This window comes from Colwellia sp. C2M11, from assembly GCF_018860915.1.
Taxonomy (GTDB): Bacteria; Pseudomonadota; Gammaproteobacteria; order Enterobacterales; family Alteromonadaceae; genus Colwellia.
In genome coordinates this window covers 14,389-72,059 of sequence record NZ_JAHKQD010000049.1, presented here as the reverse complement: position 1 = coordinate 72,059, position 57,671 = coordinate 14,389, and the positions used below count along the sequence as shown (strand labels likewise).

The 57,671-nt window shown below is 35.0% G+C and carries 63 protein-coding genes and 1 tRNA gene (1 of these 64 running past the window's edge); 50 read left to right on the top strand and 14 right to left on the bottom strand.

What is annotated here, in order from left to right; translation table 11 throughout:
• Window positions 1-492 carry the 3' portion of a BON domain-containing protein gene (locus KO509_RS15095; protein WP_215974104.1) on the top strand. The gene continues 78 nt to the left of window position 1, outside the view, so the window shows 492 of its 570 coding nt (coding positions 79-570); its start codon lies off the left edge, out of view; it ends in the stop codon at window positions 490-492.
• A 73-nt stretch (window positions 493-565) separates the two neighbouring features.
• A complete protein-coding gene (locus KO509_RS15090; RefSeq protein ID WP_215974103.1) occupies window positions 566-766 on the top strand; it encodes a hypothetical protein in 201 nt (66 codons plus the stop codon).
• 43 nt (window positions 767-809) lie between these two features.
• Here the strand turns inward: KO509_RS15090 and KO509_RS15085 are convergent, their stop codons facing one another.
• Window positions 810-1,733, bottom strand: coding sequence for a DMT family transporter (locus tag KO509_RS15085; protein WP_215974102.1), 924 nt, complete (start codon window positions 1,731-1,733; stop codon window positions 810-812).
• Between the two features lie 565 nt (window positions 1,734-2,298).
• On the opposite strand from KO509_RS15085, the gene KO509_RS15080 reads away from it, so the two are divergent.
• Window positions 2,299-2,841 (top strand): NAD(P)H nitroreductase, encoded by a 543-nt coding sequence (locus tag KO509_RS15080; protein WP_215974101.1) that lies wholly within the window; start codon window positions 2,299-2,301, stop codon window positions 2,839-2,841.
• Window positions 2,842-2,935: 94 nt separating this feature from the next.
• On the opposite strand, the gene asnS is transcribed toward KO509_RS15080, so the two are convergent.
• Complete coding sequence (gene asnS / locus KO509_RS15075) at window positions 2,936-4,336, bottom strand: asparagine--tRNA ligase (RefSeq protein WP_215974100.1); 1,401 nt, start codon at window positions 4,334-4,336, stop codon at window positions 2,936-2,938.
• Window positions 4,337-4,481: 145 nt separating this feature from the next.
• On the opposite strand from asnS, the gene KO509_RS15070 reads away from it, so the two are divergent.
• The 3 genes from KO509_RS15070 to bioC all read left to right on the top strand — a co-directional run bounded on the left by KO509_RS15070 (window position 4,482) and on the right by bioC (window position 7,609).
• Window positions 4,482-4,880: a hypothetical protein gene (locus KO509_RS15070; RefSeq protein WP_215974099.1), complete on the top strand. Its 399-nt coding sequence runs from the start codon at window positions 4,482-4,484 to the stop codon at window positions 4,878-4,880.
• Between the two features lie 210 nt (window positions 4,881-5,090).
• Entirely contained in the window at window positions 5,091-6,164 is a 1,074-nt protein-coding gene (gene bioB / locus KO509_RS15065; protein ID WP_215974098.1) for a biotin synthase BioB, read from the top strand.
• 647 nt (window positions 6,165-6,811) lie between these two features.
• Complete coding sequence (bioC, locus tag KO509_RS15060) at window positions 6,812-7,609, top strand: malonyl-ACP O-methyltransferase BioC (RefSeq protein ID WP_215974097.1); 798 nt, start codon at window positions 6,812-6,814, stop codon at window positions 7,607-7,609.
• Between the two features lie 108 nt (window positions 7,610-7,717).
• Here the strand turns inward: bioC and KO509_RS15055 are convergent, their stop codons facing one another.
• Window positions 7,718-8,143 (bottom strand): type II toxin-antitoxin system HicB family antitoxin, encoded by a 426-nt coding sequence (locus KO509_RS15055; RefSeq protein WP_215974096.1) that lies wholly within the window; start codon window positions 8,141-8,143, stop codon window positions 7,718-7,720.
• Between the two features lie 458 nt (window positions 8,144-8,601).
• On the opposite strand from KO509_RS15055, the gene KO509_RS15050 reads away from it, so the two are divergent.
• The gene (locus KO509_RS15050) at window positions 8,602-9,723 is read left to right on the top strand and encodes a cell division protein FtsZ (protein ID WP_215974095.1); all 1,122 of its coding nucleotides are present in this window, start codon (window positions 8,602-8,604) and stop codon (window positions 9,721-9,723) included.
• Window positions 9,724-9,782: 59 nt separating this feature from the next.
• Here the strand turns inward: KO509_RS15050 and KO509_RS15045 are convergent, their stop codons facing one another.
• Both KO509_RS15045 and KO509_RS15040 read right to left on the bottom strand, forming a co-directional pair.
• The gene (locus KO509_RS15045; RefSeq protein ID WP_215974094.1) at window positions 9,783-11,360 is read right to left on the bottom strand and encodes an FGGY-family carbohydrate kinase; all 1,578 of its coding nucleotides are present in this window, start codon (window positions 11,358-11,360) and stop codon (window positions 9,783-9,785) included.
• A 22-nt stretch (window positions 11,361-11,382) separates the two neighbouring features.
• A complete protein-coding gene (locus KO509_RS15040; RefSeq protein WP_215974093.1) occupies window positions 11,383-12,063 on the bottom strand; it encodes a carboxylesterase in 681 nt (226 codons plus the stop codon).
• Between the two features lie 350 nt (window positions 12,064-12,413).
• On the opposite strand from KO509_RS15040, the gene KO509_RS15035 reads away from it, so the two are divergent.
• Window positions 12,414-12,686 (top strand): DUF4242 domain-containing protein, encoded by a 273-nt coding sequence (locus KO509_RS15035; RefSeq protein WP_215974092.1) that lies wholly within the window; start codon window positions 12,414-12,416, stop codon window positions 12,684-12,686.
• 165 nt (window positions 12,687-12,851) lie between these two features.
• Here KO509_RS15035 and KO509_RS15030 read toward each other — a convergent pair whose 3' ends face one another.
• Window positions 12,852-13,016, bottom strand: a complete 165-nt coding sequence (locus KO509_RS15030) for an Lrp/AsnC ligand binding domain-containing protein (RefSeq protein WP_215974091.1) — start codon at window positions 13,014-13,016, stop codon at window positions 12,852-12,854.
• Window positions 13,017-13,402: 386 nt separating this feature from the next.
• On the opposite strand from KO509_RS15030, the gene KO509_RS15025 reads away from it, so the two are divergent.
• The 16 genes from KO509_RS15025 (at window position 13,403) to KO509_RS14950 (ending at window position 23,233) form a co-directional block, all read left to right on the top strand.
• Entirely contained in the window at window positions 13,403-13,810 is a 408-nt protein-coding gene (locus KO509_RS15025) for a GFA family protein (RefSeq protein WP_215974090.1), read from the top strand.
• 194 nt (window positions 13,811-14,004) lie between these two features.
• Complete coding sequence (locus KO509_RS15020) at window positions 14,005-14,418, top strand: CBS domain-containing protein (RefSeq protein WP_215974089.1); 414 nt, start codon at window positions 14,005-14,007, stop codon at window positions 14,416-14,418.
• 36 nt (window positions 14,419-14,454) lie between these two features.
• Entirely contained in the window at window positions 14,455-14,727 is a 273-nt protein-coding gene (gene nrtS / locus KO509_RS15015; protein ID WP_215974088.1) for a nitrate/nitrite transporter NrtS, read from the top strand.
• Between the two features lie 30 nt (window positions 14,728-14,757).
• Window positions 14,758-15,162, top strand: coding sequence for a DUF1801 domain-containing protein (locus tag KO509_RS15010; protein ID WP_215974087.1), 405 nt, complete (start codon window positions 14,758-14,760; stop codon window positions 15,160-15,162).
• Between the two features lie 89 nt (window positions 15,163-15,251).
• Complete coding sequence (locus KO509_RS15005; protein ID WP_215974086.1) at window positions 15,252-15,716, top strand: GNAT family N-acetyltransferase; 465 nt, start codon at window positions 15,252-15,254, stop codon at window positions 15,714-15,716.
• Window positions 15,717-15,929: 213 nt separating this feature from the next.
• Window positions 15,930-16,823, top strand: coding sequence for an alpha/beta hydrolase-fold protein (locus KO509_RS15000; protein WP_215974085.1), 894 nt, complete (start codon window positions 15,930-15,932; stop codon window positions 16,821-16,823).
• Between the two features lie 124 nt (window positions 16,824-16,947).
• A complete protein-coding gene (locus KO509_RS14995) occupies window positions 16,948-17,940 on the top strand; it encodes an alpha/beta hydrolase (RefSeq protein ID WP_215974084.1) in 993 nt (330 codons plus the stop codon).
• Window positions 17,941-18,113: 173 nt separating this feature from the next.
• Window positions 18,114-18,713 carry a glutathione S-transferase family protein gene (locus KO509_RS14990; RefSeq protein ID WP_215974083.1) on the top strand — a complete coding sequence of 200 codons (600 nt, stop codon included), beginning with the start codon at window positions 18,114-18,116 and terminating at the stop codon, window positions 18,711-18,713.
• Entirely contained in the window at window positions 18,713-19,183 is a 471-nt protein-coding gene (locus KO509_RS14985; RefSeq protein WP_215974082.1) for an HAD hydrolase-like protein, read from the top strand. Before KO509_RS14990 ends, KO509_RS14985 begins: the two co-directional genes overlap by 1 nt.
• A 33-nt stretch (window positions 19,184-19,216) precedes the next feature.
• Window positions 19,217-19,597 carry a VOC family protein gene (locus tag KO509_RS14980; protein ID WP_215974081.1) on the top strand — a complete coding sequence of 127 codons (381 nt, stop codon included), beginning with the start codon at window positions 19,217-19,219 and terminating at the stop codon, window positions 19,595-19,597.
• Between the two features lie 16 nt (window positions 19,598-19,613).
• Window positions 19,614-20,087, top strand: coding sequence for a GNAT family N-acetyltransferase (locus KO509_RS14975; RefSeq protein ID WP_215974080.1), 474 nt, complete (start codon window positions 19,614-19,616; stop codon window positions 20,085-20,087).
• Between the two features lie 103 nt (window positions 20,088-20,190).
• Complete coding sequence (locus tag KO509_RS14970; protein ID WP_215974079.1) at window positions 20,191-20,796, top strand: DUF998 domain-containing protein; 606 nt, start codon at window positions 20,191-20,193, stop codon at window positions 20,794-20,796.
• Window positions 20,797-20,876: 80 nt separating this feature from the next.
• Window positions 20,877-21,257: an STAS/SEC14 domain-containing protein gene (locus KO509_RS14965; RefSeq protein WP_215974078.1), complete on the top strand. Its 381-nt coding sequence runs from the start codon at window positions 20,877-20,879 to the stop codon at window positions 21,255-21,257.
• Window positions 21,258-21,289: 32 nt separating this feature from the next.
• Window positions 21,290-21,886: a hypothetical protein gene (locus KO509_RS14960; protein ID WP_252727620.1), complete on the top strand. Its 597-nt coding sequence runs from the start codon at window positions 21,290-21,292 to the stop codon at window positions 21,884-21,886.
• A gap of 70 nt (window positions 21,887-21,956) precedes the next feature.
• Window positions 21,957-22,736, top strand: a complete 780-nt coding sequence (locus tag KO509_RS14955) for a TSUP family transporter (protein WP_215974076.1) — start codon at window positions 21,957-21,959, stop codon at window positions 22,734-22,736.
• Window positions 22,737-22,816: 80 nt separating this feature from the next.
• Window positions 22,817-23,233, top strand: coding sequence for a GFA family protein (locus KO509_RS14950; RefSeq protein ID WP_215974075.1), 417 nt, complete (start codon window positions 22,817-22,819; stop codon window positions 23,231-23,233).
• A gap of 87 nt (window positions 23,234-23,320) precedes the next feature.
• Here the strand turns inward: KO509_RS14950 and KO509_RS14945 are convergent, their stop codons facing one another.
• Both KO509_RS14945 and KO509_RS14940 read right to left on the bottom strand, forming a co-directional pair.
• Window positions 23,321-24,400, bottom strand: a complete 1,080-nt coding sequence (locus tag KO509_RS14945; protein WP_215974074.1) for a nucleoside hydrolase — start codon at window positions 24,398-24,400, stop codon at window positions 23,321-23,323.
• A gap of 72 nt (window positions 24,401-24,472) precedes the next feature.
• Window positions 24,473-25,384: an alpha/beta fold hydrolase gene (locus KO509_RS14940; RefSeq protein WP_215974073.1), complete on the bottom strand. Its 912-nt coding sequence runs from the start codon at window positions 25,382-25,384 to the stop codon at window positions 24,473-24,475.
• 464 nt (window positions 25,385-25,848) lie between these two features.
• Here KO509_RS14940 and KO509_RS14935 point away from each other — a divergent pair, with 464 nt between their 5' ends.
• From KO509_RS14935 to KO509_RS14925, 3 genes are all read left to right on the top strand, one after another.
• Window positions 25,849-26,508 carry an NAD(P)H-dependent oxidoreductase gene (locus tag KO509_RS14935; RefSeq protein ID WP_215974072.1) on the top strand — a complete coding sequence of 220 codons (660 nt, stop codon included), beginning with the start codon at window positions 25,849-25,851 and terminating at the stop codon, window positions 26,506-26,508.
• 319 nt (window positions 26,509-26,827) lie between these two features.
• Window positions 26,828-27,241, top strand: a complete 414-nt coding sequence (gene rnk, locus KO509_RS14930) for a nucleoside diphosphate kinase regulator (protein ID WP_215974071.1) — start codon at window positions 26,828-26,830, stop codon at window positions 27,239-27,241.
• A gap of 112 nt (window positions 27,242-27,353) precedes the next feature.
• On the top strand, window positions 27,354-27,956 hold the full coding sequence (locus KO509_RS14925) for a pentapeptide repeat-containing protein (protein ID WP_252727618.1): 603 nt from the start codon (window positions 27,354-27,356) through the stop codon (window positions 27,954-27,956).
• Between the two features lie 98 nt (window positions 27,957-28,054).
• Here KO509_RS14925 and KO509_RS14920 read toward each other — a convergent pair whose 3' ends face one another.
• Window positions 28,055-28,201, bottom strand: coding sequence for a hypothetical protein (locus KO509_RS14920; RefSeq protein WP_215974070.1), 147 nt, complete (start codon window positions 28,199-28,201; stop codon window positions 28,055-28,057).
• Window positions 28,202-28,611: 410 nt separating this feature from the next.
• Here KO509_RS14920 and KO509_RS14915 point away from each other — a divergent pair, with 410 nt between their 5' ends.
• The 6 genes from KO509_RS14915 (at window position 28,612) to KO509_RS14890 (ending at window position 31,821) form a co-directional block, all read left to right on the top strand.
• Entirely contained in the window at window positions 28,612-28,842 is a 231-nt protein-coding gene (locus KO509_RS14915) for a DUF904 domain-containing protein (RefSeq protein ID WP_215974069.1), read from the top strand.
• Window positions 28,842-29,123, top strand: a complete 282-nt coding sequence (locus KO509_RS14910) for a cell division protein ZapA (protein WP_215974068.1) — start codon at window positions 28,842-28,844, stop codon at window positions 29,121-29,123. The genes KO509_RS14915 and KO509_RS14910 overlap by 1 nt, the downstream gene beginning before the upstream one ends.
• 160 nt (window positions 29,124-29,283) lie before the next feature.
• Window positions 29,284-30,003 (top strand): septum site-determining protein MinC, encoded by a 720-nt coding sequence (gene minC, locus KO509_RS14905; RefSeq protein ID WP_215974067.1) that lies wholly within the window; start codon window positions 29,284-29,286, stop codon window positions 30,001-30,003.
• 26 nt (window positions 30,004-30,029) lie between these two features.
• The gene (gene minD / locus KO509_RS14900; protein ID WP_215974066.1) at window positions 30,030-30,839 is read left to right on the top strand and encodes a septum site-determining protein MinD; all 810 of its coding nucleotides are present in this window, start codon (window positions 30,030-30,032) and stop codon (window positions 30,837-30,839) included.
• A 1-nt stretch (window position 30,840) separates the two neighbouring features.
• Window positions 30,841-31,122 (top strand): cell division topological specificity factor MinE, encoded by a 282-nt coding sequence (gene minE / locus KO509_RS14895; protein WP_215974065.1) that lies wholly within the window; start codon window positions 30,841-30,843, stop codon window positions 31,120-31,122.
• Between the two features lie 297 nt (window positions 31,123-31,419).
• Window positions 31,420-31,821, top strand: coding sequence for a VOC family protein (locus KO509_RS14890; protein WP_215974064.1), 402 nt, complete (start codon window positions 31,420-31,422; stop codon window positions 31,819-31,821).
• Between the two features lie 151 nt (window positions 31,822-31,972).
• Here KO509_RS14890 and KO509_RS14885 read toward each other — a convergent pair.
• The 3 genes from KO509_RS14885 to KO509_RS14875 form a co-directional block, all read right to left on the bottom strand.
• A tRNA-Pro gene (locus KO509_RS14885) sits at window positions 31,973-32,049 on the bottom strand.
• A 496-nt stretch (window positions 32,050-32,545) separates the two neighbouring features.
• Window positions 32,546-34,282: a DUF3413 domain-containing protein gene (locus tag KO509_RS14880; protein ID WP_215974063.1), complete on the bottom strand. Its 1,737-nt coding sequence runs from the start codon at window positions 34,280-34,282 to the stop codon at window positions 32,546-32,548.
• A gap of 63 nt (window positions 34,283-34,345) precedes the next feature.
• A complete protein-coding gene (locus tag KO509_RS14875; protein WP_159820311.1) occupies window positions 34,346-34,564 on the bottom strand; it encodes a DUF1414 domain-containing protein in 219 nt (72 codons plus the stop codon).
• Between the two features lie 94 nt (window positions 34,565-34,658).
• Here KO509_RS14875 and yejK point away from each other — a divergent pair, with 94 nt between their 5' ends.
• The 13 genes from yejK to KO509_RS14810 all read left to right on the top strand — a co-directional run bounded on the left by yejK (window position 34,659) and on the right by KO509_RS14810 (window position 52,782).
• The gene (gene yejK, locus KO509_RS14870; RefSeq protein ID WP_215974062.1) at window positions 34,659-35,774 is read left to right on the top strand and encodes a nucleoid-associated protein YejK; all 1,116 of its coding nucleotides are present in this window, start codon (window positions 34,659-34,661) and stop codon (window positions 35,772-35,774) included.
• Window positions 35,775-35,902: 128 nt separating this feature from the next.
• Window positions 35,903-36,961, top strand: a complete 1,059-nt coding sequence (gene pyrC / locus KO509_RS14865; RefSeq protein WP_215974061.1) for a dihydroorotase — start codon at window positions 35,903-35,905, stop codon at window positions 36,959-36,961.
• A 99-nt stretch (window positions 36,962-37,060) separates the two neighbouring features.
• A complete protein-coding gene (locus tag KO509_RS14860; RefSeq protein ID WP_215974060.1) occupies window positions 37,061-37,951 on the top strand; it encodes a 6-carboxytetrahydropterin synthase in 891 nt (296 codons plus the stop codon).
• A gap of 7 nt (window positions 37,952-37,958) precedes the next feature.
• Window positions 37,959-38,861 carry a M23 family metallopeptidase gene (locus KO509_RS14855; protein WP_252727616.1) on the top strand — a complete coding sequence of 301 codons (903 nt, stop codon included), beginning with the start codon at window positions 37,959-37,961 and terminating at the stop codon, window positions 38,859-38,861.
• A complete protein-coding gene (locus KO509_RS14850; RefSeq protein ID WP_215974059.1) occupies window positions 38,861-39,718 on the top strand; it encodes a hypothetical protein in 858 nt (285 codons plus the stop codon). The genes KO509_RS14855 and KO509_RS14850 overlap by 1 nt, the downstream gene beginning before the upstream one ends.
• A gap of 127 nt (window positions 39,719-39,845) precedes the next feature.
• Window positions 39,846-42,965 carry a hypothetical protein gene (locus KO509_RS14845; protein WP_215974058.1) on the top strand — a complete coding sequence of 1,040 codons (3,120 nt, stop codon included), beginning with the start codon at window positions 39,846-39,848 and terminating at the stop codon, window positions 42,963-42,965.
• Window positions 42,966-44,507 carry a hypothetical protein gene (locus tag KO509_RS14840; protein WP_215974057.1) on the top strand — a complete coding sequence of 514 codons (1,542 nt, stop codon included), beginning with the start codon at window positions 42,966-42,968 and terminating at the stop codon, window positions 44,505-44,507.
• Window positions 44,507-45,298, top strand: a complete 792-nt coding sequence (locus tag KO509_RS14835; RefSeq protein WP_215974056.1) for a hypothetical protein — start codon at window positions 44,507-44,509, stop codon at window positions 45,296-45,298. The genes KO509_RS14840 and KO509_RS14835 overlap by 1 nt, the downstream gene beginning before the upstream one ends.
• Before the next feature lie 126 nt (window positions 45,299-45,424).
• Window positions 45,425-45,991, top strand: a complete 567-nt coding sequence (locus KO509_RS14830; protein ID WP_215974055.1) for an excalibur calcium-binding domain-containing protein — start codon at window positions 45,425-45,427, stop codon at window positions 45,989-45,991.
• Between the two features lie 801 nt (window positions 45,992-46,792).
• A complete protein-coding gene (locus tag KO509_RS14825) occupies window positions 46,793-47,476 on the top strand; it encodes a sigma-70 family RNA polymerase sigma factor (RefSeq protein WP_215974054.1) in 684 nt (227 codons plus the stop codon).
• Window positions 47,473-48,501 carry a FecR domain-containing protein gene (locus tag KO509_RS14820; protein WP_215974053.1) on the top strand — a complete coding sequence of 343 codons (1,029 nt, stop codon included), beginning with the start codon at window positions 47,473-47,475 and terminating at the stop codon, window positions 48,499-48,501. The genes KO509_RS14825 and KO509_RS14820 overlap by 4 nt, the downstream gene beginning before the upstream one ends.
• A 146-nt stretch (window positions 48,502-48,647) precedes the next feature.
• On the top strand, window positions 48,648-51,140 hold the full coding sequence (locus tag KO509_RS14815; RefSeq protein WP_215974052.1) for a TonB-dependent receptor: 2,493 nt from the start codon (window positions 48,648-48,650) through the stop codon (window positions 51,138-51,140).
• A gap of 112 nt (window positions 51,141-51,252) precedes the next feature.
• Complete coding sequence (locus tag KO509_RS14810) at window positions 51,253-52,782, top strand: metallophosphoesterase family protein (protein WP_215974051.1); 1,530 nt, start codon at window positions 51,253-51,255, stop codon at window positions 52,780-52,782.
• A 17-nt stretch (window positions 52,783-52,799) separates the two neighbouring features.
• On the opposite strand, the gene KO509_RS14805 is transcribed toward KO509_RS14810, so the two are convergent.
• Window positions 52,800-53,678, bottom strand: a complete 879-nt coding sequence (locus KO509_RS14805; RefSeq protein ID WP_215974050.1) for a LysR family transcriptional regulator — start codon at window positions 53,676-53,678, stop codon at window positions 52,800-52,802.
• 91 nt (window positions 53,679-53,769) lie between these two features.
• Here KO509_RS14805 and KO509_RS14800 point away from each other — a divergent pair, with 91 nt between their 5' ends.
• The 4 genes from KO509_RS14800 (at window position 53,770) to KO509_RS14785 (ending at window position 57,045) form a co-directional block, all read left to right on the top strand.
• Window positions 53,770-54,198 (top strand): PACE efflux transporter, encoded by a 429-nt coding sequence (locus KO509_RS14800; RefSeq protein WP_215974049.1) that lies wholly within the window; start codon window positions 53,770-53,772, stop codon window positions 54,196-54,198.
• A gap of 380 nt (window positions 54,199-54,578) precedes the next feature.
• Window positions 54,579-55,442 carry an AraC family transcriptional regulator gene (locus KO509_RS14795; RefSeq protein ID WP_215974048.1) on the top strand — a complete coding sequence of 288 codons (864 nt, stop codon included), beginning with the start codon at window positions 54,579-54,581 and terminating at the stop codon, window positions 55,440-55,442.
• Window positions 55,443-55,499: 57 nt separating this feature from the next.
• The gene (locus KO509_RS14790; RefSeq protein ID WP_215974047.1) at window positions 55,500-56,900 is read left to right on the top strand and encodes an MATE family efflux transporter; all 1,401 of its coding nucleotides are present in this window, start codon (window positions 55,500-55,502) and stop codon (window positions 56,898-56,900) included.
• Window positions 56,890-57,045 carry a hypothetical protein gene (locus KO509_RS14785; protein WP_215974046.1) on the top strand — a complete coding sequence of 52 codons (156 nt, stop codon included), beginning with the start codon at window positions 56,890-56,892 and terminating at the stop codon, window positions 57,043-57,045. Before KO509_RS14790 ends, KO509_RS14785 begins: the two co-directional genes overlap by 11 nt.
• 122 nt (window positions 57,046-57,167) lie before the next feature.
• Here KO509_RS14785 and KO509_RS14780 read toward each other — a convergent pair whose 3' ends face one another.
• On the bottom strand, window positions 57,168-57,584 hold the full coding sequence (locus KO509_RS14780) for a PACE efflux transporter (RefSeq protein WP_215974045.1): 417 nt from the start codon (window positions 57,582-57,584) through the stop codon (window positions 57,168-57,170).
• Between the last annotated feature and the right edge of the window lie 87 nt (window positions 57,585-57,671).

The window sequence follows — 57,671 nt, the reverse complement described above, 5'->3', positions numbered from 1 at the left end:
TGGAAAGATAATGCTAAAGATGCATGGATAGATGGAAAAGCTGAATCTACACTGCTATTTAACGGCAATTTAAATTCTTTCGATATTAATACCGACGTTAAAAACGGTACCGTTATTCTAACAGGTAAAGTGAAAAACTCTGTCGACAAAGCTTTAGCAGAAGAGCTGGTAGCTTCTCTTGAAGGTGTCACCAAAGTTAATAATATGTTATCGGTTATTGATGATAATAATACACAAGGAAAAGATGTTGAGATAATGCAAAATCTCAAGGACTCTAAAGTGGAAACAGTGGTTAAAACAAGGTTGTTGTTTGAATCACAGATCAGTGGATTAGACATCGAAGTAGAAGTTGATAAGGGCGTTGTTACGCTGGAAGGTAATGTAGCATCGGAATCAGAGCGTGATCTAGCTGTTGCCATCGCAATGAATACAAATGATGTTACCAATGTTGTTAATAAACTTGTTTTAAAAGAGTTAGTAGCAAGTAACTAAACATTTTTAAACAGTTTAACCGCGCCTAAGTTGGCGCGGCTTTATCAAGTAACAAGGACAGGACATTGCCATTATGAACTTTTCAAATATTAAGTTACCTAAACTTTTTCGCTCTAACAAACCTATTGAAGCTAATATACCGGTAATAAATCAATTTAACTGGTTTGAGCGCGATGATACCAATATAGATGAATGTTCAGATCATTCTAGAATAACCTATTTGTCAGGAATTGATATTAACGCTCCTTTGCCAACTGAGCAAAATAGTAGTTAAGGAAAATAACAAAATAAATCAGCTGCTTATTGATGATTGTTGTTTACTCTTTATCCATTACATTATTTCTAAGTATAATTTTTTTTTGTTGATATTTAACAACAAAAATCTCCCCCCAGTGATACATAGCCAATCCAGATATTACTAATAGTGCACCAACAATTAATTGGCTATGAATCACTTCATTATTTAGTACTGCGCCTAAACTTAAGGCGATAACAGGTGTAATTAATGTAATTAAGGCAACGGTACTTGCTGTTAATCTTTGCAATACAAAAAAATAAGCGACAAAGCCAATTAATGAACCGAATATACCTAGATATAATGTTGCCCATATTGATCTTGGCTCCCATTGGTCGGTATCAAGACTACCATCCAAAAAAAGCCAATTGATAATAAATAAAGGCATAGATAAAGCCAGTGCGCCAACGGTTGTTGCCATAGGGTGAATAGCTAATGACACACTTTTAACTAATACACTGCTTAAACTAAATAAAAATACGGCGATTAAAACAAATATAAAACCATAAATACTGTCAGAACTTAATGATAAATTATTGGCGCAGACTAAACCTAACCCAGCAAAAGAAAGTGCCATAGATAACTTTCTTAACACTGATATTTTAGGCTCTGCAAGTATCCTTCGTGCTAGGATAGCTGAGAAAGCTGGGGCTAAACCAAAAACTAATGATAAAACTCCTGAAGATAAATACCCCGCCGCAAGATAAGAGAATGACATACCACCAAATATTCCTAACGCAGAAAAAGCATATAAACGTACCGCTTTTGGGTGCCAAGGAAATGCTATTTTCCTGGTAACTATAATAAGGCCACCTAACACTACTGCGATCAGCATGCGTAAAAGAACAGCCATAGTAGGATTGATTGATTCACTACTCCAAACGATAGCTAAGGGGGTAGTAGACCAGATTAACAAAACTACCATATAGGCAATAGACACTTGCATTTGACGCTCCTTTTTATTATTTCTTGTTGATTACAGTGTCTTTTACGGAATGTTTTATTTATCACAATAAAAGTTGGAATATAAAAAAGCCGCAAAAGAGGATTTCTGCGGCTTGAATATTATGGTTAACTAAACTATCTATTATTAACTTGAACGCTCCGCATAATTTGGCCACAGTCGAATAACCTGACTTTGCCAACATCGCGTTAACAAAATTAAGTTTTGATTGAGCACCAAGGCTTGCTTTGTATGAAAAACGTTCATTATGGTAATTACTTATTTAATTTTTAAAATATATTTATTAGGTATTAAACCGTCATCATTTATTAAACATGTCATTTAGAACCTTACTATTACAAAGCGCTTTAAATAAGATTCCGTATTAAGTAACCTATGAAATGTCAAATGGCTTAAACTTAATAGGTAAATTATAGTGCTGTTGCTTACGTGTTAAGTCAAGCAATAATACAAAGAGTAAATGATTTATTTTATTGAATAAAGTCGTGCGTAAAAGAAATGGTCGTTATACACTTAACTATCGTTTACCAACTTATATATTTTATTTATGAAAGGCATTGAATTACTGTTACAGCGTCAGTCTAACCCTTTAGTTACTTCACCTGCACCAGATAAGCAAGCATTAGAACAAATTTTAGCCGCAGGTATGCGTGTTCCTGATCATGCTTGTTTGAAACCTTGGCACTTTACGGTAATAACCGATGACGGATTACAGCGTTTAAGCGATTTATTTGTTGCTAGCAGTGATCAACAAACGGCTAACCTTGAAAAAATTGCAAAAATGCCATTTCGAGCGCCAATGGTAATTGTCATTAGCTCAGAGTTTACTCAACATGAAAAAGTACCGACTCAGGAGCAACTAATAACTGCTGGCTGCTGTGCTCATGCAATGCAAATGGCAGCTTATACTTTAGGATTTGGGGCAATATGGCGTACAGGTGAACTAGCCTCTAATGAACAAGTAAAACAGGGCTTAGGTGTTAATAAAGAAGATGAAATTATAGGTTTTTTATATATTGGAACACCTTGTAAAGAACAAGGACTGAAAGCCAGTAAGAGTTTTGAAGAAAAAGTAACTTATTGGAAATAAATGTAGGTTGTACTTTAATACGACATGACTCTTGTTTAACAAGATATCGACATAAATAGTCGGAATAAATTCCAACCTACATTATTAATAGCTACTAGAACGAAGCGTTATTCGGTGTTCTTGGGAACGGAATAACGTCACGTACGTTTTGCATACCAGTAGCATAAGCAACTAAACGTTCAAAACCTAAGCCGAAACCTGAATGTGGTACAGTGCCGTAACGACGAAGATCACGATACCAACTATAATCAGCAGTATCTAAGCCCATTTCTTCTAAACGACTATCTAAGACATCAAGACGTTCTTCACGTTGGCTACCACCAATAATTTCACCAATGCCAGGTGCTAAAATGTCCATCGCGGCAACAGTTTTTCCGTCATCATTTAATCGCATATAGAAAGACTTAATATCTTTCGGGTAGTTTTGTAAAACAACAGGGCCATTAAAGTGTTCTTCAGCTAAGAAACGTTCATGCTCTGAGTTTAAATCTACACCCCAAGAAACAGGATTTTCAAATGTTTTACCACAGTTTTCTAAAATAGTAATAGCGTCGGTATAATCTAAACGAACAAAATCTGTTTCGATAACAGAGGTTAATCTTTCAATAACTGTTTTATCTACACGTTGTTGGAAGAAGGCCATATCATCAGCACGTTCATCTAACACAGCTTTTAATACGTATTTAAGCATTTCTTCTGCTAAATCGGCAGCATCTGATAAATTAGCAAACGCGATTTCAGGTTCTACCATCCAAAACTCGGCTAAGTGACGAGAAGTGTTAGAGTTTTCTGCTCTAAATGTTGGGCCAAATGTATACACTTTTGATAACGCGTTACAATAAGTTTCAACGTTTAATTGGCCAGAAACGGTTAAAAAGGTTTCTTTACCAAAAAAGTCTTTATTGTAATCTACTGTACCAGCGTCATTGCGTGGTAAGTTTTCCATATCTAAAGTACTAACACGGAACATCTCGCCGGCGCCTTCACAATCACTACCGGTAATAAGTGGTGTACTGATCCAAAAGTAACCTTTACTGTGTAAAAATCTATGGATAGCTTGGGCTAAACAGTTACGAACACGTGTTACAGCACCACCAATATTTGTACGTGGGCGTAGATGCGCTTGTTCACGTAAAAATTCAATACTATGGCGTTTAGCAGCCATTGGATAAGTATCAGGATCTTCAACAAATCCTAGTACTTCCACTGCTGTTGCTTGAACTTCAAAAGATTGACCTTTACCCGGTGATTCAACTAATATACCCGTAACTTTAACAGCACAGCCCGTAGTTAGCTTAAGAACATCATCTTGATAATTATTAAGATCACTCGGTACGATAGCTTGAATTGCATCAAAGCATGATCCGTCATGAACTGCTAAAAAAGAAATACCTGCTTTTGAATCACGGCGAGTTCTAATCCAACCATGTACGGTGATAGTTTCATTAACAGGATATTTGCCTGCTAATACATCAGTAATTGCTATAACTGACATGTAATGACCTCTTATATTGTATCAAATGTACTGAATTTTTTAAGGTGGTTATGTTACCGTGACTATTATGTTTAACAAGTAAAACTTACTAAATTAATAAACTATATTTCAAAAAAATAATAATATTGGCTAAAAAAGTAGAAACATGATGAAAATAGAGCAAAGACGACCAATAAAAGAACGTAGAAAGTCGGCTGACTTTTGGTACTCATTAGCAAGAACATTAACGGCTTGTAGTTGGCTTGCTTTTTTTTTCTCAGTGATTATTTCTTTTTTCGTTGCCCCCGAAACAGATTATGGCGTTTTACGTTACCATGATATTGAAGTGCGACAGTTTTGGTTAACACCGTTAACAGGATATTTATATCTTGTTATCTGGTTTAGTGCTGCGGGAATTTATACATCTACGTTAATAGATAAATACCGAAGTAGAAGGCGTAGTGATAATACAAATTATAGTGCTTATTTCCTGTTAATTATTAACTTATTATGGCTATTAATAATTCTACAACACATTTTAACGACCAAGAATAGTGTTTTTTGAATCATGTTATAACTGATTTTATATCAGTATTTGCTCTTTCGGGAGAGCCATAAACATTGAAATAAATTAACCTTCCAAAAATGTTAACTCAGTTATGAATAACATGCTTTTTATTTGTACGCATGTCAACATAAATGGCTGGCGTGTATTGACAAGCAAGAGGCGCCGACTAGACTATTCGCTAATTTAATTAGATGTAATCGAGTAATCATGTCAAAAGTAATTCTTCCTGCTAATTCAGAAAATAATGACAACCTTCGCCATCATTGGACTGTAACAGAGGTTCAAGCACTATTTGATCTTCCTTTTAATGATTTAATGTTTAAAGCACAAACGGTTCATCGACAACATTTTAATGCAAATGAAGTTCAAGTTAGTACGTTATTATCAATTAAAACTGGTGCTTGTCCTGAAGATTGTAAATATTGTTCACAGAGTGCACGTAATAAAACAAATTTAGAAAAAGAGCGTTTACTTGAGTTAGAAAAAGTACTTGAAGCCGCAGCAAAAGCTAAGGAAATGGGGTCAACGCGTTTTTGTATGGGGGCTGCTTGGCGAAATCCTAAAGCTCGAGATATGCCAATAGTGTTAGAGATGATTAAAGGAGTTAAGGCTTTAGGATTAGAATCTTGTATGACCCTAGGTATGTTAGATAAAGTGCAAGCAAAACAACTACAAGATGCTGGACTTGACTATTACAATCACAACCTTGATACATCACCAGAGCATTATGATCAAATTATCACCACACGTACTTATCAAGATAGGCTAGACACATTAGAACATGTACGTAGTGCAGGTATGAAAGTTTGCAGTGGCGGTATTGTTGGTTTAGGAGAAAGTGCGACTGATAGATGCTCACTATTAGTACAATTAGCAAATTTACCCCAGCAGCCAGAAAGTGTGCCAATTAACATGTTGGTCAAAGTAGAAGGGACGCCACTAGCAGATGTTGATGATTTAGAAAGTTTTGATTTTATTCGCTGTATTGCAGTTGCACGTATCATGATGCCAAAATCACATGTACGTCTGTCTGCAGGACGAGCCGAAATGAATGAGCAAATGCAATCTTTATGTTTCCTAGCGGGGGCTAACTCAATATTTTATGGTTGTAAGTTACTAACTACTCAAAATCCGGAAACAGATCAAGATTCACTATTATTTAGCAAACTCGGTATCAATACTGAAATAATTACTGATGAAAGCGTATCACAAGAGCTCGCCCTTAAAACATCTTTGGTTAATGACCAATATAAAGATTTATTCTACGAAGCAAACTGTTGATTAAAATCTTTGTCGCCCTATGAAAATTAACAAGTAAAGTAGGTACAACAATAACAGCTTCATTCATTAAGTGAACAATTTTATATGTAAAAAACGGGCAACTTCATCGTTATTATAACCAGTAGAAATGATCACATAGCAAGTTAGGTTGGAATAAGAGGTTTCAAATAAAAACCAGTCGTTAAATTTGAGTTATACTCAAGTTTAACGACTGGTTTTTTTATATTTATAAAACTTCAGAAAATAAAGCTTATCTACCTTTTAATAAATTTAAATGATAATTATTCTCTAGTGGCTTTGCTGTAAATGTGGCATTATTTTGTTCCCTTGAACAATATAGTACTTACTCGAACAACGATATAGGTAGTCAAAGTCATTATCATGGCAAATGCTATTATGCTATTTCAACGGTAGTAACGACCATATTTTCAATTGGGTTATGACAGTCATAAAAGTATTGTTGTGTAGTTCTAGATGAAAATATAAAGATAATAATATTGCGCGGTTAAAGGTGGGTTATTTAATATAAATTTTCCTATAAATGATTTCAACCACCATTCATTTGGTTACGTGTTACTCGTTCGTCATGTTATTATTATCTAGTATATCAATAAGTTAAAGTATAAATTAAACAGGCCGTTAAGTAAATGAGCATAACAAAGTTAAATAATAAAAATAAAATAAAAATAGCGGAGAGTTTTGGCTCCGCTAGTAAGTCTTATGATATTTCAGCTAGGTTACAACGTTTTTCTGGAAAACATTTAATGCCTTGGTTACCCAAAAAAAGTGCACTTACCGTACTTGATTTAGGCTCAGGCACAGGTTTTTTTACTGATGTATTAGCATCATCCTATGACCAAGTTATAGGGTTAGATTTTTCTAAAAAAATGCTTGAGTTTGCAAAAAGTTGTCGAAATGAAAATATAGTTTGGCTTGAAGCCGATGCACATAAAGTTCCCTTACAAAACGAAACTGTCGACTTTATATATTCTAATTTAGTGCTGCAATGGTGTCAGCCGCTTGATATTGCCATTAAAGAAATGTTAAGAGTACTTAAACCAGGTGGCACCATTGTTTTTACTACCTTAGTTGATGGTACATTACACGAGTTAAAATCATCATGGAAAAAAGTAGATGATGATCAACATGTTATTGATTTTAAGACAGAAGAGCAGCTTGACCAATATTTTAATACATCACACTCAAATATCGTGGCGCACAAATGCCAAGATGTTACGCTTGATTATAAAAATGTTATTCATTTAGCGAGGGAGCTAAAAGGCTTAGGGGCCAATCATTTACCCAAAAAGAAGAATCGAGGCTTGTCAGGTAAAGATAAGTGGTTTGCTATGACAGAGCATTATAAAGATTTTCTTAAACCTAATAATATTTACCCAGCAACCTATCGTTTATATTCAGGCTTGGTTGTTAAGTTAAGTAGTTAACATAATTATATTTCCCCATCGACAAAGATAAAATATTAATAAACTGGCGGAAAGGGTAGGTGAGTGCTTTAAAAGGTTAGTTCATCATAATACTTAATAAACTCAACATTATTGTTTTCCTAACTCTATTAAACAAGCACTGGCTATAAAGCCTGAACGGGTTTTGTAGTGTGAACTTTTACTTACCCGTTCATCAATTTGTTTTATCAATAATTCAGGTAGCGTAACATTAATTTTGTGACTTTTTCCTAAATATGCACTGATATCAATATCCACAATAGCCCAAAAAGCTTGAGAATATGTATGTGGATTGTCGAGAGCATATTGCTGTCTATGTTTTTCTATGCTTAAAGCTGATGGGATTTTTTCCCCATATTCAGCAAGAATAGCCAAATGACTTTTAATGCTTTGCCTTATTTTTTCTAATCCTAAATCAATAGATTCTACACTAACACTACAACCGGGTAGGTCTGGCACTGTTACCTGATATAATGCCGAATTTTGTAAATTAGCAAAAACAACAACATATTTCATTTTTCATTCCTTGTACAATTTTTGATCGTTAATTAAACATAACTCTTGTAACCCTAAAGGTCAATAACTACACAACCCCAATAACCCTAAATTAGCATTGTTCAATAACCCTGATAACCCTATTTGTCTAACTATTGATAACCCTGATAACTCCACGGTATAAAAAGTGAACGTTTACTCTCATTTTAAACGACTATTGAAAAGAATAAAAAATAATCGAATAAGTAAATTTAGCTTTTAATTTAGTTATTCGATTATTCGTTAAACTGAATCACTATTTATAACGCTAGAGTTATAAATAGTGTGGCAGATTAGAAAATTGATCCTTATAATGAAGTAATATAGATGGGGTTTAATAATCTCAAATCGAAAAATTTATTGGTTATATTCTACATATAATCCTAACGATTTCTCGGTAATAAATTTTAAAAGTGACCAAGTATTGATTAGGAAAAGTTATGAAAGAATTGATTCATGCAAATCCAGATTTATTAATTACTGTTGTTGGCATTGGTGGCTGTGGTTGTAATACCGTTAATATGCTGTATGAAAATAACTTAGCTAGCAGTGTTAATTTAATTGCCATTAATACAGACTTAGCTGCGCTCAACTCTCTGCAAGTAGAAAATAAAATATTAATTGGAGAAGATCTGACTAAAGGTTATGGCGCAGGTTCGAATCCAGATGTTGGTTTAAAAGCAGCACAAGAAAGTGAGGGCTTATTACTCAATGCTATTAAAGGAAGCGATATTATTATTATCACTGCTGGATTTGGTGGTGGTACAGGTACCGGAGCAAGTCCGTTAGTTGCAAGAATAGCGCGAGAACTGAATATTAATTGTTTGGCAATTGTTACTCTACCTTTTGAATCTGAAGGTGAATTACGTATGGACTTCGCCTTACAAGGCATCGCAGAAATTAAAGCGCCTATTCATGCTTATATCACTTTATCTAATGATCTATTGCTAAAAGGGTTAGGGGAAAGTGTTGGTTTATTTTCAGCTTTTAATCAAAGTAATGAAGTACTCAAAAATTTACTTGTCTCGTTAGTGCAAATGTTAACTGAAACTGGCTATGTGAATGTTGATAAAAATGACTTTTCCAGTATTCTTTCCTATGAAGGCGAATCAATTTTAGGTGTGGGTAAAGCCGATAGCGAAGAGCTAGCTTATGAAGCTCTGGATCAGGCTTTAAATAATCCGCTTGTTTCTATCGCGAATATAGACACAGCTAAAGGAATAATTTTTCAGCTATTTTGTAAATCTGAGCCTAAGCTCTCGACTTACAATGGCTTAATTGATCACATCAGAGAAAAAATCACCAATAAATCTGTACTGATAGTACCAGGAGTCACTTTAGATCCTAATCTTTCTTCAGAAATAGAAATTTTAATTGTTGCTTCAGGTATTGACTCTAATGTTGATAAACAAATAAACACTGAAGCATCAACAAGTATAAAAGAGGATTATCTTGATGAAAGTCTAACTTTTATTGATTCAAATGAAGAAGTTGATACAGATATACCTGCTATAACACGTAAGTTAATGGCTAATAGAGCATTAGACATAAATAATATTTAAATCTAATAGAGTTTATTTTATTAAGCGACATTAAATTCGTAATATTCGTATTCTACATGTTATTTTGAATAGCCAATTATGCTACGAATACTTTTATATAAAGGATTTAATCTAACATACATCTTTCGATATACATCGCGATAAAGCTCATCATATATTGCTTTGTTTTCTGCTATTGGTGTGAAAACATCACCACCATGGGTCATTTTTTCTACAGCACTTTGATAATTCTCAAACAAGCCAATACCAACTGCTGCATTGATTGCAGCTCCTAAGCCTGATGTTTCATATGTATGCGGTCGTTGCGCCGGCATACCAAAAATATCTGCAGTAATTTGCATAGCTTCATCACTTTGTGAGCCGCCACCAGAGACCATTAACTTAGTTATTTTAACCTTTGATCGCTTTTCTGATAATTCTTTTCCTTCACGTAAGGCATAACCTATGCCTTCAATTATTGCTCGATAAATATGCGCCCGAGTATGAACATCGCTAAACCCAATCATTGCTCCTTTTGCTTCAGGACCTGGTGTTTTTATACCGGGATTCCAATATGGCTGTAAAATGAGCCCCATAGACCCTGCGGGTACTTGCTTGAGTAGATCATCAAATAAGCTTTCTACCATAATGCCTTGGTAGTCAGCAATTTGTTGCTCTTTTAAACCAAACTCACGTTTAAACCAACTGACCATCCAATATCCGCGCTGGACAATAATTTCGGTATTATAATTATCTGGCATTGCTGCAGGGTAAGCAGGTAACCGTTTGATTGCTTCGACATATTTATTATTTGTGGTGTTATAAGTCGCAGTGGTGCCGTAGCTTAAACTGCCAACATTAGGAGTTAAGCAGCCAGAGCCTAATACTTCACACGCCTTATCTGAGCCTGCTGAAATAAGTGGTAGGCCTTTTGGCATACCAGTATCAATTGCCGCTTGTTCAGAAATTTTACCTAATTCATCACCACAAGGAATTAATGTTGGCAACATACTTTTAGTAATCGGCAGTGCTTGCCAGCGCCAATCTAATGATACTGACCAACGATGCTTTCTAAAATTAAAGGGAAGGTAACCAACTTGGCTTGAGACAGAATCAACATAGTTTCCTGTTAATTTAAAACTATGAAAACCTGACAGTAGCATAAACTTATGTGTTTTTTGCCAAATATCAGGTTGTTGATGTTTAATCCAATTGGCTTCAGCCTGACTTCTAAAATACGCAACGGTATTTTTTTCACCTGCCAAGTTAAAAAGAGCTCGCCAGTACCAACTCATTTTATCTAAGGTTTTTTGTTCTCGTTGATCTAACCACACAACTGCTGGTCTTAAAGGTAAGCCATTAGCGTCTAGATTAACCATAGTCGCTCGTTGACACGTAAGTGCAGCAGCTTTAATTTGTGATTTTTTAATCGCTAATTCATCAAGCTTGGGCCAAAGTTCATGACAAGCCTTTGTTAGCATTTGCCAATAATAATTAGGCTCTTGCTCAGCCCAACCGGGTTGCTTTGAAAAGTAAGGTTCAATATCAACCTTACTTTTAGCCACTAATTGTCCATCAAGGTCAAATAACAAAGCACGAATACTTTGTGTGCCGTTATCAAGCGCTAAAATGTACTTTTCAGTTAAATGATTACTCAATAGCTCATTACTCGATAGGTAATTACTTAATAAGCTGCTTAGTTAGCCAAAGCCCAATATCATTTAATTGCTCTGGTACAACACTATGCGGCATTTGATAGGTTTTCCATTGCGTATTATAGCCATTATTTTTCATTAATTCGTTTGCCATTTTACCAGAAGATAACGGAACCACATTATCTTGTTCACCGTGATGTTGTAAAATTGCTGTTGTTTTGTTGGCTGCACTTAATTCACTTGGTAATTGATCTTTTATTGGTAAATAACATGACAAAGCAAGTATACCCGCTAATTTATGTTCAAACCGTAAGCCGGTAAACAAACTCATCACACCGCCTTGACTAAAACCGGCTAAAACAATATTACTTGCAGCAATACCATTATCTATTTGTTCATTGATTAATGCACGCACTAGGGCTTCAGATATAAGAACACCAGTCATGTCAGCTCTATTATGCAAATTGTTATTATTAATATCGTACCAAGAAGGCATAACAAAACCATTATTAATGGTAACTGGCTGCTTTGGTGCATTAGGAAAAACAAATCGTATACTATGGTCTTTAGGCAGGTTTAATACAGGTACCACAGGTGCAAAACCGGCGCCTGAATCACCTAAACCATGTAACCAAATAACACACGCTGTCGCCGGTGTATTAGGTTCAACTGTAATACGATCTAACAAGGTTGGTTGCTTATTCATTATTGTCCATTCTGTTTAATACTATGTTTATTATGCCAGCTAATATACGCTAATTCTTTTTAGAATAGGAGGTTATAATGAGTAAAAGTGAAGGGGTGTCATGTCGTTCTCATTAAAGAAATGGAAAATTTATTGTAATTCACTTAGATACCTACTGATGTGAGTAGCAACCTGAAATAAGCCTTAAGCTTTATTATTGTGAAAATAAAATAATCGCGTTAGAGTTGTTTAGTTAGAATTATTCAACGCAATTATAAACTAATAAGACAAGCTCGAATTATTCTACACACCACTGCGTAAAATTAGTGTTAATTTTTATTTTGAATCAATTTAAATATGGGGAAGATATCATGCCAAAATTTGTAATAGAAAGAGAAATTGAAGGTGCTGGAAAGCTAAGCGGAGATGATTTACAAGGGATTTCTCAAAAATCTTGTTGTGTATTAGAAGAACTCGGATCTAAAGTTCAATGGGTACATAGTTATGTGACCGATGATAAAATTTATTGTGTATACATTGCACCTGATGCTGAGTCAGTGAAAAAACATGCGGATATGGGGGGATTTCCTGCTAATTCAATTTCACAAGTGAGAGCGATAATCGATCCTACAACATCAGAATAATCACGCTTAGCGATAGCGTAATATTGATGATAATAGTTGGCTTGTAAATCTTAACGATTAGCTAACTATTATTATCTGTTCGTCATTAAACCAAATTAAACTTATTATAAACTCATGCACAGGTAAATAATGTTTATCTACAAGCCTTATCTCTATCAACATTTTCTATAAAATTGGGTACGCTCTCTCTGGTACTACGTTTTTCATAACAATTGTTGAAATTAAGCGTTGCACACCTGGTATCGCAGATAGTTTTTCATCATAAAGCTTTTGGTACTCAGGAAGATCCTCCGAAACCACATGAAGCAAATTGGTTAACAAAAGGAACATGTGTTAGTGGACTAAATCCAAAAGTTTTTTACTTTTTCATGTGTTATTACCTCAGTTTACCGATTCAACAGCATCATGGTCGATATCAATTCAAATTATTGTCTTAGGGTTAATTCATATTTTTAGCTCTGCAATCGTATATTTACTTGTCGGTTTTGGTTCACAAGCAGTATTAAAATCAAGACCGTTGACGGCCAAAATTGTGAGTAGAGTGTCAGGTTTATTATTAAGTGAACAATTTTTTACTAGGTAGTACCTAGTTATTCACTGTTTTTATGAAAAAAATAAGCTACTAATCTAAAAAAAAATATTTTACTATGAAATTTATTGATAGATAACACGCTCTTAGATAAAACTATAAAAATAAATCTAGAAGGAAATATAAAATGACACAAACTCATTCAGGCTCTTGTTTATGTGGTTCGGTTAAATTTGAAATGGAAGGAGAGTTTAAAAAATTCTTCCTATGTCATTGTAGCCTCTGCCGAAAAACATCGGGTTCAGCGCATTGTGCTAATGTATTTGCCCCAGGCGCTAAATTGAATTGGTTAAGCGGAAAAGAAAATTTGAGTTTTTATCGACATGCAGACACTAATTTTGCGCGTAATTTTTGCGCTACCTGTAGTTCGTTAATGCCTTTGCATGTAGAAGCTCGTGATCTCGTTATAATGCCCGCGGGTTGTTTAGATACTGATATAGAAATTACACCTCAAGCACATATTTTTGCCGATAGTAAATGTAATTGGGATGCAGTGTTAAATGACACACCGATCTACGATCAATTACCGACCTAGAATAAATGGTCAATATAGCAACGAGTCATATGTTTAATTTTGTTGAATTAGCCTAAACCACCTTTTGATAGTCTATATTATTAATAGGTGGTTATTTAGCGATGCATTATTAACTTCCATCAGGTATGTGAATTACAACATAATTACTGCTGTAATTCACATAATTGCATAGTAGAGTTTTAAGAGAGAATATAATGAGCGTTAAACAGATAATGACTTCTCCCGTTATAACCATAGAGCTCGATGACAATCTAACCGTTGTTGGTGAGAAGTTTTCAGATACTAAGTTTCATCATTTACTGGTCGTTGAACATAATAAATTATTTGGCGTTGTTTCTGATAGAGATTTATTGAAAGCTATCAGCCCCAAAATAGGTACTGCTGCTGAAAAAATGAATGATGTTGCAACGTTAAATAAAAAAGTTCATCAAATAATGACCAGAAATCCTATCTGCATTCAACAAGAGCAAAGTGTTCATGATGCTATCGCATTATTTTTAGATAATAATATCTCTTGTATACCCGTTGTTGATAGTAGCAATATTCCTGTTGGTATAATTAGCTGGCGAGATATTCTGAAAACCATCAAAAAGCCCAAATCAAATTAAAACATTACGGTATTATCTACCTAAGTAAGGAGTCTCTTGACTGATCGAACGATAACCTCGGTAAATAAAAGTTTTTTTGCCATAGCCTGTTCACGTGCTGTTGTTATTAGAGCTATTAAGGTTGCTGTGCTTGTTGGTACTATGTTGGCTTTTATCAATCATGGAGAAAAAATATTAGATTTGTCTTTTTCCAGCCAAGATGGGTTTAAAATTTTACTGACCTATTTAGTACCTTATGGTGTTTCAACATGGTCTGCTGTTGGCGCAATCAAAGCGAAGAATACTAATGATGACTCTGGTGATGAATAAATTCTCTGCTTTTCAATGGATGGTTTTAAAATGGATTTAATAGTAAAGAAAAAATTTGAAAGTTATCCTCCTCATATTAATAAATTACTTCAACAAATACGTGAAGTAATATTAACTGTTGCTGAGCAAGAAGGTATTACGAGTATAGAAGAAACGTTAAAATGGGGCGAGCCTAGTTATGTATCTAATATCGGTAGTACTATTCGTATTGATTGGAAAGCAAAATCCCCCGAACAGTTTGGTATTTATTTCAACTGTAAAACAACATTAGTAGAAACATTTAAAGAAATTTATGGTGATACGTTTAAATATGAAGGTAATCGTGCGATTATTTTAAATGTCGATGGCACTTTGCCTATAAATGAGCTATCTCATTGTATTTCAATGTCATTACGCTACAAAAAAATTAAACACTTAGCTTTACTTGGCGTTTAGTTGTGTAACGCGTAACCAATAAAGACTGATTTTTTGTCTTTATTTATTTTTAAATTCTACATTATTGGCCATATTTTATGGTTATTGTAATGAGTAGTACAATGATAATCAGACGATATAAAGATGACGATTTTGAACAACTAGCAGAGATATATAATACTGCTCATCCTGACGAATTTTATCGTGAAGAAGGTCAGTTTTCGTTGCTGCCTTGGGCTGAAGATAAACACATATTAGCGCTATTGGATAGCTCTGATGTTTATGTATATGAAGATGGCGCGATTCTAGGCTTTTGCGGTTATTTAGGAAGAAAAATAAATTGGCTATTTGTTGAGCCTAATGCAAGAAGTAAAGGGGTAGCTGCTAAACTTCTGTCCTATATTGTTCCTAAATTGCCAAGTAATGCGTTTTTGTTCGTTTTGAAGTCAAATGTGCGTGCAATTGCACTTTATGAAAAGTTTGGTTTTGTTGCTCAACAAGAGTTTATGATAGATTTTCAAGGTCGCAATATTATGTTAACTAAAATGATTATTAAAAACCTGAGCTCGGCTTAATAAATCCTTCTCTAATGGTTATTTTCCTTACTTCATCATTAAATTTACTTGCAATACACTAGCTATTGACGCGAAATTTGCCTTGAATTAAGAAAAACTATTAAGTTAGAGTGTAAAATATAGTTATATTTCAATAGATTAAAAACATCTTGAACCGAATTCAGGTTAAATATTAAAAAATATTAAAAGGACATTCACATTAAATTACATACATTGAAAGCATTTTTCACTTTTTTACTCTTTACTTCTTTTGCTGTGTTTGCAGACGCAGTAACATCAACGCCATTTAATATACCTCGAAGCACCGTGGTAGACATTAATGATCCGGCAACAAATTTAATTTACCCTTTATTTATAAAAACTCCCGCTTCCTATAACAAACAAGTCGAGAAACAATATCCTGTTATTTATCTAACGGATGCTTATTACGAATTTCAGATAGTGTCAGGCGCAACTCGTTATCCAATGAACATTGCCGTTATGGAAGAAGCAATTATTGTTGGTATTTCGTATGCTAAAGGCAGTAAAGGTTCGTCGAGCCGAAATCGCGACTACACACCAACATTTAATAAAAAGTGGAAAGATAAAACGGGCGAGGCCAAGCAACACGCTGAATTTATTGAAAAGTCAGTCTTTGACTATATCGATACTAAGTATCGTACTGACCCAACTAATCGAACCTTTATTGGAAATTCCCTTGGTGGTTTATTTGGCACTTATATTCTATTAAATAAACCAAGTATGTTTAAAAACTATATTTTAGGTAGTCCATCCTATTGGTGGGACAATGAGTATATTTTTACGCAAGAATTAGAATTTGCTAAGCAAAATGTAGCCATTAACGCCAATGTATTTATTGCCATTGGTGAACTCGAGACTATAGAGTTCGGGGCTGGCTACAATATGGTTGGCGATGCCCAAGAGTTTTATAAAAGAATGTTAAATTGGCAATCAGATAACTTAAATGTAAAATTAATGATTATTCCGCAAGCAGATCATGCGACCGCATTTCCAACCACCGCTATTCAAGGTTTGAAATGGGTATTAGGAAAATGTGATAAAGCGAATAACTGCTTACTCAGTCCAAAAACAAGCAACAACAAATAATATTTTACAAAAATAGAAAATATTTCAATGAATAAGACCTTATAATGACGTGAATTAAATAATTTTCTTGATTCATCTATTTATAACAAGTTAAAGCATTAACCCATTTATTAAGTGAGATTTTATGAAAAAGTATTGTTTTATTTTATTTTCTATTGTTGTTGCAATGTCACAGGCATTCGCGGCTCCTACTGTGAAATACAATAAAGAACTGGATGGCTTTGCATATCCGTTTGAAGTAAAAACATTTGATTTTAATTCTCAAAATAAAATGTTAAAAATGCGCTATATGGACATTGGTGATAAAAACGCAAAAAAAACAATAGTCTTGTTACATGGTAAAAACTTTGCTGGTTACTACTGGGAAAGCGTTGCAAACGACTTACTTAACAACAATTACCGAGTTATTATTCCTGATCAAATTGGTTTTGGTAAATCGTCAAAGCCTGACTACTACCAATATAGCTTTGGTCAGTTAGCGTTAAACACTAAACTACTATTGGATAGTTTACACATTAACAAAGCTGATATTGTCGGTCATTCCATGGGCGGTATGGTAGCAACAACATATACTGCTAATTATGCTGATAAGGTTAATAAGTTAATTTTGATTAATCCTATTGGCTTAGAAGCTTATGGTAAATACACTGAATTTAAAGATGTTAACTTTTTTTATAAAAACGAACTCGGTAAAACACTGGATAAAGCGAGAGACTATCAGAAGAAAAATTATTATGATGGTAAATGGTCTGAGGAATATGAAAAACTATTAATTCCTCTAAAAGGTATGCTTGCCGGTGATGACTGGCAAACAGTTGCTTGGAATAATGCGCTAACTTACGGACCTATTTTTTCAGAAAATATTGTTGATAGATTTTCTCAAATTAAAAATGACACGGTAATTATTATTGGTACGCGAGATACTACAGGTCCTGGTCGAGGTTGGATGAAAGCGGGTGAAACTAGAAAGCTAGGTAACTTCAAACAACTTGGTGTAGATACTCAGAATCGCATTGCAGGCTCGACACTAATTGAATTAGAAGGGTTAGGGCATATGCCACACTATGAAGACTATGATGCCTTTATCAAAGCATTTCATCAAGCGCTTGATAAGTAATTAATAATTTTGATAAATTAATAGGCCATAGTTTTATAAACTATGGCCTTTTTTATATAATTTTCTCGCCCTGATATGATAATTTTACTGCTTCAATTCTTAGGATTATATCTATTGATTGTTTAGAGTTATTTATATTACTGAATCGTGTACGTTAACTTAAGGAAATCCAATTGAAAATTTATGCAGATAGTCAGTCAGGTAATTGTTATAAAGTAAAATTACTCACATCGCTTTTAGCTATTGAGCACGAATGGATCAATATCGATATCCTTGCGAACGAAACACTAACAGCGTCTTTTTTAGAAAAGAATCCGAATGGAAAAATTCCATTGCTTGAGCTAGATGATGGTCGATTTTTATCGGAATCTAATGCCATTATCAATTATCTTGCTACTGACTCCTTACTTATTCCCAAAAATAGCTTTGATGTTGCTAAAATTCAGCAATGGCAATTTTTTGAACAATATAGTCATGAGCCCTTTATTGCTGTAGCAAGGTTTATCGCTAAATACCTAGGTTTACCTGCAGATCGTAAAGCTGATTATGAAGCAAAGCAAGCGGGTGGTCACAAAGCGCTTAAAGTAATGGAAGGGCAATTGCAAAAAACACCTTATTTGGTAGGCAATGATTTAACAACTGCTGATATCTCTCTTTATGGCTACACTCATGTTGCCCATGAAGGAGGGGTTGATTTAAGTGAATACCCAGCAATTCAACAATGGATAAATAACATTCAAGCGCTTCCTAACTATGTAAGCATGGAGTCATAATGATTGAGGTATACCTTTTTGATTGGGGAGATACTTTAATGGTTGATTTCCCGGATGTTAGTGGAAAAATGTGTCATTGGGAAAAAGTAGAGGCGGTTTATGGCGCTAGAGAAGCATTAGAAACATTAGCTAAAACGGCACAAATATATATTGCGACAGGCGCTGCTGATTCCACTGAATTAGAAATTAAATTAGCCTTTGAACGGGTTGGTTTAAGTCAATTTATTACCGGCTATTTTTGTCAAGAAAATGTAGGGTTTTTAAAAGGAAGTCCTGAATTTCTCTCATCTATTTTAAATAAACTCAATACGCCCTTAGCTAATATAGCCATGGTTGGTGATAATTTTGAAAAAGATATTAACCCTGCAATAAACGCAGGAATTAAGCCTATTTGGTTTACACAAAAAAATATAGAAAATTCCCACGATAATGTTAAAGTAATTAGTAAGTTAAGTGCTTTATACAAGTAAGTATTTACAAGTAAACAACCACTAGGAGGATAAGTGAACTTAAATCAAGTTACATTACCTGTTAACGATATGGAAGTATCGACAAAATTTTATCGAACTTTAGGTTTTACACAAATTGTTGATACGCCACATTATGCACGTTTTGAGTGTCCCGAAGGTGGTGCAAGTTTTTCACTATTATTAGAAAAAGCTAAAATTACCAACAGTGCCGTCATTTATTTTGAACATGAAGCGCTGGATAACTGGGTTAATGATTTAAAGGTGCGGGGTATTAATTTTGACCAAGAGCCTACAGATCAAAGCTATTTATGGCGAGAAGCGATATTACACGATCCTTCAGGTAATAAAATAAAGCTATACTGGGCTGGAGAAAATCGCCTCAATCCACCTTGGCGTGTAGAAAAATGTAATTAACCATATAAGTAGATAAATGAAAATTAAAATTGATAACCTTGAAAGCCTCGAGGTTAAAACGTTATTACAAGAACATCACGAAGATATGTTGCAGCATTCTCCGCCGGAAAGTGTTCATGCATTGGATTTATCTTCATTAAAGGCACCGGAGGTTACTTTTTTTACTGCTTGGATTAACGATCAATTAGCTGGGTGTGGCGCGTTAAAAAAGCTTGATAATAAGCATGTTGAACTTAAATCAATGCGAACATCACAGCATTTTTTGAGAAGGGGCGTTGCCGCTAAGTTATTAACGCACATGTTAGCGATAGCGAAAAAGGAATCGTTTACTAAAATTAGCTTAGAAACAGGGACTCAAACAGCATTTCTTCCGGCTCAACAACTATATAAAAATTTTGCCTTTGAAGAATGTAAGCCTTTTGCAGATTATCAAGAAGATCCTTACAGCATGTTTTTAACAAAAGATCTGGCATCAGTTGTTAGTAAGTAGAGATCTCACGATATAAATAATTCACTAAGTATTAGGTACTCAATAGTTTATCTAGTCAATATTCATGTCTATTTAAGGTTATATACTAATAAGGGAAGCGCTCATGTTTCAAAATATTGCGATTTATTCAGGCTTAATTGCAAGTGTTTGGATTATCATTGGGGTTTATGTCGCAAGTTGTTTTTATACTGGTTACAGCCATTCTAAACAATTTTGTAGTGAACTTGGTGCAACGGGTAGTCCAACTGAAAAATTATCACCATTAATTAATAATTACCCTTTAGGCGTTTTATTTTGCTTGTTTGGCTGGTATCTAGTGAGTATTCCAAACGTCTCAATATTAATAAACATGACAGGTTGGCTTGTTATTGCTCATGGTATTGGTACTTGGATTGCAGGATACTTCCCAATGGATGCCGATCCTTTTACTAAAACCCCAACTTTTCATTGCAAAATACATTCTTGGGCGGGTTTTATTATGCTACTTTCATTAGTTATCGCGCCCATATTAGTTGCTGTTAGTCCAACCACAGCGCTTATCCCTTTGCATTTTAAAATTTTTTCAATTGTTTCTGTAGTCGCTGCTGTGTATTATTTATTTGCGATGGCTAGGGCCGTTCGTACTCAAACTAATCCAGGTATTTATCAGCGTATTTCTTATGGTTTCCAGTTGCTTTGGTTAAGTGTATTTTCTTTAGTTTTAGCATAAATTTAAATTACAGTGATTTCTTTCACTAACAGGTATATTAACTTACGTTGATTATTATATTTTAATTGGAGAGGATCGAAATGCATAGTAAACGTCATGGCCTATCAATAGGTATGGAAAGAGCCGAAAATGATTTTTTTCTTTTTATAAAGGCTCAAGGCAAACTAACCCATCAAGATTATGAAATAATTACACCCTTTATTGAATCTATGTTAACTCAAGTGAGAACTCCTACCGTTAATGTTTTATTTGATGGAACGGAATTAGACGGTTGGGAGCTTAGAGCTGCTTGGGATGATCTAAAACTTGGTTTAAAACACGGTACTAGTTTTAATAAGGTCGCGCTTTATGGTAATAAAAAATGGCAAGCATTCTCAGTAAAAGTCGCTGACTGGTTTATGTCAGGTGAAATTAAGTACTTTGAAAAAGAAAACGACGCCATTGCTTGGCTTAATCAATAATATAAAGATCACTTCAGTAAGTTGGAATGCATGTGTTTAAAAACAATCAGAATACAATAGCCTTTAATCCTAAACATAAAACACACGGAGAATCACTACTAAAATTTCTAGCCTTGATATCCATCATTATTGCCTACTTTTTGTATATGAGTTGGAAATATGATGCTTCTACTGGTTTAGGTGTTTCTATTTTAACCTGGAGCTTCTTTGTGTTATGTACGCCAGTTGCAGATGGAGGCTTTATTCTTGCTTTTCCTATTAGATTACTTTTTAAAATTAAAATGGCCTATACGCAAATAGTACTCTGGTTTGTGGCTATTGCTATTAATGTTTTTTATATCGCAACTAGCTCAGACACTTATGATTTAACGTTTATAACAAGGTTACTTAAGCATATTCTATCAGAGCCATATCCGTATTGGAGTATTCTAATAATCAGTGCATTAGGTACTTTCTTATCTATCTACTTTGGTGATGAAATGATGGATGTTGCTTCTCATGCAGAACGTAAAAATAACCATCGTCACGGGGCAAAGTATCGAACCTTATTAGTACTAGGACTTGGTATTTTAACCGTTGTCGCTTATTACTATTTACTCAGTAGCTTAAATGTCGTATTACCTGAATAATGTTTATGATTAAAATACGACAATAAATATTATTACCTTGTTATAACGCGATAAAGAGAAGGGCAGTTAATTGGAATTCGCTAATATATCTATTGAATTATTATCTCTGTTATTTTTAGTCGCCGTAGTAGCAGGTTTAATTGATACCTTAGCTGGCGGTGGGGGACTTATTTCTATACCCGCCTTAATTTTAAGTGGTGTTCCCCCTTTAACCGCTTTAGGGACTAATAAACTTCAAGGTAGTATGGGGACAGCAACTGCGACCTATATGATGATAAAAAACAGAAGAATTAAATGGGAGCATGTTAAACCTTTAATGTTAATGGCGTTTGTTGGGGCTACTGTAGGCACCATCACGGTGCAGTTCATAAATACTGAAGTCTTGTCATTTGTTATTCCTATCGTACTTATATTTATTGCTGTATATTTTCTTATTTCACCTAATCCAGCGATACATGATAGTAAATCTAAAATGTCGTATGATAAGTACAAAAATATTGTTGTACCTTTAGTTGGTTATTATGATGGTATGTTTGGTCCAGGTACGGGATCTTTCTTTGCGTTATCGGGTGTTTCGTGTCGAGGTCATGACTTAATCTCTGCTACGGCAATTGCCAAGTCGTTAAATTTTGCGACTAATATTGCCTCTTTAATTGTATTTATAATTGCAGGTCATATTGTTTGGGCAATTGGAATAACCATGATGCTTGGTCAAGTCTTGGGTGCATGGGCAGGGTCTCATTGTCTATTCAAAATCAATCCTGCATATCTGAGGGCAATTGTTGTTGTTATGTGTAGTGGAATGCTACTAAAATATGCTGAGTCAATGGGTTGGCTTAATTATGGATAATAAAATCGATCAAATTGTAAATTATTAACGTTAAGCCATTAAACGTGGTTTATTTTAACTTAAATGATAGAGAGTAAACCATGAAAAATATTCAATACCCTATTCAAGGCGCTTGCCAATGTGGCGGCGTTACCTATGAACTGCTAGAGCCACCTTTGATGGTCATTGCGTGCCATTGTATCGAATGTCAAAAATTATCAACTAGTGCATTTAGCATTACGGCTATGGTAAAAACTGACACTGTTGTATTTAAGGGGGAGATGAAAGATTGGAGTCGCCTTGCTGACAGTGGCAATGTCAGTGCAGCTAAATTTTGTGTTACTTGTGGTAATCGAATTTATCATTACGACCCTAAAGATCCAGAGAAATTAAAACTTAAGCCTACTAATTTATCTGATACCCGTATTATAAATCCTACAGCGCATCTGTGGGTTAGTGAAAAACAAGATTGGTTTCAAATTCCAGAAGGTGTAAAAACCTTTGAATATCAATCTTAGTAGCGCGAAATTAGTGTGCAGTATGAACCGTCTATTTATAAACTTAACTAGTCATAAATAGACGGAGGTTGTTGGAGAGTTATACGCTTACTGACGATTTAAAACTTCAGAAAATAACGAGAATACTTTACTCGGATTGGTTTTCTTACATACTTTAATCGCAGGATATTTATCAGACTTTATCAACTTACCAGCCCATTGTGCATCAAGATGTTGGCGGTCTTGTCCATCCCAACGTTTTTTAGGAAAATCAAGTTGTGATGTTGGTAACCAAGGGGTGTCGGTAGCTTTATGCTCAACACTAAATGATCCCATTTCACCTTCACATAATTCTGGTTCAACAGCCACTATTGCCGCTAAAGTATCCCAAAAATAATATTCACCTGATTCAATGAACCAATCATTTTTATCTAATATTTGATCCCAAAACTGAGCAGCAGGCGTTGTGACACTTTTCTTAAATTCACTGGCAACTTTAGCGGTTAATCTAACAGAATTTGTTACATCTAAACCAACTAATTCAATCGGCAAACCAGAAGCAAGCACCTTGTCTGCGGCCAATGGGTCAATAAATATATTCCACTCGGCACTGACATTCGGATGGCCATCGGTGAAATTAGGTACAATAATATTACCTGGTGCGTCAACATTACCGCCCATAATAATAAGGCGAGATACTTCTTTCATATCTGCAGGATATTTTTCTATCCATTGGGCAATATTGGTAAGCGTACCTGTTGCAACAATAATAACAGGCTCGTTAGCTTCTTTAATTGCTTGGTGAATAATCTCGATTGCATGCTCAGACGAAGCCTTACGGTTACTTGGCTTAACGGCTACACCGGATAATGTATCAGAGTCTTTTCGCCACGCATCTGGAAATACGGCATATCCGTCTAGTGGTTCATCATCGCCACAAGCAACTAACACGGAATCACGGCTATATTTTGACAGGTCAAGTAATGAGTTGGTATTGGTAAGGCCTGGAGAACAATGACTTTCGCCACTTGATGAGATAGTGATAGCAACTACGTCAGCCTGAGGGTGTTGAAGTAAAAATAATAATGCCGCCCAATCATCTATTGCCATATCATTGTCAAAAATTACGGGTTTAGCGAAAACTACAGAGGTGAAGCATAAAGCAAGTGTAAAAATGAGTGTTCTCATTAATGTATCCTTTGGTTAATTGTCATATTTTAATGTTATTTGATTTACTATTTAACCTGAACTCGGTTTAAATTATTGTTTAGTTTGATCAATAAAATAGTGTGCTGTTATCGCTAATAATTCCTCCGCAAGGGATTGATCATTATTCAACTCAGCGCTATTGTCAGCTAATACATTGAATATATGATTAGCATTCTTGATTAAATACAGAGATGTTTGAGCTTGTTTTGCTCCTTTTATTAATGACAGAGAGTTTTGCCAAGGCACTGTTTTATCTGCATCTCCTGCTATCGCGAGTAATCTGCCTTGATACATAGCCATTTGAGTAAGACTAGTATTATTACGTATTTGCTCAAACCATTGATGACTAAAATTTAATGGTTTATCGAGCCAAGGGTAATTTATTTCAGCAAAGCCGTTATTTATTGCTTCTTGTTCGTATTGTGTAAAAAATGGCTGAAAGCTACCAATACCATTGCCAGCGACACTTGACCAAGTAACCATGGAGGCTACAGGTAATGTCTCATTAACTGCTGCTAACTGGGCAATGAGACCTCCTTGGCTAAACCCCAATAAATGAATAGATTTGTGTTCAAGCCGCTTTTGTTGCTGAATAAACTGATGAACGTTAACTACATCATTTACTGCGTTTTCTAGGTTGTAAACTTTATAATCGACACTACTTGCCCCCGATCCTGCGAAATCGAAACGTATAGAAGCAACATTCTGTTTGGCGAGCTTTTCTGCTAAGCGTTTAAATAAATTACCCACTTCATTTTTATTTGAAGCAGTACCATGCAACATAATAACAACAGGGAATGGTTTTAATGATTTAAAATCAGGTAGTGTTAATATTGCAGGTATTTGGTAGTTATCTCCTTTAAGTGATAATTCTTGCTCAATAGCTGCGTAAGCAGGCATTAAAATTATATTAAGTAAAAGAGTACATATAGATAATGTATAACGATATTTTAACTTTTTCATAAAGTTCCAACCTATTTCTTAAAAAGAAGCGGCAATGTTAGTGCATCAACAACGAGCAATACCTGCTTGGTTTACGGGATAAATGCAACAAAATGGAGCGTTTAAAGAATAACCAATGATTTTACTGTAAATATATCATTATAAAACAAGCTGTTACTGTTAATATGTTAATGAATCACTAATCTGATATAAAATTGTGACTTACTACAAGCAAAAAGCTGACCATATAGCCAGGTTTTTGATTAATTGAAAGAATAAATTCTATCATTTGGTGAAAAAATACGAATTTACTTGGATTTTGTTACACAATCACTTATTTTAATAACCATAAAATTTATAGGGATAATGTTAGGGGGGTTAGTGTATCTATGGTATTTAGACTAACCGTTTATAAATACGCTTGATTTAATAGACGTTAATAAATATAACAAAAAAACATACACATTTAATAGAAGGAGTTTTAAATGAAATTTTTAATATTTTTGGGCACTACACGTGATAGTACACCGCCAAAACCAGCTCGTCTTGGTTTACGTGTTGCTAAAGCTTGTTTAGATTGTCTAAATATTCAATTTAGTGATCACGAAATTGAATTGATAGATGCGTTAGATTACCCACTAGAGTCTGTATTTAAACCATACTTTTCTTATGCGAACAGTAAAGCCCCTGCGGCCTTAAGTTCACTTGCTGAAAAAATTGAGTCTGCAGATGGCTTTATTATGGTCAGTCCTGAATATAATCATTCTATGAGCCCAGCACTATCAAATTTACTCAATCATTTTGGTAGTTCTTTATTTTCATATAAACCCAGTGCCATTGTTACTTATTCAGCAGGCCAATGGGGAGGGATGCGAGCGGCAATTGGAATGCGAACATTTCTTTCGGAGCTAGGCTGCCTTTCTGTGTCAGCAATGATTCATATCCCCAAAGCACAAGAAGTACTAACCGAAGATGGAGCGATAGAAGCACATGAAGATCAAAGAGCTTGGTTTAATTACTTTGGTCGAACATTTAACCAATTAGATTGGTGGGCTCAAGCGACAAAGAATCAACGAGATAAAATTGATCCACACAATACTGTTAGTGATTTTAAAAGGGATCCTTCGCAAAGAAATGCTCCTTAACCGCTTTATACTAACGTTTAATCGTCACTTGGTTATTCTTTATTAAATAATTAAATAATTAAATAATTAAGGAATAAGCTAACTCGTTTTAGCGTAATAATTATTGTTTTAAATAATAATTATTACGGTTTATCTTGTTTATATAATAAATGATCCTTTACTTACAATTTATTCATGTTTAGTCGCTATTAATAGATTGTTTAAAAAAATCATTACAGTTAGAGTATCAAGATCCCATATATAGGATCCACAAATAAGAATAAAACGAGTTACTAAGACTCGTTAAAAAACTTAAAACTATAGGTTATAGAGAACGAAAATGAACAAACAACCAGAAATAACTATTTCATCATTAGATGCAGACAGATTGTATGATTTAATCGAATCATTACCCAATGATGGATTAGTTGGTATAAATGAACTTGAAAAAGAACTTGCGCGAGCAAATATTGTAGAGCCTTCAGAAGTGCCTCCTACCATAGTAACAATGAACTCAACCGTTAAGTTCTCTGTTGAGTCTTCTCAAGAAGAATTTCTGTTAACTTTAGTATACCCAAAAGATATTGATGCTAGTGGCGAAAAAATATCAATTCTAGCACCTGTTGGCAGTGCATTACTGGGTCTTTCTCAAGGGGATCAAATTGAATGGCCAAAACCTGGTGGCGGGTTGATAAAAGTGATAATTAAAGAGATAACTTATCAGCCAGAAAGAGCAGGTGAGTTACATCGGTAGTGATAACTCAATCATTGTAATATCGTCATGTCGATGTGAATTTTATATAAAAAGAACGTTTTACGTTCTTTTTATATTTTATCTTCAATCAACTGTATCAGGATAAAAATCATTGAAAAATTTAACAAACGATATTAATAGTATTCATGATCAAGATTTCATTGATATTAAATACGCCGAACATAAAATTTCAAACAAAGAGTTTTATAACTGTCATTTTAAGTCTTGTGATTTTAATGCGGCTATTTTTATGAATTGTGAATTTACTCATTGCACATTTTTAGACTGTAACCTAAACAACGTTACTGTAAATAATAGTACATTTGTCGATATTGCGTTTGATAATTGTAAAGTTATTGGCGTTAACTGGACTATGGCCCATTGGCGTGATCTTATGCTATCAGCACCGCTAATTTTTAAAAAATGTCTGATTAACTCATCTTCTTTTTATGGATTAGCATTAGAAAAAATCATCATTGAAGAATGTCGAGCACATGATGTAGATTTTAGAGAAGCTAATGTAAAGGGCGGCAGTTTTAACCGTACAGATTTAAAAGATAGTTTATTTAACAATACTAATCTTACTGGTGTGAATTTTAGTGAAGCAGAAAATTACGATATTAATATCAAAAACAACATTATTAAAAACGCGACTTTTTGTCGTTACGAAGCGGTCAGACTATTAAGTGGTTTAGATATCAACTTAATCGATTAAATAAAACTAATAAATAGCAATTATTCTTTAATAGTTACTGATTTGTTACTATTAACGTTGAACAAGAGAATTATCTTACGTGCGGCTTTATTCGTCGGCTAACTTAACTCAGAAGAGTTTCGCCCAAACTCTCTATTCCATTCATCAACTAATTTATTAAATATCTGTACTTCTTCAGGGGTTGCAATACCAAGTATTATATTTGCCGAGAGGTTATCACGACTGTCGAGCTCATCATCTTCCATAAGAATAAACATCCTTGTTTGTTTACGCGGATAATATGAAGGAAAATGTTTGATCAAGCAAGTGTTGTTTATTCACTGTGCATAAATTTTTTTAACTTATGTCAATATTGAAAATCTATTTACTCACTTAAGTTAAATCCTTAAACAACATGTGCTGAACCTTTAAAAAATCCTTAAATATAACCTAATTTACTCTTGCCCTATGGACCTAAATTTTTTGGATAGCCATTCTTATTAACTGTTTAAATTCAACGCTAAACGTTTGTTTTTTGTTCGTAATAACATATACAAGCATTTAATTGAAAATTGTTACAAAAATTCAGCTAATAATTACGCTAAAGAGTAGCATTTTTTCTCACTTTAGATTAAGTTTGCGCTTTTATTTATTATACAGTTAACCAGAGCGCCTTATGTTAGAAAATACTCTCCCACAACTCGAACAACTGATTGAACAAATCATTGAAAAAAATAACCACCTAAAAAGCCAAGTGGCTGAATTAGAAAAGCAAAAATCAGTGCTGGTTGAAGAAAATGAAATGTTGCAATTAGAAGCTCTTGAAGGTGAAGAAAAGCAAAAACAAACAAGTACAGTTTTAGCAAACCTACTAGATAAATTACAAAGTGTAGAAGAGCTAAGCTAATGTTAGCCGAAGACTCTAATGGACTCAGCATTGAAATTATGGGCAAGCAACATCAGTTTTCTTGCTCAGCTGAACAAGCAGAGGATTTAAAACAGGCTGTGAACAACCTCACTGCTATGTGTAATGACATTAAGCAACAAAAGTCCGCAGCTAGTAGAGAGCGCACTTTATTGGTGGCATCAATTAATTTAAGTTATTCGCTACTTATGGCAAATAATGAAATTAGTCGTTATCAACATGGCCAAGAAACCTTGATTGCAAAACTAAAAAGCGCGTTGTAATACTAAATCCATTACGTTCACTTTTCAGAATTGCTATTGTTTTTAATTAAATAATGGCAATTTTGGCGACTTTTTGTCACGTTGCATTATACTTAGCAGCATTTATAAGGTAAATTGCATATATATACATTGAGTTGCGTTATTTAGGACCACCTTTATTATGGCTGATGCCAGTATTGAATTTAAAGGGTCAAGTTTTACCCTATCAGTTTTACATTTAAAATCATCTGAATTAGCTGATATTCGGGCTGATTTAACAAAAAAAGTCGCACAAGCCCCTGACTTTTTTTATCTCGTACCTGTTGTGGTCAATATTGAACAACTTTCGTGTTCAATTGATTACCAAGCGGTAAAAGCATTAATTGAAGAATTCAACTTTACTTTTGTTGGTTTTACTGGCGCAGTAACAAAAGAACAACGTTTTCATATTCGAGAACTGGGCTTTTCTTTTGTTAATACAGCAAAGGCCAATGTACCACCAAAATCAACAATCGCACCAAAGAGTGAAGTAAAAGAAACGGCAATAGAAGCACCAAAAGTTGTTGAGCATTTATATACTGATAAAGTTCACCGAGGACAAATCCGATCGGGCCAGCAAATTTATGCTAAAGATCAAAACTTAGTGATTATTGGTTCGGTATCTGCCGGTGCAGAAGTGATAGCAGATGGCAACATTCATGTATATGGTTCGTTACGCGGTAGAGCAATAGCCGGTGCAAAAGGTCATCATAAAGCACAAATATATTGCCAAAATCTTGAAGCTGAGTTGGTCTCAATCAATGGTAACTATTGGCTAAGTGAGTCAATGGAAGAACATTGGGGATCGCCAGCATTTATACATTTGACTGACACTGAATTAACGTCATCAAAACTTATTTAATTTTAATTTAAAAGGATATTCGGTCTATGGCACGGATAATAGTGGTTACATCAGGTAAAGGCGGTGTTGGTAAAACAACATCAAGTGCTGCCATTGGTCTTGGCTTAGCGTTAAAAGGCCATAAAGTTGTCTTGATAGATTTTGATATAGGCTTACGTAATCTTGATTTAATTATGGGCTGCGAACGTCGAGTAGTATACGATTTTGTTAATGTAATTAACGGTGAAGCTACGTTAAATCAAGCACTAATTAAAGATAAACGTGTAAGTAGTTTGTCAATTTTACCGGCTTCACAAACACGTGATAAAGATGCATTAAATAAAGAAAGTGTTGGTAAAGTACTAGAAGAACTTGGTAAAACCTTCGACTTTATTGTTTGTGATTCACCTGCGGGGATTGAAGCCGGTGCAATGATGGCACTTTATTATGCAGATGAAGCTATAGTTACAACAAACCCTGAAGTATCTTCAGTACGTGATTCAGATCGTATTTTAGGTATGCTTGCCAGTCGTTCACGTAGAGCGGAGCTTAACTTAGAGCCAATCAAAGAACATTTGTTATTAACTCGTTATTCACCTAAACGTGTAGAAGAAGGTGAAATGCTGAGTGTTGAAGATGTTAAAGATATCCTTTCAATCCCATTATTAGGTGTTATTCCAGAGTCACAAGCCGTACTTAAAGCCTCAAATGCCGGTGAGCCGGTAATTCTTGATACTGAAAGTGATGCAGGTCAAGCTTACCAAGACGTAATTGATCGCTTGTTAGGTGAAACTGTAGAATTTAGATTTTTAGTTGCCGAGAAGAAAGGCATATTTAGTCGTATGTTTGGAGGATAACATGGCACTATTAGATTACTTTTTACGTAAAAAAGAAAAACAGGTAACTACTGCTTCTAAAGCGAAAGAACGTCTACAAATTATTGTTGCGCATGAGCGCAATAGTCGTAATAAACAACCAGATTATTTACCACAGCTTACCGAAGATATCCTTCAAGTTTTACGTAAATATATTCAAGTATCTGACGAAACATTCTCGATAAACCTTGATAAAAAAGATGGCGATTTGAATGTGTTAGAGCTCAATATTGAATTACATGATGAGCTAAACAAAGACAATTAATTTTGTGTGTCTGTTTAATTGATTACGAACAAATCATCAATTAAACAGACATAAAAATGTTATTAGTTTTCGTCCTCTTGAACTGGATTCCGGAACTCAAGCATCATGTTTCAAGTATAAAAAGATTCCGTATTAATACACTTACGGAATGACGAGATATACAACTCCCACCCTATAGCAGTTTTCGTCTTCCTGAACTGGATTCAGGATCTCAAGCGCTATATCAGTATAACTTGATAAACAGCATCGATATAAATGAATAAGAATATACAATACATGACGAGCTAAGGAGATAGTTTGCTTAAATCAATTCACCATGCTGCAATTATTTGCTCAAATTACGAAAAGTCTAAGCATTTTTATACAAGAATTCTTGGGTTAGAAGTTTTAGCTGAAAACTATAGAAAAGACCGTGACTCATTTAAACTCGACCTTCAACTTCCACAGGGAGGCAAAATAGAATTATTTTCATTTTTAAACGCTCCAGAACGACCTAGTTATCCTGAAGCACTAGGTTTAAGGCATTTAGCCTTTACTGTTGAATCAGTTGAGTCAGTACGCGATTATCTTTTATCACACCATATTGCTGTAGAAACCATTCGAATAGATGAATTCACAAATAGGAAATTTACATTCTTTCATGATCCTGATGGTCTTCCATTAGAATTATATGAGCAAGATAATAACTCGATCATATAGGGTATGTTAATCCCGAAGGATAATTTTTATTGGAATAAGCAAGCATACCTTTGCTTTTAAAAACATTCATCTGAAATAGTAGATAACAAGGGGCTGCTTTTATTCTTGTTTAGAAATGCGAAAGCCCGTATTAAACGGGCTTTCTATAATTTGGTCGGAGTAGCAAGATTCGAACTTGCGACCTCACGTCCCCCAGACGCACGCGCTACCAAGCTGCGCTATACCCCGATTTGTAAAGCAATGTTCTAATCAGTTAGCTAATACTTATGTTTCTAAAGAAATAATAATCTGGGGAGATCACCATAAGTACACTTGATTTACGCTGACTATAATAATCGTTTCTCAAACGAATGCAACGACATTTATTAGAACGGTTAATCAATAATAACTAACCGTCTAACGAATGAACAATTATACCAATTCCAATAAGTTTCTTCTCACTCAGCGAGAGTTAAAAGGTTTAGAGGCACAAGTTATACGTTCCAAACATAACTTAAGTACCGACATCCATGTCGGCAAGGCATTGATTGAAGAGAATGGTTATTCCCTTGTCAAAATCAATAACGCGGTATATAGACCTTTTAGACTCGCCCTTTGGGAGCTTTCCAGTGATATGATAACCGCACAAAATTTCTTTCATATAGAATAACTATAGGTAAAAAATTATATTTGTTCTCAAACCACTGGCAAGCTCTGAGTGGGAACTAACTTAATGGACTTGGTATTATTCATTCTCTTGTTCTAATTGCTTACTAAAGCGTTTAATAAAGTGAACACCATCAATCATTAAAGGAAAATCTTTATTTACGGTGATCGGGGCATTTAATTTACTAGAATAACTATGAAAATTACCATTTCTATCAATAAAAACAGATTTATCTTTGTTAAATACCATCAAACCAGCCGCAGAAGTATTTGCAATAACACGGTCTTTATTTAATGTAATAAGATCTGAACCATTACTATATTTTTTATCTTCAGTATCACAGCCAAGCCAATTTTTCATGAGTGTAGATTGTAAATCCATATGGCTTGTTAACTTAGTAACAATATCCTTATTTACTTGCCTTTGGGCTTTTTTGTAAGGTGTTATCAGTAATGCAGGCTTAGTAATTAATTGGGTATCTTCTATTTGATTTCCAATTGAACTAATCCAAATAATATCTTTTTGCTGTTTTTGTTGCTGTGCTAATAATAAAGCATCAACAAAAAGCTCAAATTGATACTTACTGATACTGCTTTCAACATCGTTACTGATTGCACTTTTAAAGTAAATTATATGTAATCCTAACTTTTTGCTATTAAGTTTATCAGCGAAAATTAGGCTCGATATATCGTTAAGGTGACTCTTTTCGTCAAACAAAGAAACAAACCAAGGTGCGTTATGTTGATCAGTTATTGAGTTTACGTCAGATTTATCTATTAACGTAAAACTACTGGCTAAATTTTGCTTTTCAATGGCTTGAAATAGCAATGGCTTAGTGGATTGCTTTAAAATATCGTCTTGATAAATATTTGGTAAAGAATAAAACAATTTAAACCAGGCTTCATCATTTAGCGCCGAGTCTACATGGTTATTAAATTGGTAACTATTACCACTTGTTCTATTGCTAAAACGTTGTAGTTGCTCGGTATTTAACTGTGCATCAGTAAGTACTATAAATACCGACTGATCTGCGTTAGTTATTTCACATTGCCCTGACGTTAAACTTGGGTAAGGTGGAATAGCACTGCTAAACGATAATGGGCTTGTTTTACGTTCTATATAATCGTCAACATCAAATAAACCGTACTTGGTAAGTAAAGTTTGAGCGGTTGCAGGGTAAGATAGAGGTAATACCGTATCTTGGCGTAATATATCGTAATCTAAGTTAGCATCAGCCCAAATATGAGTTAAATGACTAAAGAAGAATGATGCGACTAAGCCAAAAATAACAAAACGAGCAAAAATCGTTTTTTGTAATTTTTTCAAGTGCTTCCATGCATAATTACTAATAGTGAATTCAAAAGCTAAAATTAAAATAGCTAAAAAACCACTAACAGTATAAAAAATAACATTTTTCTGTGCTATTTCTTGAATCAAACTAAAAATTTGAGCACTGGAAGATGCATTTAAATGATAACCCAAACGACTATAAATAAAACCATCAAGTAATAGCAACAGCAGTCCAAGGGTAAATATTATTGAAGCACTGGATCTAATCACTTTGGTATTAGGCCAAATAATGATCAATGGAAACAAAATTAACACAAAGCTAATAAAGGTTAGAAAAGCAATATGACTAACCCAAGTAGTAACAAGATACATTTGACCTAAAAATGTAGTCGGTGCAGTTTCACTGAAAAGGTAATAAGAGGAGAGGGCTATTGCTGCAAAAATATTAAAAAATGTGAACCAATGGCTCCAACTTATTAAATGTAACAGCTTTCTACTATAGGTTTTGGTATCAAAAGTGACCATTGAACTTTATTCTTCTTATCTGATGAAATTATAAAATGAATTATTCACTAGTTATCAATAAAACTAGTGAGTTTTTTGGATAGATTGATTCAATGCGCGAGTAAAATTGTCTACAATAGCACTTTGTTTGTCGGCAGGAATTTTACTAATAACATTAGTTATTGTATTTCCTAAACACATTAAGGCTAAATCGGTTGTTGCTGATTCATTTACAAGAACATCCATAAGTTCTTGGATAATTTTTTCTACACGTTCGTTTGAGTATTTCGATACAATGGGCATAATGACACTTAATTGCTGATGATTAATAATATTTTTGCAGTTTATCAAATGCCTGCACAATATACTAATATATCCCTAACATAGACCCTTACTTATGAGTTTAATAATTTCTAACATAGCACTACATTTTATTTCGAAAAAAGAAGAATCAAGCGAAGTTTTACTACGCTTAGGGCCTGAGAGTATAGAAATTGGGCCTAAAATAACCGCTTTTGTTGACGGTTTGCATAGTATTTATAATGCTAAAGGCAGTAAAGCTTATGGTAGTTTCTCTTCTATGCCTGCACCTGGTAGTTCTGCAAGCAGTACCGAAAGTGATATAGATAGTAGCGATACCGTCACTGCTCGTTTTGTTGATTTAATGGAAAGTTACTTAGGCGAGCGCCAAAACTTTTATACTTTTAGTACACAAGCGGCAAATACCTTAAAAAATGAAATAGAAAAATATGATCTAGACGAAACCGGTTATTTAGTTGTTTGTCATTATGAATATATGGGTGGACGTTACTTATTGGTTGCCGTGATTCCTGTATCTGAGCATTATAGTGTTGATGGTGAATTAAATATTTCAGCGGATCAACACCTTGATACTACTAAATTACAGTTAGCAGCGCGTATCGATTTATTTGATTATCAGCAAAATGCTAGCGGTAACCGATATATTTCCTTTATTAAAGGACGTGCCGGACGTAAGGTTTCTGATTTCTTTCTCGATTTTTTAGGTTGCGAAGAAGGCTTAAATTCAAAAGAGCAAACCCAAACATTAGTACAAGCAGTAGAAGACTATGTCGCTGTTAACCAACTTGATTCAAATGAAAAACAGCAAACACGTAAAGAGTTACTTAATTACTGTAAAGAGCAAAAAGCAAGTTCTCAAGATGTGTCTATGCAAGAAGTTGGCAAAGTCATTGGCCATACAGCAACTGATAGTGATGGTAATGAACAAAACTTTTATCAATTTTGTCAGCAACAATCTTATCCTATTGAAGAGTCTTTTCCTCATGACCAAACCGTTGTTAATAAAATAACGAAATATTCGGGTTATGGTAATGGCATTAGTTTAAGTTTTGAACGTAGTCACTTTGGTCAAGATGTCGTTTATAACCCTCATAATGATTCAATTACTATTTTTAAAGTGCCTCCTAATTTAAAGGAACAACTGCAAGCATTGTTAGCAAATAATGATGAAGAAATAATTGAAAATAATTGATTTACTAATACCAATCACCATCAAATAAGTTACGCGTAACTATGGATTTTTTTGTTAGCGCGTTGAAAATTAATAATTTATCAGTAATTTACTATTAAGTGAGTTACGTTAAAGAAAAGAGAGTTACCATGACAAATAAAGCACAAGCAAATACAGAAAATACCCTTACTATCACGCGTCCTGACGACTGGCATGTACATTTACGCGATGGTTTGGTACTAAAAAATACCGTCGCAGATATTAGTCGCTATTTTGCTCGTGCCATTGTAATGCCAAATTTAGTGCCGCCGGTAACGGATGCTAAACTAGCCAAAAGTTATCATGATCGCATTATGGCTGTTGCAGCTAATGACAATTTTAAACCATTAATGGTGTTATATTTAACTGATCAAACAAGCGCACAAGATATTATTGAAGCAAAAGAATCTGGTCTTGTATTTGCTGCTAAGCTTTATCCTGCAGGAGCAACAACTAACTCTTCTTCTGGGGTAACTGACATAGCTAAAATGGCAGATGTTTTTGCCGCAATGCAAAGTGTTGGTATGCCATTATTAATTCATGGTGAAGTTACCGATTGCAATATTGATATTTTTGACCGTGAACAAGTATTTATTGACACTATATTGTCACCACTCGTTGCTAACTACCCAAATTTAAAAGTAGTGCTAGAACATATCACCACAAAAAATGCTGTCGATTTTGTTAAATCAGCGAGTAACAATGTTGCGGCAACGATTACGGTTCATCATTTACTCTATAACCGTAATGACATGTTAGTAGGCGGCATTCGACCACATTATTTCTGCTTACCAATTTTAAAGCGTAATATACATCAACAAGCACTTATTGAAGCGGCAACAAGTGGTAGTGCTAAGTTTTTCTTAGGTACAGATTCAGCACCACATGCACAGCATGCTAAAGAGTCGGCTTGTGGTTGTGCTGGTGTTTATTCAGCTCATGCTGCCATCGAGTTATATGCTGAAGTATTTGAACAAGAAAATGCCCTTGATAAATTAGAAGCATTTGCTAGTTTAAATGGACCAGAGTTTTACCAATTACCTATTAACACTGACAAAATAACCTTAGTTAAAAAATCGTGGAAAGTACCGGCTACCATGAGTTTTGGTGACGACGTTGTTGTACCTGTGCGTGCCGATGACGATATTTTGTGGCAAGTAAAAGACTAAGTTATGTGTTGGTTAGTTGTTTACCTTTTGTAAATAACTAACGTAATAGCTAAACAATCTAATTAACAATTGAGAGCCAAAAGTAAATTAAGGAAAAAAATGCAATTATTTGTAGATGATTTAACCGTTATTGATTTTTCGTACCTGTGTAAACAGCGCGGTATTGTGGGTGAAAGCTGGATTGTTGACGTGTTACTCGATGGCTCATTAAATGAAATGAGCATGGTGCTTGATTTTGCCGTCGTTAAAAAGCAAATTAAAGCCATTATTGACGATGCAGTTGACCATAAATTATTGTTGCCAATGCAAGAGCAAGCGGTAACCTTAGCAGAGTCACCCTATAATGACGGTCATCAAACAGTTGACTTTGTAAGTGATATTGCTAGTTATTATTTACAATCACCTGCGTGTGCTTTTGCCGCAATTGATTGCTTAACCATAACAGTACCAGCAGTAATTGAGCATTTAAAAGCAATAATATTAGCGCAGTTACCCAATAATGTTGAAGGGTTAACGTTAGTATTACGTCCTGAAAATATCCCAACCGATTATTATCATTACACTCACGGTTTAAAGCTCCATGATGGTAATTGCCAACGTATTGCCCATGGTCATCGTTCTAAAATTCAAATATTAGTTGATGATAAAAGAGATGCAAATTTAGAAGCTGCTTGGTGTAAACGCTGGCAAGATATTTACATTGCCAGTGAAGCCGATAGAATTTCTGTAGATGACATTCAATTATCAGCTCAAGCAATGAAGGACTTAACCCCTGATCATCAATATTTTAGTTATCATGCGCCACAAGGGCGATTTGATATTGCTGTTGATACTAAAATTCTTGATGTTGTTGATTGTGATTCAACAGTAGAATTACTGGCTGATTTTATTTTACGACAAGTAAAAGCAGAACACCCTGAACTCGCTAATAACACCATTAAAGTTATTGCGTATGAAGGGGTTGCTAAAGGAGCCATTGTTCATGGTTAGTTTGTTTATGATTAATAATACCTTTCGTTTAACGCTAATGGCATTAACTTTTGCTGGTGGCTATGTAACAAGTGCTCCAACTCAAGCAGCGACTAATGTTTTGAGTGATAAAGCTGAAACAATTGAAAAAGTGAATACAAAAAATATCGCTTTATCAGGTGTTATTAAGCAGGGCGGTTTAATTGTTGGTAAAACATTACCAAGTGACACTGTTAAGCTAAATGGTAAAACATTAATGGTATCAGCTAAGGGTGATTACACGTTTGGCTTTTCTCGTGATGATAAACAAAGCCATAAACTAGTCATCACTTCAATTAATGGTGATCGGGTAGAGAAAATATTAATACCTGAGCAACGTGAATATAACATTCAACGGATTGAAGGCATTAAAAAAAGCATTATGCAGCCAAACCCTAAAGCCGCTATACGTGCTAGAAAAGATAGTACACAAGTAAAAGCGGCTAGAAAAATTGCCAGCTCGCTTGATTATTTTGCTCAAGGCTTTATTCCTCCTATTGAAGGTACCATTACCGGTGTTTATGGTAGCCAACGTGTTTATAATGGCGTATCTAAAAATCCTCATTTTGGTCTAGACTATGCCGGTAATACGGGTGATCCAGTAAAAGCACCGGCTTCTGGCACTGTATTACTGTGGGTTCCTGATATGTTTTATTCGGGGGGAACTATGATTATTGATCATGGTCAGGGCGTTAGCTCTACTTTTTTACATTTAAGTGATTCGTATGTTAAAAAAGGCGATAAAGTAACACAAGGACAAGTAGTTGCTGCCGTAGGCCAAAGTGGTCGAGCGACAGGACCTCACTTAGATTGGCGTATTAATTGGTTTGATGTGAGAATTGATCCTGCCTTAGTGCTGGAATTACAACCGTTGAAAACAGTACAACATTAATGAATCTTCACCAATACTTGTTGGCAATCCAGGAAGGAAAAATAATAAACTTCACACGTTTTTTAACCTTGCTACCTAAATTGCATCAGCAAAATTGGCGACATATTTTTAGTGTCAGCAAAGTAAAAGGCAATGGAAAGTTTCTGGTAACAGTTGTTGATAAAGCCTGTTTTGAACAGTTATTATCAGCAGCGACACCTAGTACGAATAGAGCTGAAGCCGCAGTTAAAGGAAATTCACACCAACATAAAAGTTCAATGAGCTTCGTGTTGGTGTTTCCTGAAGCATTTAATCATCAATACTGGCAAGAAAAACCTAAATGTCCTCATGTTGTTGTGTGTAGTCATTCAGAATTAGCATTGAGCTTTAAGCCCCAAAAAACCTTAGTAATAATTGAAAATCAAGAGAATTTTTTTCGATACAATGAGTTTTTAGCTGCTCTGTTAGATGAAACATCTTCAAATGTTAATTATGATCTACAGGCCCTTGATATTGCTTTTGGGCACGGTAATAGTATAACTAATGCATTACATGCGGATTTTTTCTGCCAATATCAAACAATATTATGCTGTTTTGATTATGATCTTGGTGGTTTAACCATGTTTTCGACTTTACGCAAACTATTTAAAGCACATACAATTAACACGGAACTGTTATTTATGCAGCCAAGTAACAATCAAGTTAACAACGAGAAATTTCTAAAAAACCACTTTAATAAAACCCCAGAAAAACCAGAGAGTTGGCAACAAGCAATTAAGTTAGCAGAACAACTTGATTTGGTTGATTTAGCCCATGCGTTCCAGCACACTAGAGCGTTTATGGAACAAGAAGTCTATTTGTCAGACCGAATTAGATAAATAGTATATAACTAATACACATTAGTTTAAAACGTCAGTAAAACTTGGTAATAACCTAATTAATGACCCATTAAAGGTCGAGTTCAGACAAAACTGAATTTGTCAGACAAAAAGAAAAAGGTAAGACATGTCGTCACAATACAAATTTGAAATTAAGCGTATGGTACTCGTTGACTCAGCGGGTTTTTGCTATGTAGAACTACCGGTAGATGAACATGCTATTTTACTCGCTGATGGTAATATTGGTAAATCGAGTATATTAAACTCACTACGATTATTTTTATTACCTGAAAACAATTTTAAGAATTCAAAAAACAAATTTGCATTCAGTACCCCTAAAAATGATGGTTTTTATGACAATGAAGAAAGTTATCATCATTATTTCCCAAGTAAATACAGTTTCTTAATTTTAGAAGTAAGTCATCAACATGCAGGCACTGAGTATAATCATTGCCAAATTCTACATCCAAGTACTGGCTATTTAAGTTACAGTCGAATTTTCACACCGCTAGCATTCGATCAAATTCGTCATTTATTTTGGCAGCTTGATGGAGATGAAGACGGTATTGGTTATCGTGCTAACAGTTTAAGTAGCAGCGAAGTTTTTAAACAACTGAAAAGTTTACATAAAGATACTGTATCAATCAAAGACACCACTAAGTTAAAAGAATTACTTTACGCGAACGAGCAACTAGTGCCCCAGAATATGCGTTACAGTGTGTTTCCACTTGCTGAGTGTGATGACGCGCGAATTGAATCGTTACGTACTTTAGTGCTCTTATTATTTGAAATGAATTCAGGTAGCGGTGGTGTAGCGAAAGCCGTTGCAAATATCATCGAAGCGGATAAAAAATTCACTAGTGATATTTTAGATTTTAACATTGATCAGTTTCTATCAAAGCACGACGAACTAAAACAACAAGAGTTAGAGCTAATCAAAATCTCTAACTTAGAAAACAAATACCAAGGCCTACAAGAAAACTTTCAGCAGTATTCTCGTTTTCAAATGGCAGACAAAGATTTTGCTAACTTTTATATCTCGCTTAATACCCAACTTAGTGAATTGAAAAAGCATTTACAACTCGCTGCTAATGTTGTCAGTGAGTCTAGCAGCGAGTTGAAAGACCAACAGGCATTAGTGCAAAGTATAAAAGTTAGTTTAAAAGCAGAGCAAATTGAAGAAAATAAACTCAATACTAAATACACACGTTTAACCAAAGCATTAGATAAAGCACAATTGCTTCTCGCTGGCTATCCAGATAAACCACTTCATACCGTTATTGAATGGTTTAATGACGATATTGCCACAATGAAAGAAGACTTAGCTGCACACCAAGATAGAACAGCAAGTATTAATCGTATTGCTAAACTTGAAGCAAGTATTAACCAGAATGAAAGTGAGCAACAACGTTTAATTACGCGGATTAATACCCAAGAATTTTCCTTAAGTAATCAATTGCCTAAACGTACTTGGCAAGTATACGCTGCAATAAATAAACGTTTAGCACTAGCAAACCCAGGTAAAAATTTAACTGAACTACAGTTAGCAGCTTTCAATCAGTTTGCAGAGTTGTTTGAAAATAAAAGTGATGCAGTCATTTTATTTGATGAAGTCTTTAATCAACAATCCCAACAACTTAACGATGATAGTAAACTTAGACTAACAGATGTAGAAGCTGACTTAAAAGCAGATAGACAATCGTTACAAGCATTACGACAATCTCAAAATAATAGTATCGCCAATGCTGGTGAGATCAAACGTCTAACCCGTGATATAAATCTTGCAGAAGAAGAGTTACTTACGCTTAAGCACCTTGAACATAATAATTTAAGCCTAGAAGAAGTAACGCAAGAGCTTGAGCAAGTACGAAGGAAAACAACAGAGCTAGCCGATGAACAAGGTAAAGCATCAACCACGCTAAGTCAGTTACAACAAACAGCAGAGCAAGCAAAACTTAATTGGCAAACTATTGCTAATCAAGTAAATAGTTTAGTGCAATTACAAAAACAAGCCGATAGCATAAAAACGCGTTATCCCCGTTGTGCTCAGGCTTTAGAAAAATCCATTACCTCAACACGCCAATTTACGTTAACAACAGCAGAGTTAGCAGATATTGAAGCGCAATTAGCGTCGTTAACTGAGCTGAATTTACAGTTACAAAAAGGTTTATGTAACTTTGTGTTAGAACAAATTATTGTTGATAAACAGGGGATTATGAACGAAGCACCAAGTTTCTCTGTTGTTAGAAAAACGTTTGAAGCATTAAGTGATGTTTATACTAATTTAGAAGCACGTCAAACCATGCTGAATGAGCAGATTTATGTGCATAATGAATCTGTACAAAGTTACATGAATTTATTACAACAAAACTTCGATTATATTAAAGATTTTGAAACCGGACTTAATCGAGATTTTTCACAAATCAGTATTAATGATCTAGACGGTATCAGCGTTGAAATTCATATCGATAAACGGTTCGAAAATCTAGTACAAGAATTACAACATGTTGACTTATATGCCGAACAATTAATTTCAGATAATTTTTATGCAAGATTACGTGCTTTTGCCAATTCAGGAATATTCGCAAGTAAAAGTAGTGGTTCAAATGTAAAGGCCGTTAGTCAGCGCTTAACTATGGATAAGATTATTGAAAACTTATCTTATAAAACCCGTAAAAGAAATCAAACACAGTGGCAAAGTAAACAACAATCCAATTCAACAACAGCATTAATCAACCTAAAGTTAGTACAAATATTACTTAAACGTCTACGTGCCAGTGGTTATGATTTATTACTTCCATTAGTGCTAGATGAAGTAGCGACCGTTGATGTTAAACAATTTGATTGGTTACTTGATGATATTAAATCGAGTGGCTTTACTTTATTCGCTGCATCAACGCATAGTGCTAGTTCACAACTTATTTATAAAATTGGTCGTTATCATGAAATAGGGGCCATGCGCACACAAAAGCCTTATTCCAAAGAGCGTACATTAGTTTATTGGGGCGGCGCAGAGTTATTTACATCGCTTGATGAAAGCTTGCTACATGATAATGATCAATCAACAGAGTCGCAACTTGGTTTACTTGCTGGTATCGAAGCAGGGCAAACGGATATATTTGATTTGCAAAATGATGATGACCAAATAGCTGACAAACAAGTAAATAAAAGTAAAGTACTTGAAAATGATATTACTGAGAGCCAAACGATTACCAGTGAAGTAAAACAAGGGAATGAGGAAGCTTAAGTGGCTATCAGTAAAGCAATCAGCAACGAGAATAGCTCAACTCAAACCACCTTGGTATCAAGTGGGCAAAAGCACTCAGATAAAAAATTTAATACGATTGAAACGTTACGCATATTATTAGATCACCCAACAATCATGTTTAATGTTATTCGTACTATGGATAACAACAAAGTCCGTTTTATTACTGAGTCTCACTTAGCACTAGAAATTTTACAGTACTCTCAACAAGTAAGTCATATTGAAAGTCAGCGTATTACGCTTGCATTTGATACCGACAACTTATTGCAAAGTCACATATTGATGGATAAAGATATTTATCAAGGAACATGCCGCTTAAGTTTTCAAGAAGGGATTATTAGTATATTCCGCCTTTGTGAAAGTTCACTGTATCAAGAGTTGACTGATTCTAAACTGAAATCTCGACTCGCGTCACTTTGGCGCTTACAAGAGCGAGTTAATAATGCCGAGCTATCGTTTATTGATGACGATCCAGATTACTTAGAATTTGTAGACGACTTAGTTCAGCAGTTAAGTGAATTGTTAAGTTTGCTCAAACAAAATATTGACCGAATGCAAGGACTTGGAAAAGATCTTGAAGCAATGTCGAGTCAAGTATTTACAGAAGTAGTCAGTAACGATTCATCTACAACGAATAATCAATATTTAGGTAACGAGCATAAAGAAAAAATGTTGGCGCAAATTACACATTTATTTGAGCGTCATATAAAACCAACACAAAACTTTTTGAATCACAGTACTCGCTTGGCCAAAGGTACTAATTTATTTGCCACGTTAGAGAGCTTTAAAAACGCCTTTTCAGGCAATAATAAACATGCCTTAAGTTCACAAGTATTACGTTATAGCATGAGTTTTAGTAACATTTTTCTCCCTATAACCGAAGTAGCTCACCAAGTAGATCAGTTTTTAAGGAAAACGCGTTCAGCGTTACTGCAAAGTAATGCTATGGAGCATTTTCATCAAAAATTACTGTCTGCTTATGACAAAACACTTGAGCGAAGTTTAAATAAAACCAAAATAGATAATAACCTTGTTAAAGAATTTGATTTTATTAATAGCCTAAAACGAGCAAGCAAATTAAAAGATTTTAGAGTAGGGCAGTCAACCAGTTATTTTAATAACTTATTCACTGAGTTATCACTGCGCCTTGAAGCCTTGAACCTTGATGGACATTTTAATTCAGACAATGAAAACTTCAATTTAACTGCGGTTATTGATGATAGCGAGTCACTTGTTCTTAAGCGATCTCTTGCGATGTTTGAACATTTAAATACTATTAAATTAAGAGAAAGCAATGACTTAACAGCAATGCTACATTGTCGTCTAAGTGATAGTTTTGACGATTATCGACTGGTAGACCTTATTGGTGCATGCCAATTAATGCAAGAGCAACAAGCTAACTTCACGTTAAGAACGGTAAACCAAAAAGCCTACTTACGACATAACGATGAAATTTATATTTACCGCCGTAAAAAAGTAATTGCTAATCAGCCTAAGTGCAATGAAAAAGAGATCACGAAATAATGAGTAATGACAAAGACATAACAACAGAAGCCGACGACGTGAATACTACTAATAGTGGCTATAAGCCTAAGTTAGATGCTGGTGAAAATAGTAGTCAAAACACCAATGACAACACGCAAGTACCTAATGATGTAGGTAGTAGTGTAAGTGGTGATGAAAATGATGACCAAGAATCAGCTCAAAACAATTTATCACCAACAAATCAACAAATCATTAATAGCTTTGAGCAAGTTAATGCGCAACATAGCGCAGCAATTTTTCGTCAATTCAACCAAGGAAAAGTCATTACTAAGCTAGTGTATGACGATATAAATGCTAAAAATATCGATAACCCGTTATTTACCTGTTTATTTAATTCATCCCAGCATTTTGAATCCTTATATCAACATTTAGGTTATGAACTTTGTTTACATAGCGCAGGGGATTTTTATTATGTTCGTGAATTACGTGCTGATAGTAGCGATGAAGCAGATGATAATGCCTTAAAAGTACAAGCTATTTTACTGCAATTAGGCCGTTACTATAGTCAAACAGGACGTGAACTTGAGCAATTATGCCAAGCTCAATTTGGTTTTAATGAGAACGATTTATTAACATTGTCAAAAGACGATGAGTCATTAGCTATTCTCAAAGCGATTAAAATAGACAACTGGCCTAAAGCGATAGACTTTATAACTATTCGAAATTTTGCCTATAAAACAGGGGGCAATAGTTGGTTTATTAGCTCTGCAGGTAAAGCGTTCTTATTTAACTTAGTTGAACAATATAGCCAGTTTGAGCAAGATCACTAAAGCTAACATGTTGAAATTCTATTTCAGCTATTTTTTACAATGGATAAATATGACTAACCAAGTTGATTTTTCTAAGCGATATTAACTTAGTTAGTCATTTACAAATAAACTTACAATGGAACTGTGATGTACAAAGGAAAGCTAAAAAATTGGCAAGGTGTTAAAGGTTTTGGATTTATTCAATCAGATGAGCTTAAACACGATGTTTTTATTCATATTTCAACCTTAAAAGCCATGAGTCGAGAGCCTAAAGTTGGTGATTTCATCTATTTTGAAGTTGAAAAACAGGCAAATGGTAAATCCAGCGCTGTTAATTGTCGTATTGAAGGTGTAGCAGCAAAATCAAGGTTAACAAAGAAGCCTCGTATTAGAAGAAAATCTCCAAGACGAAAGAACAAACTTGTTTTACTGCTAATGTTACTCGTAATTGGTTTTTTTACATATCAACGATTAGTATCAAAGATCTCAGGACAACAAACACCAAATAATCAAATACCAAGTAGCTCAGTATTAAGCAATGAGTTAAAGAGTGAACTATCTGATACAGGTACACAGTTTTCATGTGATGGTAGGCAGTATTGCAGCCAAATGAATTCACGCGCTGAAGCTGAGTTTTTTACCAGATATTGTCCTAATACAAAAATGGACGGCGACAATGATGGTATTCCTTGTGAAAACGATTCACGATTTTAAATACTATTATACATAGTGGTTAATATTATATTTACCTTAATAGTGAAACAGCATCAAAGTGCATTATCTTTTTATTAAAAAGAAAATATAGAATCTAGTTGTTAACTTGCAAACAGTAAAATGTCATTAAGCTAAAGTGCTAAATAGACTAATCAATTCAACAAAATGATTTCCCAGTGAAGAGTGGATCCGATCCAGTGCTTAATTTGGATTAACAATAAGTGCTCAAGGCCCCTCTCTATAAAAACACCCTTGCTAAATCCGATACTATTTAATACTGGACATAGCGTATATTTAGTTAACTAGTAGCTTTGTAGCTAATTTTGTCAGGTTGTTAATTCTTAAACCTAACGCTATGTGAAATCTGATTCTATTTGGCTGTTACTACCAGTTAGAATTCACATAGCGTCACCGTATTGATCGTCTATACTTTTGATTACAGCTTAGAAGTTTTTCATTTCACCAAATTTATCTTTGACGAGTTAAATATTATTTGCTGATGACAAAAATGCTTACTCAATGTCATTAGCATTTCTTTCTGATAAGCCAATTATTCAAGTTGATAAATATTACTTCCAGATATCGAAATTTCTTATCCTCAAATTAGCTACATAGATAATGAGCTAACTTTAATATGAAGTTATTTCTCAACAATAATTATCCATAATGACAAATATTAAAACTTGTTGATAAAAATATTAACTTTTTGTTAAACCAACTCTATAAACCTTAAATGTCATAAGTTTGTCATAAAACACCGATAATATTCCGCCGATTTTCATTGCTATTAGGTTAACTAAAATGAATAAAGCGCTGTCCAATGTCCCGTTATTTTTCAATTCCGATGTTAAAGAGCCTTCTGCTAAATCTGCAACCATTCATAAACTAAAAACAAAGTCTGCTAAAACACAGACCATTGATACTTTATTTCGTGATCACTGGTTAGATGTTTGTCGATTGTTACATAAGTGCTATGGCTCAGGCCCTCCAGAGCCAGAAGATGTTGCCCAAGAAGCATTTAGCCGTTTTGCACAAATGAATAATCCCCAGCAAATACATGATCCCAAAGCATATATCATAAAAATAGCTATCAACATTACGCTTAAATCTATTGGTCATTTATGCAAAGCGCGAGAATTTATTACCGAACAACTGCAAATTGATGAAGACCAAGTTGACACATTTTGCCCTGAACGTATTTTACAGAGTGAACAACGTATTCACGTTATTCAAAAAGCTACTGAACAACTCACTGATAAACAACGCGATATATTAATGCGCGCCAGAATCAAAGGTCAAACATACGCACAAATTGCTGCAGATACAGGCTGGAGTCTTGCTGATATTTGCCGTCAATTAAATACAGCAATGTCTGTTTTAGAAGCGATTGACGAAGAATCATCTAGCAACAATAACGATAAGTTAGTTAAAAATACTAGTAGTAATTCACTTGCAAGCGCCCTACCCGACGAGTACAAATCATGACAGATCAACACAACGAAAATCAAGCTAACACGGTAAAAGATCAAGCAAGAGAATGGCTTATCTATTTATATTCTGGTGAAACTACACAAAAAAAACGTGATGAATTTGTAATATGGGTAAATAAAAATGATGTGAATAGGCAAGCATTTAGCCAGTCATACAAAGTTTGGCAAACCATAGGAGCGACAGATTCATCGGTAGAATGGCTAGCACAATATGCGATACGAAAACCTGCTTCGTTACCGACAAAAAAATCAAAATCTATACTCACTAAATCAGCGTTATGGCTAAGTGGTATTGCCGCGAGTGCTTTATTTTTAGTTGTTAACAATTCTTTTCAAGCACCTAAAACCATGAAAGTTACAGCATCTGAAATAGTGTTTACTTCACCTATAGGTGAAAACAAAACGGTTACATTAAGTGATGGTACCGCGGTTACGTTAGCTGGAAATTCCAGTATTTTGGTGGATATAAATCAACATGAAAGGCGTATATCACTGCGTAAAGGTAGTGCTTATTTCGACGTAACTCATGATTCAGAACGTGTTTTTTCAGTATCAGCTCAGCATACTGAAGTTCGGGTTCGTGGTACAGCATTTGAAGTTGAATATAGTACTGACAATGAGTTAAAAATTTCAGTACAACGTGGGCTTGTCGATGTAGCTGATTTACCTGAGTATGGTAGTAAAGATGAAAAAGTGGTTCAATTGCATCCAAACCAACAATTACGTGCTGATATTCATGGCGCATTTGTTAATGGTGTTACTCATTTTAACCCGGAAACAGAATTTTCTTGGCTAAATTCACGATTAATTTACGACAATATACCGCTTAAAAATGTCATTGTAGATATTAATCGTTACGTTACAAAACCTATTATTGTTTCAGATGAAAGCATCAATCATCTACCTATCACCGCATCATTTACTTTTGATCAAATTGACTCTGTTCTATCAGGATTAGTTGCCGCTTATCCTATTAAGTTAACAGAAGAAGTAAATCGTACTGTAATAACAAAAAATTAATGATAAGTCATAGTAAGTAAGGGCTCTGGACGTTTTTCATAAGCTTCAATTTATGAAGCTTTTGTTAAACATCAACATTTACTGAAAAAAAATTCTTCTTGATGACTCTTGTAACGAACCTCTATTAATTAACCGGAAGATACATTATGAAAACATTACTCAGTAGCTCTATTAAGTTTGCACTTTTTAGTGGCGCACTTGCTTCTTTAACGCCTCAACATGTATTTGCACAACAAGCTGAAATAAATATTTCCATTCAACCTTTAGGGCAAGCGCTTAATCAGCTTTCTCAACAAACAGGAACCGTGATTATTGCACCAAGTCGCTTAGTTAGTGATAAACAAGCCGTTGCTGCAATAGGTAAACTGACAGTTATTGAAGCCGTTGACCAATTATTACTCGACAGTGGATTAATAGCCCAAGAACAACCAAGTGGTGCCATCATCATAAAAAAAGCAGACTTAAGCCCTGCTTCACCTAATAAACGTGCTGCTAACTATCAAGCCCCAATGGATGAAATTGTAGTGACTGGCCTTAAACGCGAGAGCAGTTTACAAGATACGCCCGTAGCAATTTCAGTACTAGGTGGCGATGAATTAAAAGCTCAAGGTGTCACTGATTTCACCGACCTAATCGATAGTTTATCGGGCATATCAATCAATTCAGCTTTTGGTGGCCCTGAAAACAGCTTTATCACTATTCGTGGTATTGGTGGTGCTGATGATTACAAACCTAATGGTAACCCGTCAGTTGCCCTGCATGTTGATGGTATTTACCAAACCTCTAATGCTTATTTAAGTATGCCGCTTTTTGATTTAGAACGTATTGAAGTACTTAAAGGACCGCAAGGTACATTATATGGTCGCAATACTACAGCCGGTACAATTAATGCAATTACGCGTGCCCCAGGTGATACCTTAAATGGTTATGCCGATATTGAATATGGCTCATACGACTTTGTTTCTGGTAGCGCTGCTGTTGGTGGCCCAGTATCAGATAATTTAGGTGTACGGGTTGCAGTATTAATGAAGCAAGGTGGTGGCTTTATGGATGGTAAAGGCGCGGGTGATTTTGCTGGGTTCGTACCTGAAGGTACTGAAGGAATTATTCCTGCGGTGACAGATCCCGGTGAACGTGATGGTTTTGGTGATGCTGATTTATTTGCTTTTCGAGGCACTGCTGAATATGAATTTGATAATATAACATCGTTAACCTTACACTATTTTGTTAGCCAAAACCGTGGCGATACTCGCCAATATGATCGCATTGCATTCGATGATGATACTTCTGCTCTTAATGCCGGTGAAAACGATAATCCTTATGAATTCTATGCCAGTGAATATTATTCACACGAAATAGACGTAAGCGGATTTTCAGGTGATTTCAGTCGTCAATTAGATAAAGATTTAAATTTAGATGTGCTATTTGCACTTCAAAGTAGTGATCGTAACGTTAGTGGAAATGGTGATGGTACTTCTTTCCCGCGCTATCAATACAATTTTGATGATAGTTTGAATCAAACATCGTTAGAAATACGGTTAAGTGATAGTACTGGCGGCCAATTTGATTGGATAGCAGGTGCCTTTTTTATCAACGATTCTGTCGACTTTACCAGTAACTGGACCAGCTATGCTGTATTGTCTCAGTACAGCTCCCCTTATAATCAACGTCGTAATAGTGTTGCTACTTTTGGTAATCTTGACTGGAATGTATCTAACGATTTAGTGCTTAGTGCAGGACTACGCTACACCAAAGATAGCGCTAAATTTCGTGGCGAAAACATTGATGCAGATCCTTGGGGATTATCGATATTTGAAGATACTTTTAACACTGATGCTAACTTTTCTTGGGATCGACAATTTGACGACAGCAACGTGTCAGGAAAATTAGCTGTGCAATATTTTGTTAACAACAACTTTAACGTATTTGCTTCTGTCAGTACGGCTTATCGTGGTGGTGGCTTCGACGGTACTTCTATTTTTTCAGAAGAAGAAACGCAGCCTTTTGAATCAGAAGAAGTATTTGCTTACGAGGCAGGAGCACGTTATGTAAATGACACAGTCAATTTTACCTTAGATGTATTTTCTTATGACTTTGAAGAGTTACAGGCGACAGCTCGTTTATCAAATGATACAAACGGTAGAACAAACGTAGGTAAAGCTACCGTTCGTGGTGCCGAAGCCTCACTAGCGGTTACTTTGTTTGAACAAGATAGTCATCGAGTTACCTTCAATACTGCAGGTACTTATTTAGATACTGAGATTACTGAATTTAATTCAAATCGTGTGAACGATGTTATCAGCACCATTGGCGATCCACTTCCTGGCTCACCCAAATGGAGCCAAACGGCCGCACTTAATTATGAAACGTCATTCGCTAACAATACTCAGTTAAATGCACGCCTTAATTACAGCTACCACGGTGAAGAGTCTAATCGTTTAAACGCGGGTGACGGAAACACCACGCCTTCGTACAGCTTACTTGGATTACGTGTGGATGTAACATTGAACAATGGTTTAAATTTATATGCTTATGGCCGCAATATTACTGATGAAGTTTACTTTCTTGAACTCAATAGTGGCTCTCGCTTAGTTGGTGCACCAGCAACTTATGGTGGTGGTATTAGCTACGCATTTTAACCACCAATATAAATAACGTGCCCATAATGGGTGCGTTATTTTCTTACCATAAAGCGTCTCATATTGTTGTGACGCTTTTCTATTAAGTGTTAGTACATTTTCAGGTGACTTTATGACTTCATCAACTTGTTTTTTTTGCTTAGCTCTACTCTTACTTATATCAAATGCCGCATTGGCTAATACGGCGCAAGTCTCTAAATCAGAAACCCCTTATCAATTGGCCTCTTCATGGCCAGATCGTATTATTGTCACAGCGACAGAAGATCCGGCGACAAGTATATCAATTACTTGGCGAACTAATAATATTACCGATAGTACTTATGGACAAATAGTTAAAGCAAATTCAGATGCCAGGTTTGATATGCGTGCCAGTACCGTTAACGCAATCACCAGTATTGTCTCTTTAAAACAAGGTAAAAATAATCAAGGGGAATTTAAGTACACTGCTAATAATAAATTGCCCGATGTTAATTATCATGCAATTACCTTTAAAAACTTATCTCCAGATACCCTATATAACTACCGTGTTAGTGGTAGCAAAGGTAAATGGTCGCCTTGGCAACAAATTAAAACTTCGCCGGTAACAGTGAATAAAGATGTCGAATTTCTTTATTTTGGTGATGCACAAAACGGCATTTACTCTCATTGGCCCATGGTTTTACGACGGGCATGGAAAAACGCAACCAATGCTGAATTTGCTATTTACGCTGGGGATTTAGTAAACGAAGGAGCGAATGATAAGCAGTGGTCAAACTGGCTTAATGCTGGGCGCTTTATACATGGCATGCTCCCTGCGGTATTAGTCGCCGGAAACCACGAATATGATTGGCAAGTACAAGCTAATGAAAATACAAATAACAGTATAAAAACGAGTACAAAGGCGAGCACTCAGAAAAATTGGGCGCTTTCAACACTTTGGCAAGATCAATTCACATTGCCTCCTGCTCCTAGTTTACCTAAAGCATTACAAGAAACTGTTTACGTATCACATTACCCCGATTTAGATGTTTTTGTACTTAACTCTGAAGCTCAAGGTGACGTTGCATTATTACAAGCACAAGCTGAATGGCTAGATGATCAACTACAACATAGCACCGCACAATGGCGAATTGTCACTTTGCATCATCCAGTATTTTCATCTTGTGGCGTACCATTAAATACCCCAGGTCAAGACGAGCCAGAAGTAAGAGCGGCTTTCTTACCTGTTTTATTAAAACATAATGTCGACTTAGTGTTACAAGGTCACGATCACACGTATGCGCGTGGCAGTATAGGTACAAAAGAAGATATTGCCGTATTGGCCAGCCATGCGTCACCTAAAAAAGTTAAATCGGTATTTGTGACATCAGTTGCAGGCCCTAAAACCTATCCTCAAAAACTGACACGGTGGCAAGAATATAGTCATTATGGTGTGACTCTTGAACGTATAGGCGAGAATACTCCTACTTATCAGGTAATTAAAAAAAACAATAATAAGCTAATATATCAATCATTTACCACAGATGGAAAGTTGTACGATGGTTTTACCTTAACAAAGGCATTAAGTGGTCAAAAGATCTTGCAAGTCATTAGCGATTTACCCGAACAGCGTACTTTTGACAACACAGGTGATTATAAAAGCCATCATGATTTAGCAGAATAACTAAGGCAATAAAGCTATTATTTATCCAATATATGAGTGACCGCATCAGCCAGCCATATCAAGGCTGGCCCTTTGGCCTTTTGTTTGGTCATCACACGTTCAATTTGCATAGGCCACGGCTTATGATCGAAACTTAAATTCATGCGTACCATTTCACCTCTTTTTTCGTATTGTTCTGCCATATAAGCAGGAATATAACTCCAACCTAATCCTGCTTTTACCATTGTGTTAACAGCATTAAAGTTACTTCCCCACCAAGTATGCGAAGATATATTTGGGCTTTGCGGCAAGGTTTTTTCATCAAGCCCTCTTGTCAATAATTGACGGTGGGCTGATAAGTCTGAAACGGTGACTATATCCATACTCGCTAGTGGATGTGATGGACTCACAACGCCATAAAACGGCAAACTCCCTATGTAACATAAATCCACTTCTTTCGGGAAACCGATATTCGCAAACATCAGCCCTATATCAGCTCGTTCAGCGTTCACCAAGGTTAATACATCGGGTGTTGAAACAGCATAAAGCTCCAAATTAGTACCAGGAAACTTCGTTGAAAAATTATTTAAAATATCGGTAACTACCGGAAGTAAGGCATCATCTAGCGCTATTTTAACCTCTGTTTCATGAAATAAACTTAATGCATTGTTTACTGAGTCAAGCTCATAAGTCTGTCGCAAAATTGCTTGAGCAAACGGTAATAATCTTTCCCCATGTGGTGTTAAAGTTGGTTTACGGCTAGTACGATCAAACAATCGGGTATTAAGTTCTATTTCAAGGTTGGCAATCCCTTGACTCACTGCAGATTGAACCTTGCCTAACTTACGCGCGCATGCCGAGAATGAGCCAGATTTTGCCGTTTCTACAAACATTCTCAGCTGTTCTAAATTATACATATCACTTTTCCTGATAGTAACTAACTATATTCTTTCATAATGAATGATTATTATAACAACATCAATACAAAGCAACGAAAGGAAATTTAGCATGAACGTGCAAAGTATTAGTACAACAGAGCGTATTTTACACAGCGTATTATTTGAAGCGATTGCATTAATATTTATGATATATGCCGCAATGAATTTTATCGATGTAGATACAAAATCAGCCACAGGATTAGCTATAGGCCTGTCATTAATTGCGATGTTCTGGAATTATTTTTACAACTTAGTATTCGATCATATTTTCGGAGATGATCGCATCAATCGTACAATTAAAATGCGTATAGGTCATGGACTCGGTTTTGAATTAGGACTAACTTTCGTCACGCTCCCATTAATAATGTGGGTACTACAGTTAGACTTTTGGATTGTTGCCGCGATGGAAACAACCCTTATTCTATTCTTCTTGTTATACGCGATTATTTATAACTGGTGTTATGATCTAGCTCGTGTACGTATTATCAGTGCATTGTAGATTTTAACAATACACTGATAATACTAACTAAAATAGACTGACAATAAACTATCTTTAGCGAAGGTACACCATACTATTACTGGGTACCTTTGCTAGTTAAGTCATTAGAAAATAGCACACAGCAATACCACTCAATTACATCTCATGCAGCCATGCAGCCATGCACTTATAATACGTTTCAATGCATCATAAAAAATCCTAAAGTAATGCTAATTACATTTACTGCATGTGTTTGTTAATTATTTTAATTAATTCAAAAATTAGCAATTTCAGTCAATATTTTTTCATGGCAACGTGTAATATCTACTTAAGATTAATAAATCTAAACTACATAGAGAATTAATTGCTAAGGCAATAAATAATGGGGTAAGTCTTATCAAATGAGTAATTACGAACAAAATATTATTAGGGTATGTGATTATATAAATCAGAATCTTGATGATGACTTAACATTAGATCGATTAAGTGCAGTTTCAGGTTTTTCTAAGTTTCACTTTCATCGTGTTTTTTCAGCTTTCACTGGGCTTAATTTGATTAAGTTTATTCAGATGTCACGCCTTAAACGTGCATCTTTTAGGCTGGTATTTAAAGCTGACATTAAAATTATCGACATTGCTTTTGAAGCTGGGTTTGAAAGTGCCGAGGCATTTTCAAGAGCCTTTAAGCGCGAGTTTGGGCAAAGCCCTTCTGAGTTTAGAAAGTCTCCTCAATGGCTTAACTGGCACGACAAAACCAATACATTAACGCTAGCGTTAACTGAAAATACGGACGATAAAATGCATGTGAACATTGTTGATTTTAAAGAACAAAAAGTTGCGGCATTGGCGCATTATGGTGATCCTAAACTTCATTACCAAACATCGATGAAGTTTGTTGCTTGGCGCAAAGCCAGCAAGTTATCACCAATAAAAACCAATAATACTTACGGCATACCATATTCTGATCCTAATGTAGTAAAAGCAGAAGACTTTCATTTTGATCTTTGCGGCGCAGTTACAGTAGACATTCCAGAGAATGAATTTGGTGTAGTAAATCAAATTATTCCTGCAGGACGCTGTGCCGTTATTCGTGATATTGGTAATCGTGATGATTTAAGTAAAGGCGTTTATTATTTATATAAACAATGGTTACCAACAAGTGGTGAACAATGCAGAGATTTTCCTGTGTTTTTTCATTATGTAAATTTTGTTCATGACGTGTCTGAACATGAAGTGATCACTGATATTTATTTACCAATTAAATAGTTTTTTATTTATTATCTTTTCACTGACGAGCTTTATCCCATTAGGAGTTAAATAACAATGCCCCACGCTAACAACATGTTTCTTGTCGGTTCACTACCGTCTGTGTTTATGAAAACCGCTGCACCTATCGTATTAATGATGTTAGTTAATGGGTCGTTTTCATTAGTTGATGCCTATTTTCTTGGTGAGTTTGTTGGTGCTCATGCTCTTGCCGCTGTTACTTCAGTATTTCCTGCTTTTATGTTACTTGTCGCTTTATCAAGTTGGGTGTCTGCGGGTTTTTCAAGTGTAATGGCAAGGTTATTAGGTGCTAATAAGAAGAATGAAGCTATATCCGCTTATGGTCAAGCGATTACGCTGTCTATGTGTGTTTGCATGGCGCTAATTGTACTTTTTTTAGTGGGCGGTGAGCACTTGGTGTTGTTTGTTAATAATGGCTCTGTAAGCTTATCTAGTATGAGTTATGATTACTTATCACTCATGATATTTTTCTCGCCGTTATTATTTATTCTTACTATTAATAGCGATAGTTTACGCTGTGAAGGACAGATGTCTTTTATGGCGGTTGTGCCTTTATTATCAGTATTCTTCAATATTGTGTTTAACTATATTTTTATTGCGATACTTGGCTGGGGAGTTATTGGTTCTGTTTATGGTACGTTATTAGCGCAAACCTTATCCCTGTTTGCCGTGTACTTATTTCGTCGTTACAGTAAAACCGCGTTAAAAGTTGCTATTGTGCGTTTCACTACAAACCGTAAGTTATGGTCAGACTTTTTAGCGTTAGGCGCGCCAACAAGTTTGTCTTATGTTGGTGTGGCACTTTCTTCTGCTTTTATTTTATACAATTTACAAATTTGGAGTGACGCGAACTACAGTATGACAGTTGCTGCTTATGGCATTATTACGCGAATTATGACCTTTATTTTTCTGCCCTTGTTAGGTTTAAGTATGGCGTTTCAAACGATTTTAGGTAATAACATTGGCGCAAAAGAATGGTTAAGATCAAACAGTGCAATTAAAATAGCCATTATCATCGCTTTTATTTATTGTGTATTTTGTCAGTTTGTTATTTTACTGCTTAAAAATCAGTTGGGCGGTGTGTTTGTTAACGATATCAATGTCACTACAGAAGTGTCGCGTATTTTACCTATTATGTCATCAGCCTTATTTTTATTAGGCCCATTAATGATGGTGGGTGTTGTGTTCCAAGCCATGGGCGATGCCAAAAGAGCTGCTATTTTACGGCTGGCAAAAGTATACATTTTCACCCTACCGTTGATATTTATTTTGCCACTATTGTTTGCAGAACAAGGCATTTGGTTAGCAGGACCAAGCGCAGAAATTTTAGCGCTGTTACTGACCATTACTGTTTTATATAAACGTAGGCAAAAATCAGGTAATCCATTTGGCTTGTTTTTTATAAGAAATAAGAAGCAGACAAAATATGAAAGCTGATCTCAACCAAGGTGTTTATTTAATTGTCGATGATAACAAGGGCTGGTTGTTGATGATTGATCTGCCCCCGATAAAACAAGGATGGCAATCGCAAAAACCTCGGCAGCTGAGCGCTTCCATGAAACAATTTAAGATTTTGGCCTGAAGAATGTAACAGGTTATATTGTTGTCTCAGTAAGTTATTCAAAGTTTGCTGCAAGCGATAGACTTTATGAAACACATTTTACGAGACAAACTTTAACGTCTTTAGCATTTAAGCTAAAGACGTTATTTACTAAACCATTTTTGATAAGGCTGATAGCGGTCGTATAATATGTTAAATATTAAGGTGTATACCAGTATAAAGATTAGAAAACCTGCTTCTAAAATTAATGCGGCTATCCACGTTATATTTAAATACCAAGCTATTACTGGCAGTGTTATTGCGATCATACCCAGTTCAAAACCAACTGCGTGAATACAACGTGCAGCTAAACCTCTTGCTGAACGATTTATCCCCATAAAATTATCGAATATTATGTTGTAAATATAGTTCCAAAATACCGCAAATAAAGATAGTCCAATTGCCACAACTATCATTTTTTCTGCCTTAAAACCACCAATGATAACTGACGTAGGTATCAAAATAGAAAGTACTATCATTTCAAAAAGAATGGCTTGAAAGATCCGTTCAATTGTTTCCATTGTTCATCCATGCTTAACCAATCTCACTAGCTATGTGATTATTTCACCTTGCTAAAATCACCAACGACATCGTTATTTATTTAATAA

What these genes read in the sequence shown, in the direction of transcription:
- KO509_RS15090 (WP_215974103.1), top strand. Translation starts at nt 566, where the DNA reads ATGAACTTTTCAAATATTAAGTTACCTAAACTTTTTCGCTCTAACAAA.
- KO509_RS15085 (WP_215974102.1), bottom strand. Translation starts at nt 1,733, where the DNA reads ATGCAAGTGTCTATTGCCTATATGGTAGTTTTGTTAATCTGGTCTACT.
- KO509_RS15080 (WP_215974101.1), top strand. Translation starts at nt 2,299, where the DNA reads ATGAAAGGCATTGAATTACTGTTACAGCGTCAGTCTAACCCTTTAGTT.
- asnS (WP_215974100.1), bottom strand. Translation starts at nt 4,336, where the DNA reads ATGTCAGTTATAGCAATTACTGATGTATTAGCAGGCAAATATCCTGTT.
- KO509_RS15070 (WP_215974099.1), top strand. Translation starts at nt 4,482, where the DNA reads ATGATGAAAATAGAGCAAAGACGACCAATAAAAGAACGTAGAAAGTCG.
- bioB (WP_215974098.1), top strand. Translation starts at nt 5,091, where the DNA reads ATGTCAAAAGTAATTCTTCCTGCTAATTCAGAAAATAATGACAACCTT.
- bioC (WP_215974097.1), top strand. Translation starts at nt 6,812, where the DNA reads ATGAGCATAACAAAGTTAAATAATAAAAATAAAATAAAAATAGCGGAG.
- KO509_RS15055 (WP_215974096.1), bottom strand. Translation starts at nt 8,143, where the DNA reads ATGAAATATGTTGTTGTTTTTGCTAATTTACAAAATTCGGCATTATAT.
- KO509_RS15050 (WP_215974095.1), top strand. Translation starts at nt 8,602, where the DNA reads ATGAAAGAATTGATTCATGCAAATCCAGATTTATTAATTACTGTTGTT.
- KO509_RS15040 (WP_215974093.1), bottom strand. Translation starts at nt 12,063, where the DNA reads ATGAATAAGCAACCAACCTTGTTAGATCGTATTACAGTTGAACCTAAT.
- KO509_RS15035 (WP_215974092.1), top strand. Translation starts at nt 12,414, where the DNA reads ATGCCAAAATTTGTAATAGAAAGAGAAATTGAAGGTGCTGGAAAGCTA.
- KO509_RS15030 (WP_215974091.1), bottom strand. Translation starts at nt 13,016, where the DNA reads ATGTTCCTTTTGTTAACCAATTTGCTTCATGTGGTTTCGGAGGATCTT.
- KO509_RS15025 (WP_215974090.1), top strand. Translation starts at nt 13,403, where the DNA reads ATGACACAAACTCATTCAGGCTCTTGTTTATGTGGTTCGGTTAAATTT.
- KO509_RS15020 (WP_215974089.1), top strand. Translation starts at nt 14,005, where the DNA reads ATGAGCGTTAAACAGATAATGACTTCTCCCGTTATAACCATAGAGCTC.
- KO509_RS15010 (WP_215974087.1), top strand. Translation starts at nt 14,758, where the DNA reads ATGGATTTAATAGTAAAGAAAAAATTTGAAAGTTATCCTCCTCATATT.
- KO509_RS15005 (WP_215974086.1), top strand. Translation starts at nt 15,252, where the DNA reads ATGAGTAGTACAATGATAATCAGACGATATAAAGATGACGATTTTGAA.
- KO509_RS14995 (WP_215974084.1), top strand. Translation starts at nt 16,948, where the DNA reads ATGAAAAAGTATTGTTTTATTTTATTTTCTATTGTTGTTGCAATGTCA.
- KO509_RS14985 (WP_215974082.1), top strand. Translation starts at nt 18,713, where the DNA reads ATGATTGAGGTATACCTTTTTGATTGGGGAGATACTTTAATGGTTGAT.
- KO509_RS14975 (WP_215974080.1), top strand. Translation starts at nt 19,614, where the DNA reads ATGAAAATTAAAATTGATAACCTTGAAAGCCTCGAGGTTAAAACGTTA.
- KO509_RS14970 (WP_215974079.1), top strand. Translation starts at nt 20,191, where the DNA reads ATGTTTCAAAATATTGCGATTTATTCAGGCTTAATTGCAAGTGTTTGG.
- KO509_RS14965 (WP_215974078.1), top strand. Translation starts at nt 20,877, where the DNA reads ATGCATAGTAAACGTCATGGCCTATCAATAGGTATGGAAAGAGCCGAA.
- KO509_RS14950 (WP_215974075.1), top strand. Translation starts at nt 22,817, where the DNA reads ATGAAAAATATTCAATACCCTATTCAAGGCGCTTGCCAATGTGGCGGC.
- KO509_RS14945 (WP_215974074.1), bottom strand. Translation starts at nt 24,400, where the DNA reads ATGAGAACACTCATTTTTACACTTGCTTTATGCTTCACCTCTGTAGTT.
- KO509_RS14940 (WP_215974073.1), bottom strand. Translation starts at nt 25,384, where the DNA reads ATGAAAAAGTTAAAATATCGTTATACATTATCTATATGTACTCTTTTA.
- KO509_RS14935 (WP_215974072.1), top strand. Translation starts at nt 25,849, where the DNA reads ATGAAATTTTTAATATTTTTGGGCACTACACGTGATAGTACACCGCCA.
- rnk (WP_215974071.1), top strand. Translation starts at nt 26,828, where the DNA reads ATGAACAAACAACCAGAAATAACTATTTCATCATTAGATGCAGACAGA.
- KO509_RS14920 (WP_215974070.1), bottom strand. Translation starts at nt 28,201, where the DNA reads ATGGAAGATGATGAGCTCGACAGTCGTGATAACCTCTCGGCAAATATA.
- KO509_RS14915 (WP_215974069.1), top strand. Translation starts at nt 28,612, where the DNA reads ATGTTAGAAAATACTCTCCCACAACTCGAACAACTGATTGAACAAATC.
- KO509_RS14910 (WP_215974068.1), top strand. Translation starts at nt 28,842, where the DNA reads ATGTTAGCCGAAGACTCTAATGGACTCAGCATTGAAATTATGGGCAAG.
- minC (WP_215974067.1), top strand. Translation starts at nt 29,284, where the DNA reads ATGGCTGATGCCAGTATTGAATTTAAAGGGTCAAGTTTTACCCTATCA.
- minD (WP_215974066.1), top strand. Translation starts at nt 30,030, where the DNA reads ATGGCACGGATAATAGTGGTTACATCAGGTAAAGGCGGTGTTGGTAAA.
- minE (WP_215974065.1), top strand. Translation starts at nt 30,841, where the DNA reads ATGGCACTATTAGATTACTTTTTACGTAAAAAAGAAAAACAGGTAACT.
- KO509_RS14880 (WP_215974063.1), bottom strand. Translation starts at nt 34,282, where the DNA reads ATGGTCACTTTTGATACCAAAACCTATAGTAGAAAGCTGTTACATTTA.
- KO509_RS14875 (WP_159820311.1), bottom strand. Translation starts at nt 34,564, where the DNA reads ATGCCCATTGTATCGAAATACTCAAACGAACGTGTAGAAAAAATTATC.
- yejK (WP_215974062.1), top strand. Translation starts at nt 34,659, where the DNA reads ATGAGTTTAATAATTTCTAACATAGCACTACATTTTATTTCGAAAAAA.
- pyrC (WP_215974061.1), top strand. Translation starts at nt 35,903, where the DNA reads ATGACAAATAAAGCACAAGCAAATACAGAAAATACCCTTACTATCACG.
- KO509_RS14860 (WP_215974060.1), top strand. Translation starts at nt 37,061, where the DNA reads ATGCAATTATTTGTAGATGATTTAACCGTTATTGATTTTTCGTACCTG.
- KO509_RS14855 (WP_252727616.1), top strand. Translation starts at nt 37,959, where the DNA reads ATGATTAATAATACCTTTCGTTTAACGCTAATGGCATTAACTTTTGCT.
- KO509_RS14850 (WP_215974059.1), top strand. Translation starts at nt 38,861, where the DNA reads ATGAATCTTCACCAATACTTGTTGGCAATCCAGGAAGGAAAAATAATA.
- KO509_RS14845 (WP_215974058.1), top strand. Translation starts at nt 39,846, where the DNA reads ATGTCGTCACAATACAAATTTGAAATTAAGCGTATGGTACTCGTTGAC.
- KO509_RS14835 (WP_215974056.1), top strand. Translation starts at nt 44,507, where the DNA reads ATGAGTAATGACAAAGACATAACAACAGAAGCCGACGACGTGAATACT.
- KO509_RS14830 (WP_215974055.1), top strand. Translation starts at nt 45,425, where the DNA reads ATGTACAAAGGAAAGCTAAAAAATTGGCAAGGTGTTAAAGGTTTTGGA.
- KO509_RS14825 (WP_215974054.1), top strand. Translation starts at nt 46,793, where the DNA reads ATGAATAAAGCGCTGTCCAATGTCCCGTTATTTTTCAATTCCGATGTT.
- KO509_RS14820 (WP_215974053.1), top strand. Translation starts at nt 47,473, where the DNA reads ATGACAGATCAACACAACGAAAATCAAGCTAACACGGTAAAAGATCAA.
- KO509_RS14815 (WP_215974052.1), top strand. Translation starts at nt 48,648, where the DNA reads ATGAAAACATTACTCAGTAGCTCTATTAAGTTTGCACTTTTTAGTGGC.
- KO509_RS14810 (WP_215974051.1), top strand. Translation starts at nt 51,253, where the DNA reads ATGACTTCATCAACTTGTTTTTTTTGCTTAGCTCTACTCTTACTTATA.
- KO509_RS14805 (WP_215974050.1), bottom strand. Translation starts at nt 53,678, where the DNA reads ATGTATAATTTAGAACAGCTGAGAATGTTTGTAGAAACGGCAAAATCT.
- KO509_RS14800 (WP_215974049.1), top strand. Translation starts at nt 53,770, where the DNA reads ATGAACGTGCAAAGTATTAGTACAACAGAGCGTATTTTACACAGCGTA.
- KO509_RS14795 (WP_215974048.1), top strand. Translation starts at nt 54,579, where the DNA reads ATGAGTAATTACGAACAAAATATTATTAGGGTATGTGATTATATAAAT.
- KO509_RS14790 (WP_215974047.1), top strand. Translation starts at nt 55,500, where the DNA reads ATGCCCCACGCTAACAACATGTTTCTTGTCGGTTCACTACCGTCTGTG.
- KO509_RS14785 (WP_215974046.1), top strand. Translation starts at nt 56,890, where the DNA reads ATGAAAGCTGATCTCAACCAAGGTGTTTATTTAATTGTCGATGATAAC.
- KO509_RS14780 (WP_215974045.1), bottom strand. Translation starts at nt 57,584, where the DNA reads ATGGAAACAATTGAACGGATCTTTCAAGCCATTCTTTTTGAAATGATA.